Source organism: Pedobacter caeni (genome assembly GCF_900129215.1).
Classification (GTDB): domain Bacteria; phylum Bacteroidota; class Bacteroidia; order Sphingobacteriales; family Sphingobacteriaceae; genus Pedobacter; species Pedobacter caeni.
In genome coordinates, this window is sequence record NZ_FQUQ01000001.1 from 518,668 (window position 1) to 576,338 (window position 57,671).

The 57,671-nt window shown below is 41.8% G+C and carries 45 protein-coding genes (2 of these 45 only partly in view); 27 read left to right on the plus strand and 18 right to left on the minus strand.

All coding sequences use genetic code 11. The features are described 5' to 3' along the window. The 8 genes in view from BUC20_RS02120 to BUC20_RS02155 are tightly spaced (at most 33 nt apart) and all read left to right on the plus strand, a layout consistent with a single transcriptional unit that may run on beyond the window. Positions 1-3,116, plus strand: partial view of a baseplate J/gp47 family protein gene (locus tag BUC20_RS02120; protein WP_073226807.1) — the 3' portion only. Its footprint begins 1,423 nt before the window's first position; 3,116 of the gene's 4,539 nt are visible here — the last part of the coding sequence; its start codon lies off the left edge, out of view; it ends in the stop codon at positions 3,114-3,116. Positions 3,117-3,146: 30 nt separating this feature from the next. Then, entirely contained in the window at positions 3,147-9,494 is a 6,348-nt protein-coding gene (locus BUC20_RS02125; RefSeq protein WP_073226810.1) for a hypothetical protein, read from the plus strand. Between the two features lies 1 nt (position 9,495). Beyond that, positions 9,496-10,941 (plus strand): contractile injection system tape measure protein, encoded by a 1,446-nt coding sequence (locus tag BUC20_RS02130; protein WP_073226812.1) that lies wholly within the window; start codon positions 9,496-9,498, stop codon positions 10,939-10,941. A 33-nt stretch (positions 10,942-10,974) separates the two neighbouring features. Next, complete coding sequence (locus tag BUC20_RS02135) at positions 10,975-15,333, plus strand: eCIS core domain-containing protein (RefSeq protein ID WP_073226815.1); 4,359 nt, start codon at positions 10,975-10,977, stop codon at positions 15,331-15,333. A 2-nt stretch (positions 15,334-15,335) separates the two neighbouring features. Continuing rightward, positions 15,336-16,007, plus strand: a complete 672-nt coding sequence (locus BUC20_RS02140) for a hypothetical protein (RefSeq protein ID WP_073226817.1) — start codon at positions 15,336-15,338, stop codon at positions 16,005-16,007. A gap of 4 nt (positions 16,008-16,011) precedes the next feature. Further along, on the plus strand, positions 16,012-17,373 hold the full coding sequence (locus BUC20_RS02145) for a vanadium-dependent haloperoxidase (RefSeq protein ID WP_073226820.1): 1,362 nt from the start codon (positions 16,012-16,014) through the stop codon (positions 17,371-17,373). Between the two features lie 24 nt (positions 17,374-17,397). Continuing rightward, on the plus strand, positions 17,398-18,813 hold the full coding sequence (locus tag BUC20_RS02150; RefSeq protein ID WP_073226823.1) for an eCIS core domain-containing protein: 1,416 nt from the start codon (positions 17,398-17,400) through the stop codon (positions 18,811-18,813). Then, positions 18,810-20,258: an ATP-binding protein gene (locus tag BUC20_RS02155; RefSeq protein WP_234994427.1), complete on the plus strand. Its 1,449-nt coding sequence runs from the start codon at positions 18,810-18,812 to the stop codon at positions 20,256-20,258. Before BUC20_RS02150 ends, BUC20_RS02155 begins: the two co-directional genes overlap by 4 nt. On the opposite strand, the gene BUC20_RS02160 is transcribed toward BUC20_RS02155, so the two are convergent. Further along, a complete protein-coding gene (locus BUC20_RS02160; RefSeq protein WP_234994428.1) occupies positions 20,255-21,682 on the minus strand; it encodes an aminotransferase-like domain-containing protein in 1,428 nt (475 codons plus the stop codon). The two genes, BUC20_RS02155 and BUC20_RS02160, sit on opposite strands and share 4 nt — an antisense overlap. A 40-nt stretch (positions 21,683-21,722) precedes the next feature. After that, the gene (locus BUC20_RS02165; RefSeq protein WP_073226828.1) at positions 21,723-22,121 is read right to left on the minus strand and encodes a hypothetical protein; all 399 of its coding nucleotides are present in this window, start codon (positions 22,119-22,121) and stop codon (positions 21,723-21,725) included. A gap of 190 nt (positions 22,122-22,311) precedes the next feature. On the opposite strand from BUC20_RS02165, the gene BUC20_RS02170 reads away from it, so the two are divergent. The 6 genes from BUC20_RS02170 (at position 22,312) to BUC20_RS02195 (ending at position 29,976) form a co-directional block, all read left to right on the plus strand. Then, on the plus strand, positions 22,312-22,866 hold the full coding sequence (locus BUC20_RS02170; protein WP_143166672.1) for an RNA polymerase sigma-70 factor: 555 nt from the start codon (positions 22,312-22,314) through the stop codon (positions 22,864-22,866). 97 nt (positions 22,867-22,963) lie between these two features. After that, entirely contained in the window at positions 22,964-23,938 is a 975-nt protein-coding gene (locus BUC20_RS02175; RefSeq protein ID WP_073226831.1) for a FecR family protein, read from the plus strand. A gap of 35 nt (positions 23,939-23,973) precedes the next feature. Further along, positions 23,974-26,754: a TonB-dependent siderophore receptor gene (locus BUC20_RS02180; protein WP_317042752.1), complete on the plus strand. Its 2,781-nt coding sequence runs from the start codon at positions 23,974-23,976 to the stop codon at positions 26,752-26,754. Next, complete coding sequence (locus tag BUC20_RS02185; RefSeq protein ID WP_159441038.1) at positions 26,735-27,847, plus strand: PepSY-associated TM helix domain-containing protein; 1,113 nt, start codon at positions 26,735-26,737, stop codon at positions 27,845-27,847. Before BUC20_RS02180 ends, BUC20_RS02185 begins: the two co-directional genes overlap by 20 nt. Before the next feature lie 154 nt (positions 27,848-28,001). Further along, positions 28,002-28,457, plus strand: coding sequence for an HAD family hydrolase (locus BUC20_RS02190; protein ID WP_073226836.1), 456 nt, complete (start codon positions 28,002-28,004; stop codon positions 28,455-28,457). A gap of 46 nt (positions 28,458-28,503) precedes the next feature. After that, positions 28,504-29,976: a serine hydrolase gene (locus BUC20_RS02195; protein ID WP_159441039.1), complete on the plus strand. Its 1,473-nt coding sequence runs from the start codon at positions 28,504-28,506 to the stop codon at positions 29,974-29,976. On the opposite strand, the gene BUC20_RS02200 is transcribed toward BUC20_RS02195, so the two are convergent. The 3 genes from BUC20_RS02200 to BUC20_RS02210 form a co-directional block, all read right to left on the minus strand. Next, positions 29,969-30,358, minus strand: a complete 390-nt coding sequence (locus BUC20_RS02200) for a ribosomal maturation YjgA family protein (protein WP_073226842.1) — start codon at positions 30,356-30,358, stop codon at positions 29,969-29,971. The genes BUC20_RS02195 and BUC20_RS02200 overlap by 8 nt on opposite strands. 87 nt (positions 30,359-30,445) lie before the next feature. Then, on the minus strand, positions 30,446-31,948 hold the full coding sequence (locus tag BUC20_RS02205; protein WP_073229386.1) for a RagB/SusD family nutrient uptake outer membrane protein: 1,503 nt from the start codon (positions 31,946-31,948) through the stop codon (positions 30,446-30,448). Between the two features lie 25 nt (positions 31,949-31,973). After that, positions 31,974-35,084 (minus strand): SusC/RagA family TonB-linked outer membrane protein, encoded by a 3,111-nt coding sequence (locus BUC20_RS02210; RefSeq protein WP_073226843.1) that lies wholly within the window; start codon positions 35,082-35,084, stop codon positions 31,974-31,976. A gap of 252 nt (positions 35,085-35,336) precedes the next feature. On the opposite strand from BUC20_RS02210, the gene BUC20_RS02215 reads away from it, so the two are divergent. The 4 genes from BUC20_RS02215 to BUC20_RS02230 all read left to right on the plus strand — a co-directional run bounded on the left by BUC20_RS02215 (position 35,337) and on the right by BUC20_RS02230 (position 38,060). Next, entirely contained in the window at positions 35,337-35,873 is a 537-nt protein-coding gene (locus BUC20_RS02215) for a DMP19 family protein (protein ID WP_073226846.1), read from the plus strand. A 23-nt stretch (positions 35,874-35,896) separates the two neighbouring features. Further along, a complete protein-coding gene (locus BUC20_RS02220) occupies positions 35,897-36,388 on the plus strand; it encodes a hypothetical protein (protein WP_143166673.1) in 492 nt (163 codons plus the stop codon). A 65-nt stretch (positions 36,389-36,453) separates the two neighbouring features. Then, the gene (locus tag BUC20_RS02225; RefSeq protein ID WP_073226849.1) at positions 36,454-36,801 is read left to right on the plus strand and encodes a hypothetical protein; all 348 of its coding nucleotides are present in this window, start codon (positions 36,454-36,456) and stop codon (positions 36,799-36,801) included. A gap of 278 nt (positions 36,802-37,079) precedes the next feature. Then, the gene (locus BUC20_RS02230; RefSeq protein ID WP_073226852.1) at positions 37,080-38,060 is read left to right on the plus strand and encodes a DUF6266 family protein; all 981 of its coding nucleotides are present in this window, start codon (positions 37,080-37,082) and stop codon (positions 38,058-38,060) included. Between the two features lie 24 nt (positions 38,061-38,084). Here the strand turns inward: BUC20_RS02230 and BUC20_RS02235 are convergent, their stop codons facing one another. Both BUC20_RS02235 and BUC20_RS02240 read right to left on the minus strand, forming a co-directional pair. Next, a complete protein-coding gene (locus BUC20_RS02235) occupies positions 38,085-38,999 on the minus strand; it encodes a helix-turn-helix domain-containing protein (protein ID WP_073226854.1) in 915 nt (304 codons plus the stop codon). A gap of 18 nt (positions 39,000-39,017) precedes the next feature. Beyond that, complete coding sequence (locus BUC20_RS02240; RefSeq protein WP_073229392.1) at positions 39,018-39,815, minus strand: SDR family oxidoreductase; 798 nt, start codon at positions 39,813-39,815, stop codon at positions 39,018-39,020. Between the two features lie 179 nt (positions 39,816-39,994). Between BUC20_RS02240 and BUC20_RS02245 the strand changes: the two genes are divergently transcribed. Further along, entirely contained in the window at positions 39,995-40,825 is an 831-nt protein-coding gene (locus BUC20_RS02245; RefSeq protein WP_073226857.1) for a 3-keto-disaccharide hydrolase, read from the plus strand. A 92-nt stretch (positions 40,826-40,917) separates the two neighbouring features. Here BUC20_RS02245 and BUC20_RS02250 read toward each other — a convergent pair whose 3' ends face one another. Further along, entirely contained in the window at positions 40,918-41,301 is a 384-nt protein-coding gene (locus tag BUC20_RS02250; RefSeq protein WP_073226859.1) for a DoxX family protein, read from the minus strand. A gap of 299 nt (positions 41,302-41,600) precedes the next feature. Here BUC20_RS02250 and BUC20_RS02255 point away from each other — a divergent pair, with 299 nt between their 5' ends. The 4 genes from BUC20_RS02255 (at position 41,601) to BUC20_RS02270 (ending at position 45,629) form a co-directional block, all read left to right on the plus strand. After that, on the plus strand, positions 41,601-43,733 hold the full coding sequence (locus BUC20_RS02255; protein ID WP_073226862.1) for an FUSC family protein: 2,133 nt from the start codon (positions 41,601-41,603) through the stop codon (positions 43,731-43,733). A gap of 159 nt (positions 43,734-43,892) precedes the next feature. After that, a complete protein-coding gene (locus BUC20_RS02260; protein WP_143166674.1) occupies positions 43,893-44,366 on the plus strand; it encodes a hypothetical protein in 474 nt (157 codons plus the stop codon). A gap of 226 nt (positions 44,367-44,592) precedes the next feature. Beyond that, a complete protein-coding gene (locus BUC20_RS02265) occupies positions 44,593-45,066 on the plus strand; it encodes a hypothetical protein (RefSeq protein WP_073226867.1) in 474 nt (157 codons plus the stop codon). 65 nt (positions 45,067-45,131) lie between these two features. Then, the gene (locus tag BUC20_RS02270) at positions 45,132-45,629 is read left to right on the plus strand and encodes a hypothetical protein (protein WP_073226870.1); all 498 of its coding nucleotides are present in this window, start codon (positions 45,132-45,134) and stop codon (positions 45,627-45,629) included. A 28-nt stretch (positions 45,630-45,657) separates the two neighbouring features. Here the strand turns inward: BUC20_RS02270 and BUC20_RS02275 are convergent, their stop codons facing one another. The 6 genes from BUC20_RS02275 to BUC20_RS02300 form a co-directional block, all read right to left on the minus strand. Further along, positions 45,658-46,749: a YARHG domain-containing protein gene (locus BUC20_RS02275; RefSeq protein ID WP_200800873.1), complete on the minus strand. Its 1,092-nt coding sequence runs from the start codon at positions 46,747-46,749 to the stop codon at positions 45,658-45,660. Positions 46,750-46,815: 66 nt separating this feature from the next. After that, positions 46,816-47,220: a DUF3592 domain-containing protein gene (locus BUC20_RS02280; protein ID WP_073226872.1), complete on the minus strand. Its 405-nt coding sequence runs from the start codon at positions 47,218-47,220 to the stop codon at positions 46,816-46,818. Between the two features lie 15 nt (positions 47,221-47,235). Beyond that, a complete protein-coding gene (locus BUC20_RS02285) occupies positions 47,236-47,649 on the minus strand; it encodes a DUF3592 domain-containing protein (protein ID WP_073226875.1) in 414 nt (137 codons plus the stop codon). Between the two features lie 12 nt (positions 47,650-47,661). Then, complete coding sequence (locus tag BUC20_RS02290; RefSeq protein ID WP_073226878.1) at positions 47,662-47,910, minus strand: hypothetical protein; 249 nt, start codon at positions 47,908-47,910, stop codon at positions 47,662-47,664. A gap of 33 nt (positions 47,911-47,943) precedes the next feature. Next, complete coding sequence (locus BUC20_RS02295) at positions 47,944-48,333, minus strand: nuclear transport factor 2 family protein (RefSeq protein WP_143166675.1); 390 nt, start codon at positions 48,331-48,333, stop codon at positions 47,944-47,946. A gap of 16 nt (positions 48,334-48,349) precedes the next feature. After that, entirely contained in the window at positions 48,350-49,192 is an 843-nt protein-coding gene (locus BUC20_RS02300; protein WP_073226881.1) for a VOC family protein, read from the minus strand. Between the two features lie 280 nt (positions 49,193-49,472). Between BUC20_RS02300 and BUC20_RS02305 the strand changes: the two genes are divergently transcribed. Further along, on the plus strand, positions 49,473-49,934 hold the full coding sequence (locus BUC20_RS02305) for a hypothetical protein (RefSeq protein ID WP_073226883.1): 462 nt from the start codon (positions 49,473-49,475) through the stop codon (positions 49,932-49,934). 52 nt (positions 49,935-49,986) lie between these two features. Further along, complete coding sequence (locus BUC20_RS02310) at positions 49,987-50,403, plus strand: hypothetical protein (RefSeq protein ID WP_073226885.1); 417 nt, start codon at positions 49,987-49,989, stop codon at positions 50,401-50,403. Between the two features lie 116 nt (positions 50,404-50,519). Here BUC20_RS02310 and BUC20_RS02315 read toward each other — a convergent pair whose 3' ends face one another. Further along, a complete protein-coding gene (locus tag BUC20_RS02315) occupies positions 50,520-51,479 on the minus strand; it encodes a helix-turn-helix transcriptional regulator (RefSeq protein WP_084528458.1) in 960 nt (319 codons plus the stop codon). Between the two features lie 249 nt (positions 51,480-51,728). Between BUC20_RS02315 and BUC20_RS02320 the strand changes: the two genes are divergently transcribed. Together BUC20_RS02320 and BUC20_RS02325 are read left to right on the plus strand one after the other, a co-directional pair. After that, positions 51,729-52,913: an FAD-dependent oxidoreductase gene (locus BUC20_RS02320; RefSeq protein ID WP_073226888.1), complete on the plus strand. Its 1,185-nt coding sequence runs from the start codon at positions 51,729-51,731 to the stop codon at positions 52,911-52,913. Between the two features lie 97 nt (positions 52,914-53,010). Beyond that, complete coding sequence (locus BUC20_RS02325; protein ID WP_143166676.1) at positions 53,011-53,601, plus strand: hypothetical protein; 591 nt, start codon at positions 53,011-53,013, stop codon at positions 53,599-53,601. A gap of 106 nt (positions 53,602-53,707) precedes the next feature. Here the strand turns inward: BUC20_RS02325 and efp are convergent, their stop codons facing one another. The 3 genes from efp to BUC20_RS02340 all read right to left on the minus strand — a co-directional run. Next, entirely contained in the window at positions 53,708-54,268 is a 561-nt protein-coding gene (gene efp / locus BUC20_RS02330) for an elongation factor P (protein ID WP_073226892.1), read from the minus strand. A 156-nt stretch (positions 54,269-54,424) separates the two neighbouring features. Further along, entirely contained in the window at positions 54,425-57,109 is a 2,685-nt protein-coding gene (locus BUC20_RS02335; protein WP_073226894.1) for an alpha-L-rhamnosidase, read from the minus strand. A gap of 183 nt (positions 57,110-57,292) precedes the next feature. Next, positions 57,293-57,671, minus strand: partial view of a RagB/SusD family nutrient uptake outer membrane protein gene (locus BUC20_RS02340; protein ID WP_073229402.1) — the 3' end only. The gene runs 1,139 nt beyond the window's last position; only the last 379 of its 1,518 coding nucleotides appear in the window; the start codon falls outside the window, past its right edge; it ends in the stop codon at positions 57,293-57,295.

Here is a 57,671-nt window from a genome sequence, read left to right on the forward strand (position 1 = left end):
TTCTTGGGCAAACATTTTATGTGTTCAGTCAGGATCTGATCGATTCTGTATTGAAAATGAAAATCAGCGAAACGATGGGAGAGAATTTGAAGGAAATTCTTAGGACCCTGAAGCCAAAAGCTGAAAAAATAGTGAGTGCTACTGATTTTGATAAGATCGCTTCAACACTTGAGGAAAAAAAGATTCTCCTGGAAACGTTTAAACCAAAAAAAGCATTAAATGTCCTTTTTAGTGGGGAGAAAGAATGGATCAGTCCGGCCGAGGTTCCTGAAATAAAACTGATCCCTGTAAAATCGACTGATGTGTTTAATCTCGTAATAATTGCAAAGCTACTCCCAGAACAGAAGGCGGTTACTTTCTACAATGCGGAGGCACTAAAGGAAGATTTTACAACCTTTATGCCGGTACTCAAAATTGAACTGGACGACAGGATTAAACTGAGTAAGGAGATCAAGTCGGACGATCGGGAGATCTGCTGTAAAAGAGTTGTTAAAGGAGGATCTCAGGATGTTTCGTTATATCACTTTTTTAGAAATGTAACGGTGCTTGCCGATACAAAAATCGTTGTTGAGGTATGTGGCCTTAAAAATTTTATTGTACAAAATGATGAAAGCGTACAGAATGTAAACGGACCGGTTTATCCTTTTGGAACCAGGCCATCAGTGATAGATTTTAATATCATTAACCCTGTTAAAGATAAGCCAGGGGAGGCAAATAAATCAGGGGGGGCAAAGAAAGCAGATGATGCAGTTAAATCAAATGAGTCAGATAAATCGGAAGATTCAAATGAGAAAAAACTGAATTTAGTTGGCCCAAATTTTTACATCGGCTCAAAAGAAGTTTTTTGCAAAAAATGGAATGAGGTTCATGTCAATCTGAACTGGAAGGATAAACCCTCTGATTTTAACGAATACTATAAGGGCTATGTTAGAAGAGAAAAACATCATGATTGTGATGATCCACTGAAAAATGATGTGGAGATTTATGGTTTAAATGAATGTGATTTTGAGATTAATCTGGCGCTGCTACAGGACGGTGTTTGGGATAAGGAGCTCTTTAATCTTCCTTATACCGATGCGATATCAAATCCCAAAATTACCGACTACAATAGAAAACTATTTTCCAATACGGTATTATCCCCACCGGCTTCCGGATCTGCGTATCCTTGTGAGGATACTTATGACCGAACCATCTCCATTATTAGTGGGGAGATTAAACCTGCTGAAACCCGTCAGTTTAAGCTATCCCCGAAATTTAATATCGATCAGGAGCCATTTGAAAATTACAAGGCGGATTCACTTGATGGCTTTCTGAGGATTAACCTCCAGGGGCAGGATTTTTTACACAAGAACTATTCTTATGTGCTCGCCCGGCAAATGATGGCTTTTGGAAGGCCAGCAGGGGAAAGGCTTGAAGGCGCTGTCTACTATAACGTAGAAAATGGCAACTTGATTGTATTCAATGCAACTAATATCAAAGATCAGATCACAGATGCAATTGATGCTGCAAATGTTGTGATAAGTGAAGTAAATGGTGTGGCGCAAAAGCTTGGTGATCAGGGGGAGGTGCCCCCGGCAGATATTCTTGGTGATGATGCAGAAGATATACGTAAGATTGTTTACAAAAAGACCCTTTCTGAGCCTCTTAATCTGGATCTGAAAGGTGACGCCGTAACATTAAAAGGGGAAATTGAAAAGATTAAAACTGCCATTGAAAAAAACGAAAAGTTTCAGGCTGTCATTCCCAATGAACCCTGGACCCCCATCATCAAAAACATCTCAATTGACTATACCGCTACTGCATCAATCACGGACATCGATCTGATCCATCTATATCCTTACGAGAATACTTTCAAGTCCGAGGAATTGGAACAGCAGCCAGCACTTTTCCCAACCTTTTGTGATGAAGGTAGTCTGTACCTCGGTTTGAAAGATTTGCAACCCGGCAGCAACCTGAATGTGCTGTTCCAGTTGGCCGAAGCTACAGCTGATTCTGAATCGGACAGGGTAAATGTGCAATGGCATTACCTGGAAAATAACTTCTGGAAACCATTACGTGAGGGTTTTGAGGTATTGGACGATGATACGGACGGGCTAACCACTTCCGGCATCATCAAGTTCGCTTTGCCAGGAAATATGAGCAGTGAAAATACCATTCTTCCTAAAGGGTTACATTGGATAAAAGCAGCTATTCCAATTAGTAGTAAGTCTGTGAGTGAAACCATTGGGGTCTTCGCCCAGGCAATAAAGGCCACGTTCACGAATGAAAGGGCAAACGATAAATTACGGTTAGGCCAGCCATTGTCTGCTGGCTCCCTGGCGAAACTGAATGAAGCCGATTCTTCAATTAAAAAGGTGAGCCAGCCATTTGATTCTTTTGCTGGCAGGATGCCGGAAGAAGAAGGCCATTTTTATGTGCGCATCAGTGAGCAGTTACGCCATAAAGGCCGGGGAATTCAAAAATTCGATTATGAAAGATTGGTTTTAGAGGCTTTCCCTCAGTTGTTTAAGGTGAAATGCATCAACCATAGCTTTGGTTTAAATGCACATGATTATATAAATGATATCCCCATGGCCCCTGGTTACGTCCTGCTTGCGGTTATTCCAGACATGAACCAGTTAAAAGCAGCACAGCAATTTGAACCCAGGGTGCCGATCAGCCTGTTGGAAGACATACAGGAATACCTGAATCAACGCATTTCACCATTTGTAAAAGTATGGGTGAAGAACCCGAGGTATGAAAAACTGAATTTCAGTCTTGAAGTAAAACTCTACAAGGGAAAGGACGAACAATTTTATAAAGAAAAGTTAAAGGAGGACCTGAAAACGTTTCTGGCGCCATGGGCGGTAGGAGAATATGATAAACTGACCTTCGGGCAACCGGTCTTTATGTCAGACATTATAGGCTTTCTGGAAACAAGGGATTATCTGGATTATATCATCAAACTGGACATGTGGCATGAGGAAAAAAAGCCGGGCAATACATCTGAACAGGACCCGGTTTATCCCATTACTCCACGCTCAATTCTTATTGCAGGGAATATCGACCTGCACATTAATCAGCAGGATTGTGATCAATGGCGGGACATGAGCAAAGATGTCCCCATGTATAAATAGGCGAATACCGATGGAGAACAAAGCAATATTATGACAAACGCAGAAGACAATATCAAAGTAATCAGCAAGAACAATTCTGGCTTTCCGGAGTATCTCGATTTTGAGAAATTGCGGGCAGAAGGGATTGAACATCTTGGTAAACTTTCTGGAAAAATCTGGACCGATCATAATGTACATGATCCCGGAATCACCATCCTGGAAGTCCTTTGTTATGCGCTTCTGGATTTAGGTTACCGTACCAATTTGCCTGCAAAAGATCTTTTTACACCGCATCCATCAGAAAGCGGTAAAGATGGCAATTTTTTTACCCCGGCACAGATCCTGGCCTGCAATCCTGTTACTATTCTGGACTATAGAAAGTTGCTGATCGACATTAAAGGGGTAAAAAATGCCTGGCTGAGCATCGCAACTGATCTTGTTATAAACGGTCTGTATCATGTATATATTGAAACGGAAATAGATTATAGCGAAGAGCCCAATGGAGAAGGGAAGCTTCGGGATTTAACAGAGCTCATCAAAAAGAACCTGATGGCTCACCGCAATCTTTGTGAAGATTTTGCGGACATACATATTCTTCGCAAATTTCCAGTGGGCGTATGTGCAGCTATTGAGCTGAAAGATGGGGCAGACCCTGAAAGTGTATACCTCGACATCGTCAGGAAATTAAGAGACTTTCTTTCACCTTCCCCACATTTTTATACCCTGCAACAGCTGTTGGATAAAGGTAAATCTATTGATGAAATCTTTGCCGGCCGGCCTTATGATATGGCCGAAAGCCATGGTTTTGTGGATACCGATGAGTTGCTCCAATTGAAATTAAAGAAAGAAATACACCTTTCTGATGCCTATAATCTGATTTTGGGAATAGAGGGCGTCCAGAAGGTAAACAAGCTTGAGTTAAAACATTGCATCTCAAAAGACAGGGAAAAAGGTATTGGATGGAAATTCAAATTACCGGAAAATCATATTCCTGAATTCCGTACTTCATGTTCGGGCTTTCGTTTTACCAGAAAAGGGCTGCCTGTGGAGCTGGATACAAAAAAATATGAAGGGCTGTTAAATGGCGGTTTTGAAAACAATGGTAAAGCTTTATATACTGCTCCTTCGCCCTATCTGGATAAAGAAATTCCTAAGGGCATTTATCATCAGGACCTTGATGCCTATTTTTTGTTACAGGAGGATTTTCCAAGGGTATATGGCATTGCAGAAGGTGGTTTACCTGAAGATGCTTCGGATTTAAGGAAGGCTCAGGCATTACAATTAAAAGGGTATCTTTTATTTTTTGATCAGTTGCTTGCCGGCTATCTGGCCCAGTTAAAAAACATCAGGTCTTTGTTCAGCATGTCTTCTTCAGGAGATCCGGCCCTACAACACACCTATTTCTTAAACCAGCTGGAATCCCTGCCCGAATTGAATCCGCTGCTGCGCTTTGCGGTGGTTGGTGATGAAGGCAATGGGTTGGGAAAAGAGGGGAGTGTTTTGTTGCGCACCGTTCCTAAACATGAACTCGATGCCCTGATTACCTTAAACCTGAAAAAAGTGGTAGATCCGCTTTCGCTTCCTCCATTTACATTCAGCAGGCTGACTGAGCAGCAGGTGGCCATAAGTGAATTAAAAGAGGACCTGGGTAACGGCACTTTTACTCCTGGTTTTTTGAACAAAGGCAGCTCCTGCATTTATTACTACATCATCAGCTCGTCAGAAGAGTTCGCATTGGTTAGTAACCTTAGTTTTAAGACCATCGATGAAGCAAATCTACACCTGAACTCCGTAACCTATATTGGCACTTTCGACGAAAACTATCGTAGTTTCATCATGGATACAGACCGCGTTTCCTTTTCTCTGGAATTGAATACAGTATCTTTTAGTGCTTACCTTCAACAGATCATTGAAGATAAGGACTTATATTCAATGAGAAGAAACAGCTTCCTGGACCATTTGTTATCGCGATTCGCGGAGAAGTTTACAGATTTTGCACTCCTTTCTTACAACAAGGGCTGTGAGCAACAGAAATCGTCAGTCAGCATTAAGGCTAAAGAGAATTTCCTGGCGAGTTACGACGAGATCAGCTCAAACCGTGGAAGAGCTTATGATTACCAGAAAAACAAATGGAATACCCATAACACATCAGGTTTCGAAAATGAGGCGAAATTTTTAAGCGGAATTGAAAATAAACAAGCCCATTACCTCTGTAATTTTGTGGTCGAAGCCTATGATGAGCAATACCTGGTAGACTTTAAAATTGCCGGCGAGACATTCTTTGCACCGGTAGAAAAATTTAATTCCCGGGAGGAGGGAGAAAAGGTAGCAATGGACATTTTTAAGGCCTTATCTGATCCTCATCAGCTCAAAACCCAGTACATCCCACACGAAAAACTGTACACTGTTCAGGTACAGTATAGCAATCGTGCGGCAGTTTCTTCCGTCAGAAAGTACGGAAGTTCCCGGGAGGCTGATGCGCTTAGAAATAACTTTAAAAGGATGTTCTCCGCTGCTCCAGATCCAGAGGATATATTCGTGAGTAGCTTTAAGTATAGTGTGTATCTGATTGACCATCTTGGTGATATTGTTCGTATTTATACGGAGTCTTTCAAGACAGCTCCTGAAGCACATGCTGCAGCAGAGCAAATGACCGGCAAGATTAATGACTCCAAAAACTGGCTTCCGGAAACGAAGGCAAAGCGTAGGATTGGAACTTTGTACTTTAATAAAATCAATCCTGAGCTTTTTAAATTTGTGGATGTCAAAGCTTTTAAAATAGACATCAACAATACCATTGTCGGTCGGCCGGACAAGTTTACCTACGACCTGCTGGACAATGCCAATTCCTTTAAATTTTATCCTGAAAAGGAATTTGGAACGAGCAAAGAAGCCCGGCAGCATTGCTATTTCGTCATCAGTCTGGCCGGCAATAAGGCCAGTTATCAGGTGAGAAAGTCTGAGGTCGATTTTAAGATCAGCCTGGTGTATAACGATCAGACTGAAGCGAGTTGTTACTCCGAATTTCCTACGGAAGCCGAAGCCTGGAACATGGTGCAGCAAATCGTGTTGCTGGTGACTGCACATGAATTTAGATTGAAAACGGAAGCTGAGGCCGATGGCTGGAAATTTAACTATCGCCTTGGACTTGAACCTGCATCAGATCATCTGTTTACCAGTGCAATGGAATATCCATCAAGGGAAATGTCAATCGAATCGGCAAACGCATTTTATCGGGCAATTCCTTCTTTGCAATTGCTGCCGGGTAAAGAGGGGGCTGTTTTAACCCCTTTAAAAGAAAATGCGAAAATTCCACTGGTTAACCTGAGAACAGAAGGAAAGAGTTCCGATACCGATGTGACAGAATCCGTAAGCCTGGCCCTGGAACAGCAAAAGGACATTTTGCGATTGGCAAAGCATAAAAACAGTTCTTCATTTAAGTCGGCCGTAAGGGTCGATGATTCCAATGGTACCGGCAAATTTGTATACCGGCTGGTGGATAAGGACCGGCCAGTTGCCTTTTACCTGGAAAAATACAAGGATAAAATACTGAATGGTTCTGACAGGATAAAAGTGGCCGGTGCCGGGGACTGTGACTTGAAATACCTTCAGTTGTGTTTAGGTGACGATAGGTTTAAAGAAATCACAGATCAGACATCTAAAGGGACATCGTACCGCTTCCAGTTAAAGGCGCACAATTACCAGAGTATTTTATCCGGCTCTACGCCTCATGAAATCGTTTTTTTTGAAAGCAATATGGTTTATGCTTCAAAAGAACTGGCCATCAGTGCCTTTGAAGAAAATTACCTCCATGTTTTACAATTGGCAGCAGAGGGAGGAGACTATGCTGCGCTTGTTTTTATTCCTGATGATACACGGATCGAAATCGAAAGCACTGAACATAAACCGGCAGAGGAGCTGATTGTTAAATGGGCGAAATCTTATCCGGTTAAACGGGTTCAATATGGTTCTCAGGCATTTAATGACCTGTTTTGTAAAAATGCAGCACCTTCCTCTAAACAAGTCTTTTACTTTGGGACTTTTCAGTACGAAGGGAACCCTCAGCAATGGCAAAGCGTTAGATACTACGATACCCCGGAAGAAACAATGAAGGATTTTATCTTCTTTCTGGGCCTGTTAAGGTATGCCGGTAATCTGTACCTGGATGGTAGCCATTGTGATGAAGGCCAGGAACCTTGTTGCAGAATATATATCCGCGAAGTGCTGGCCGAAAGTACAAAGAGGTTTGACAACGAGAACGATGCCTGGGGCAATGAAGGAGTGGAAAAATTTATCTGTGCCGTACAATCGGGCTTTGGCTTTCATCATTACCAGAGAACAGAGGATTGCTGTTATACTTTTTACCTGAATTGCGGTGATGACCTGATGATTCATCCCTGTGTTTACGACACTACGAAGAAAAGAAATGAGGTTTTAAATGAACTTTATACACAGTTTAAAGAACATCAGGAGCGAAACTCCTACGGCCTGAATATAGACGATAATGAATTGATCCTGTTGGATGAAAACGGACTTCCCTTTGCCAGGCAACGAATGGCTAAGGAGAGGGAAATAGATTCCTGCAATGCACTGATGGAGCTGATCACTCAGATATCCTCGACTGATAATGATTATTCAGAAGAGAAAGGTGTTGTTTTTCTTAAGGACAAATCAAAAAATGTAATTCTTGAATCTTATACTCAGGATTATGGATTAGAGAGGTGGAAAGAAACATTAAGGGCATTTGTATGCTACTTTCCTCTCCTAAAAACCCATAACGAAAAAACAAAAAGAGACCATTATAGTGTCGAATTGAAATTGCCGGGTTTTAGCCCTTGTAAGGATAACGGGAAAGAGAAAGACCCCTGCGCTGGTACAGAAGAAACGGCAGGAAATGAACCGACATGTTTTGTAGCCTGGAAGTCGGCTTGCAGTTATTCCAGTTGTGAGGAAGCGATGCAGGTATTGCGCTATATGCGTGATCGGCTGAGCGATTTCCAAAACTATCAGCCCCTGGTTGATTGTGCTTGTAACACCTTTGGCATTGCAATCAATTATGACCTGATAAAAACAGGTGCTGGTAAAAGATTATCAGAACTTCCCCCTAACAGCTTGACCCGCACTGAAAAAATTGCATTTAACCCGCAATGTTATGAATCTGCACAACTGGCATGTGCCGCTGTGGAACGGACAAAAAGATTAAGTAATGCCGAAGGTTTTCATCTTATTGAGCATATTCTTTTGAGGCCCTTGACTACGCATGATAAGGATTCAGAGAAAACCGAAGCGCAGACAAAATCTGAATCTGATTGTGATTATAAATGGATCGTTCCTAAGGATGATCCTTGTCTCAGTACCTCAGATATCTGCTTTGTTCCCGGAAAAGACCAGTATTCTTTCATTGCAACGGTGGTATTGCCCGCCTGGCCGCAACGTTTCAGGACGGAAAGCGGAAAAATGCTGATGGAAGACATACTTTACAGGCTGGCACCGGCCCATGTGATGTTGAGGATACTCTGGCTTGCTCCTCATGATTTTTTTGATTTTGAAGACAAGTATAAAGACTGGCGCAAATGGATGGCAAAACAGCATATCTGTGATCCTGAGTTTTCTGTTTCTGGTTTCCTTGGTCTGCTCTTCGGAAAAACTTATCTGTGTTTAGCTGAATGTGATAGCTGTAAGCCTTGCAAAGCCAAAGAACCGGCGCCAAATGATTGCTTTGAACAGGACAGGGAAGGAGCTCAGGAAGAAAAAGAAGATGAAAAAGAGAAAAATGAAAAAAGAAAAGATGAATTAAAAGACTTTTTGAATCAGGTAAACATCACGTTTGGCTGGGCTGAACTCAAGTGTGAAAGTGTCGTTTTGAATGCCACAGATCCAGCAAATAAAGAAATACCGGCTGTAATAGCGCCAGCAGCAAATGAAGCAAGGCCCATTGAAACAGCGAAGGATAAAGCAACTTTTATAAACCACCGGTTGGAATCTTATGAAAGCATTACCGCTCATATCGCAGAAAAATTAAACAAAAATGCGATCGTATTAAACGTACAGGCATTTCTGAAGGAGAAAAAGCCAACTATTGAGCGTTTTGAATCAATAGTGATCAGTATCATTCAAAATAAGAAGTCATCCGGAAAAAATGCAGTTGCGCTCAATAAACACCAGATGCTCTATTTGATGCAATCTGTTGTGGGGTATACCCTGGATCATTTCTGCTTTAAAAAAACGAAAACAGCCGAAATGCTGCTGATGAGTAATGCTTTTGAAAAGATGCGTAAGGCTAAAATAGACCTATCTGCTATTTACAACCATTGGGACGGATTGGAAGTGAAGAGACATCAACCCAATCTCAATATTGATGAAATAAAGGCTTTGATTATGGGTATTAACAAGAAATGATATGCAACATGTGATCAGGAAACAGGTGATAGACCTTCATATCGACAAACAACTGGATAGCTTTCGCATACAGCAACTGCTAAGTGATCACTTCTGGCGAGTTCTGGTTCCACTGCTTGGAAACGAATTTGATAAAATATCCACTGAAAATGAAGTGATCAGTCTGGAACGGGTAGAAATAGATCTTGGGCTGATAAGGGAAACTGAAATTAATAAAGCAGTATGGAGTACAGATCTGTTGGAGCCTTTAAAAAATCAGGTCAGGGAGGTGATACTTTCTGAAATTACAGTGTCCCCGCAACCTTCGGTTAAACGGTCTTTTGTAGCAAATGGCTACAGGAAATGGCTTTATTATATGCAGAATGGTCATTTGCCATGGAATGTAAGCTCAGTTGACAGCGAATGGTACAATCAGGTCATGGAAGAGTTGGCCATAAATTATAGCAGCATCACTGAATTAAAGAAAGAAATTATCGGGAATCCCATCTTGCTGACAAGGATCATCCGGCAGCATACACCGGTTTTTTTGATCAGCCTGCTGGAAGTGTTAACGGCAGAAAAACAACCAAAGCTATTGTGGGCCATCGATAAGATTTTACCAAAAAAATCAAAACAGAACCCGGGAGCTTCCTCTCTGCTATCAGACCCCTCATTCGATTTTTATGAAGAAATCTGGCATGAAATTCTGAAAAGATCTTCCTTAGAAGGCCATAAAAAAACACCTGATGAGCTATTGAATATGGTATTGGACTTTCAATCTGAAAAAATCCGGTTGGAAGGTTTAGGTTCTATTGCGGATAAAAAGGTTCCGGATCCAGACTTTCCTTCCAAAGGGGCCGCAGTTGCTATCGCAGGCAAAGAAGCTTCACTTTTGGATGTTGGTCCTGTTGCTCATCTTCCCGGGCTTCCGGATGCCGGAAATGCCCAAAATAAGAAGATGGTGAAGGAAGGAATCTATGTGCAACATACAGGGTTAGTGTTGATCCATCCCTTTCTGAACTCCTTGTTTAATCAGTTGGGTTTGCTGGCCGGAAAGTCTTTTGCCAATACTGAGTTACAGGAAAGGGCTGTTTATCTCTTGCATTATGTGGTAACAGGACGTACCAAAGCAGAAGAATATGAATTGGTCCTGCCTAAGATACTTTGCGGATATCCGATAGACTTTCCTGTTAAAGCCAATGTAAGGCTTTCAGCAAAGCAGCGGAAAGAAGCGGATCATATGTTACAGGCAGCAATTGCCTCCTGGGAGATCTTAAAAAGCACATCTCCGGATGGGCTCAGAGAAGGTTTTTTACAGCGCAGTGGAAAAGTTCTCATCGAGAATGAGAAGATAAAGATATTGGTTGAAAAAGCGGCGATTGATGTGTTATTGGATCATTTGCCCTGGAACCTGAGTATCATTAAGCTGCCATGGCTTGAGGAAATCATAAAAGTAGAGTGGCGATAGACAGAGTTTAAAGATGAACTAAAACGATAGCTTATGAAAGCTGCTGAAGCTAAATCAGTGGCAACACCTGCCAAAGCAAATTCTTCCTTCTTTAACAAGGGGGCTGATCATGCTTTGCTCAGTGATAGCACAACTCAAACACCCTTTTTTCGCAAACAGAACGACAATGCATTTTTTGTGCAGACAAAGTTGACGGTAGGGCAACCGGATGATAAATATGAGCAGGAAGCAGATCAGACCGCAGATAAAGTGCTGCAAAGACTGGCAACTAATGAAGCAGGTTCAACAAGCGTTTCTCCTTCCATAACACCTTTTGTACAAACGAAATGTGAAGCCTGCGAAAAAGAGGTTCAGAAAAAGGAAGCTGTAAAAGAAGAAGAGGTTCAGAAAAAAGAAGAAGAGATCCGGAAAAAAGAGGAAGAGGTCCAGCCGAAGGAAATTATAGAAGAGGAGATTCAGAAAAAGGAACAAGAACCGGCTAATCCTGTTTTGCAAAGGAAACCTATTTTTGAAAGTAACGCTGAGCCTGCTGACGAAGGAGGTCCGGTTCAGCGGAAGTGTCAGGATTGCGAGCAGGAGGAAGAGAAAAAGATACAGAAGAAATCTGAAAAATCATCAACAGACATCAGTCCGACCATAGAAAACAGTTTATATTCTACAAAAGGAGGCGGCAGGTCGCTTCCGGCACATATGCTTACTCAAATGGAAGGTGCTTTTGGCGCCGATTTTTCCAAAGTGCGGATCCATGATAACAGTACGGCGGCACAATTGAACAAAGACCTGAATGCCCAGGCCTTTGCTCATGGAAATGACATCTATTTTAACAGTGGAAAATACAATACAAACAGCATCAGTGGACAGCATTTACTGGCTCATGAGTTAACCCATACGATTCAGCAGGGAGGTATTCAACGCAAAGAAATTCCACCAAAAAGCAGTCATGGGCCTTCTTTATCTCCGGCATTGAATACTACAGATCCTGTGATTGCTAAAAAAGAGGAGGAAGAGGAAGATGGCTTTTTGGTTTCGAAGGCAAAGGAGGGATTGTGGGCAATTCTGAAAGAGGCCTCACCTGAAATTCACGACATCTTCAGGTATAAAGGGTTCATGAATTGGGCGAAGGAAAGGGTTTCTTCCTTTGTTTCTTCCACTGTAAATACCTTAAGTGCTCCAATCAGGATCGGAGCGGGTATCATCACTCAGGTGAAAGCCAATTTTAATGAATTTAAAGTTTGGATGGGTACTGCGGTAGAACGGCTTAAGAAAGGAGACTGTACACCTTTTGCTGAGGCTTCTCTTTTTATTTCAAATATTCTTGAGGGGATCACGGGGCCGGCACTTGAGAAATTAAAGGAATTTTTAGCCCCAATCAAATCATTCATTGATAAAGTCTGGAATGACATCGGAAAACCGATCTGGGACTTTGTAAGTATGATTTTCGGAACCATTTGGGATGGAATCAAATGGGTCGCAGATAAGATCTGGACGGACATTAAGCGGATTGCTTCCTTCTTCGCTGATATCTGGCATTGGTTTGCCAATGCCATAGGATTTGAAGGGGATGATCAGAACAGCTTATGGGAGCAGATCAAAAGAAAGGTTTCTGATTTATGGGAGGCCATTAAAGCCAAACTCGCACCTTATAAAACCCAATTGATGGTGCTGGGAGGAATCATCCTTTTATTGTCGCCTGTAGGGCCTTTTATTATGGCTGCGGCTGCAATTACAGGAATTATGTATGCGGCATCTAAAATCCGCCACTACCTGCAGGACAAAGAAGCCATTATTAAAGAAAGAGGGATCATTCAGGGGGTATTGATTCCGGAACTCTTTAATGCCTTACACAGCGTCGGCAGCTTTTTAAAATCAAAAGCAAGCGCAATTTCAGGTGCCCTCAAAAATGCAGTGGATGCCTTAAATGGCATCTCAAAAGATCTCGGTGAAACCGTACTGGCAGCAATAAATGCGGTGGTAGATTGGCTGGCAGAGAAGTTTGAAGCCATGAGTGATTGGGCAGAGATGCAGCTGGGGAAACTCATCACTACCCTGGAGGATGCCTTTAAACGGATCGTGAAATTCCTGCAGCCGATCACTGATATCTTAAAAAGAGTGGGGGCAGCGATTGCGGATTACTATAAACTGCCTTTCCTGGTGATGGATGCATTGTTCCATAAAATTCCCAAATGTATCCGCGATAAAATCATCGCCTTCTTGTCCAAATACATTTTTAAACACATCCCAATCCTCCGGGAGATCAAAGATGTGGAAGCCGCATGGAAGGCGATGGAGAAAAAAGCCATGCAGATCATTGATATGCTGTTTATAGATGGCAATTTACTGGGTGCCTTATGGGAGATATTCAACTTGCTGCTGGATGCCATGAAATTTCCAAAAGAGCTGGCACTGAAAGTTTATAATAAAGCTTTTGACGTGTTCGATAGCATTGTGGAGCAGCCCAGAGTTTTCTTTGTCAACATGTTGAAAACAGTGAAATTGGGTCTTATTGGCTTTTTCGACCGCAAATGGAAACACCTGAAAGACGGCTTCACCACCTGGCTTTTTGATGCAGTTAAAGGAAGCCCGGTATATGTGCCTAAGGAATTCACCTTCTCAGAAATCTTTAAAATGCTGGGCAGCATGTTTAGTGTAGGCATGGAAAAGGTCTATAAAAGCATAGAGAAGAAAAGAGGGAAACCACTGGCAGATAAGGTGAGGAAATGGATCACCACGATCTCTAAAGGTGCGGCCAAAGCATGGGGATGGCTCAAAGCACTCCACGAAAATAGCCTGGACGAAACCATTGAAATGATCAAAGCCAAAGGAGCCGAGTTGCTGGATGTAGCCATAGATGCAATTGTAGATTGGATTGTAACCAAAGTAATTGAAAAGATCAGCGCGAAAATTGTGACCATGCTGGATCCCACCGGGGTAATGGCGGTAGTAAATTCATTAATTGCTTTTTATAATGCGGTAGAAACTGCAATTGAAAAGGCGAGGGAAATATTGGAATTTGTAGAAAGTGTGCTGGACAATATCGGAGAGGTGATGGCAGGAGCTTTGGTCAATGCCGCCCTGGTATTTGAAAACAACCTGGAAAAAGCGATCCCACTCTTCCTGGAGTTCCTCGCCAATCAGCTGAGCATGGGCAAGCTTGGGCACAAAATAAAAGAGATGGCCAAAAAAGCAGGAGAATGGATTGATGAAAAAATCGATTGGTTGGTGGATAAGGCCTTACAGGCAGGAGACTGGCTGGTAGAAACCGGAAAAGCAGCAATCAAGAAAATTGCAGGTTGGCTAGGCTTAAGGGAAGAATTTACGGCTGATGATGAGCCACATGCGATCTATTTTTCCGGTACAGAAAGCAGTGCAGAGATGATGGTGGAAAGTACACCTATGACGATGAAAAAGTTGTTTGAGCTCAAAGCTGAAGAATTTGAACTTTTAAAGGGCGGCGAAAAGATTAAAAAAGAAGCGGCTATGGCCAGCGCAAAAGACATATATAAAGAAATAAAATCAGGTCAGACAAAAGTTGCCAAAGAAAAAGATGAAAAAGAAAAGACAAAATTAGAATCAGATTTAAATCGATTATTTAAACTAATGATACCGCATCTGAAGATAATGGGGATAGGGCGTGTAAAAGCAAAAGATCTGCCGGTTACAAAGGTGACCTATGAACCAAAAGGAGGAAAAGCGGGAAAAGTGATTGCAGATCCTCTTACCAAAGAATCAGGTAATACTAAGGGGTCAAGACCGAGTGTTGATCCGGATGGATGGACCACTCACATTATGACTATAGCCAATTATGCAAAAACTTATGTAAGGCTCCATCTTTTGAGCGAGAAATTGCACGGACCAGGAAACGAAACATGGAATTTAACGCCGGGTGCAAAGTCTGAAAATGGTCTAATGGAAAAACATGCTGAAAAGTCTGCAAAAGAAATTACCAAAAAAAATACTGTGATGTGGTATGAATCTGAAGTAACCTCATACCGTTCTCAAAAAGAACTTAGCGATTTTGCTGAGGGTATAAGAGTCAGTTACGGATTTCAGGAACAGGATGAAGATGGCACCTGGAAAAGAATAAACCAGGCAAGTTATAGCAATATATTTCCGGTTACAGAGCCTGTTGGTAAAGGTGAAGAATCCGCAATTCCATCAATAGATACGATGGCAGCTGACTATTGGAGTACCTTGAAAGAAGGAATGAAAAAAGGCCCCACAAGAGAGACATTCAGAACATTAGTAGCCGGTCGGAGTGAAGATGGCGGTTTTAAATCGTGGGAAGACTTTAGTAATTCAAACGCATATAGTGTTGCAAAAGAATCATATCCTGCAATTGAAGGGTGGCTTAGGGCTGCTGTTCGAAAAAAATTATTACGAAATGTACCATAATTATGATAGACTATAAAAAACTGTTCAAGCAACTGCTTTCTGAGTTAAATGAGGTGACTGACCTTGAAGTGATCACCTCTGAGATTGGTAAAGGTACTGCTGCTGCTGAGTTTACCGATATTGAAAATAGTTTTCGTATGAAGCTTACGAAAGATATCTATGAATTCTATTCACAGGTAGGATTTGTCAATATTGAATGGAGATTCAAAAAGCCATTGCAATTGGATGAACAGGAATACGTGGTGGATGGGAAGATAAATATTCTTCCTCTGCACGATGTGTTCTGGGGAGTGGATGATCTTGGATGGGGAAATATTCTATGGTTTGATCATATGGAAAATGCTACCAAACAAAAAATGAGAAAATTAAGGCCATTTGATTTTTTTGATGAGGAAGATAATGGTTGCATTTCGTTTCAACGTAATGAGACTGATGTTTCTCCAAACCTGGTCTTGTATAGCACAGATAACGGATATTATCCATTAAAACTCAATATCGAATCATACCTTAAACTACTACTGCAAACAAAGGGCATATCCCGATGGCCATTTTTATTGGTTAAAGCGCCTATAAATGAGAATGAAATTTTTATGGCCACGATGAAAACGTTTTTGCCTTTGCTTTTTAAAAATAATAAGGAGTATGATCTGTTTATGAAAAATATGAACCTGTAAAATCATGGACCCGGAAAAACCACTCAGCATCCAATGGAATCAACTCAGTCTTGAAGCCATTAAATTCACTAATACCCCAGCACCTGTGGCGGCCAGGGCTTTGGCGATGGTTCATACCGCGATGTATGATGCCTGGAGTGTATATGATAAATGCGCCATCAGCACTACTACTGCCAGGTTTATCAAACTAAAGGGTAGTGAATGTACAACAATGCACATCCGGAAAGCATTCAGTTATGCCGCTTACCGGGTGTTGATGGATTTGTTCTGGCTGTACCTGCCACCGGAATACAAAGACCTGTTCCGCAACCTGATGTGCGAATGTGATTATGATCCGGATGACACCTCAATGGACATTTCAAAACCCCAGGGAATAGGAAATCTGGTGGCTCGTTTGGTGATCGAACAAAAGCATGGAGATGAATCCAATCAGCTGGGAACATTACATATGCCAGGCTGGTCTGATTACACCGGTTATCAACCTGTTAACGCCTATGATAAAATAAATGACCTGAGTTACTGGCAACCTCAGGGAAAGGAGAATGCTGACGGGAAACTTAAAATACAGCATTTCCTGGTTCCGCATTGGGGATTACTGAAATCCTTCGCGCTTCAGTTTAACTGGCAGTTCAGGCCCGACCCACCTTTCAGAAAGGAACAGCCGGAATTCAAACAGCAGGCTAAAGAGTTACTGGACATTAGCGCGGAGCTGACAGATGAGCAAAAAGCCATTGCGGAGTATTGGGAAGATGGCAAGGGTACTTTTACCAACCCGGGGCATTGGTGTGAAATTGCACAGTTTATTGCTGAAAGAAATGAGTACAGAAATACCGCGTGTATCCGGCTTTTCTTTGCTTTGAGCAATGCTTTGTCTGATACTTCCATCGCATGCTGGGAGGCCAAACATTTCTACAATTCGGTACGTCCGGTTACGGCCATACGAACCCTGTACTGTGGAGAAGAAATACAGGCCTGGGCCGGTCCGCATCAGGGGACACAGACCATCAAAGGGGAACAATGGAGACCATACCTGGATACACCTGCTTTTCCTGAACACGTATCTATGCACAGTGCTTTCAGTAAAGCTGCGGCAATCATCCTGAAGCAATTTACGGGAAGTGATGATTTTGGTGCCTGTACAAAGATCAAATCCGGCAGTTCACAGATAGAGCCGGGCAGCTCACCTTGTCAGGATCTTGTTCTGGACTGGCCAACGTTCAGCATTGCAGCAGAACAGGCTGGATTATCCGGGATATATGGAGGGACTCATTTTGCAAGAGGAAATGAGGACGGAATGAAACTCGGACTCGCCATTGGTACAAATACCTGGGAAAAGGCGAAGTTTTATTTTAACGATGTGGTGTAAAAAGAACCATTAAATTTTAAGGTTATGTCTTACAATTCAAGAGTATATCGCCAGCGCAATGCACATACGCATGACGACAATAAGCCGAAACCATTTTTCACTCCGCAAAATGTACAGCGTCTGGCTACACCTGTGGAGGATGAGCAGTTCAGTACCAACGATGCCCGGATGGCGCATGATAAAGAAATTCAGGAAAAAGCAATGCCGGCTGCTGAGGGAGAAAAAAAAGAAGAAGAGAAAAGTAGTTCCGTTAAGGTTCAAACCAAAGGGGAAGGGAATGCTGCAACGGTATCTCCTCAGCTGAGCACACAGTTGCAGAATTCAGCCGGAAAGGGAAACTCCCTGCCAAAAAATACACTTCAGGAGATGAACAGTTCTTTCGGGCTGGACTTTGCTAAAGTCAGGATTCATGACAACAGGGAAGCTGCTGGTATGAGTAAAGAATTACAGGCACAGGCCTTTACCCTTGGTAATGACATTTATTTTAATGAGGGGAAGTTTGATCCCCATAGCAGCAAAGGCAAATTTCTCTTAGCCCATGAGCTGACCCATGTGGTACAGCAGAATGGCGGCAAAAATATTGCCCAGCAAATCCAGAGGGATGCCATCCCGGAAAATCTGAAACTGCCATGCACCTGGGGTGATTATTTCTTTGAAGAGCATAAAGTTGGCAGCCTCCGCATCTTAATTGGTATGGGGGAAAAACAACGCAATTCCATTGCTGCTGTAAAAGATATTGCTGCAAGGATTGAAGCCGATAATAAAACCATTCCCATGGAGTCATTCAAGGTCAAAAACTGTATCATCTCCCCAAATACGACCAGGTTCGCGCTTTTTAAAGGAGAACCGACACTGATGATTGATCCTGCTGATGCCAATCTGCCCTCCATCAGTCATGAAATGGGACATGCTGTTTTTCATTACCTGAGTCACAATAAGACCGAAACGATGAACAAAAGTATTACATCTGAAGACTGGGTGCTAAACCTGACCGACATCTTTCTTCAGCTCAGGGAGATCAGTTTAAAAAAAGATAAGGACCATCAAATCACGGCAAATATGATTGTTGATCCTACAGAATGGAGCCCCGGTGGAAGAGCGGAGCATCCTACCGATGTCGACGAGTTTTTTGCCAGTGCCAAAGAAGCGTTTCAAACCGATAAAAAAGCGTTGGAAAGCACCTTTGCCAAATATGGGAAACAAAATAAAAAAGTGGCCGGATTGGGGAACCGCCTGCTTTCCTTACTGTCTTTCCTGTTCACAAACAAAAAAATAGAACTAAAAACACCTTTAGCTTCCGGAAATGATAAAATTAAAGAGCAGCTGGACAACCTGCTGGAACCTTCAAAAGTAGAAGCAACCATGGGAGCCCATGCGCTGACAGCCAAACTGGTGAATCCCGACGACCGGAAAAATTGTAAAACGGCAGTTAAACCATGAAGGCACTGAATTTACGATTACTATTTAAGAAAATGCTAATCTCCAACGATATGAACCCTAACCATACCAGCCCTGAAACGGCTACTTTTAAGACCTTTACAGACCGGAACGCTCCTGAAGAACTGAGGTATCTGGAGCAGCTGATCCTGTATCGTTTGAGCGCATGGTTTCCTTCAGATGAAAATACAGCAAAGCCGGTTTTAGAGGTAAATAAATGGTCCGCTCCACTATCCGGTTACATAGAGAAACATATACTCAGCGGGGATGAAGCTGTTTTACTGTTAATCGGCCTTGCCCCACACCTTCAATCTGATTTATTCGACCGGGTGATTGGTTCCAAACTTCAGAATTCAGGAGATTTTCAAAGAATAGGGGGAGTGAGAGGAAAGGACTTCCGGGGCTTCCTTCCAACTGGAGAAACAGCTTTGTTTCTTCTGGGGGGTGATGATTATGAGAAACGTTTAGCCATTCAGGAACTGTTCTGGGCAGATCACCTGTTTGATAAAAACAAGGTCTTATGGTTGGACGACCGTAGCTATGGAGAACCTGCAATGAGTGGTAAAATTATCATCTCACCCGAATATCTGGATACTTTCATCTATGGCAAAACCATTCCGCCAAGGTTCAGCATGAGCTTTCCGGCAAAACTGATCCATACCGACCTGAACTGGGAGGATCTGGTGATCAATGAAGAACTTAAAGAGCAGATCAATGAACTGAAAAGCTGGTTGAAATACAACGACCAGCTGGTGGCAGAATGGGGCATGGGAGATCGTTTAAGAAAGGGATACCGGACTTTGCTCTATGGCCCCTCAGGAACCGGTAAAACTTTTACTGCAGGCTTATTGGGTAAAGAGGTGGGTAAGGATGTTTATCGGATCGACCTTTCTATGGTCGTTTCCAAATATATCGGGGAAACAGAGAAAAATCTGGAACTCCTTTTTGCAAGAGCGGAAGATAAAGGCTGGATCCTGTTTTTTGATGAGGCTGATGCCTTGTTTGGAAAGAGAACCAATGTGAGGGATGCCCATGATAAATATGCGAACCAGGAGGTTTCTTATCTTTTGCAACGTATTGAAGATTATAATGGAATGGTAATTCTGGCCACCAATATGAAAAACAATATTGATGATGCTTTTATCCGCAGGTTTAACTCCATTCTGAAATTCAGCGTTCCGGAGGCTAATGAACGTGCAGAAATATGGAGACTGGCTTTTCCGGAGGAGGTGTCTTTCTGTAATGGACAGGAGGAAGAAGTTGACGTCCCGGAACTGGTAAAGAGTTATGCACTTTCAGGCGGTTGTATCGTCAATGTGGTTCATTATGCCAGCATTAAAGCATTGGAAAGGTCGAGAGCGCACAAAGGCAAAAAGACCATCTATTTAGCAGATGTGTTATATGGCATAAAGAAAGAATTGCTCAAGGAAGGAAAACCCTTTAGTTAAAGGGCAGTTTTCAGGATTTTCCCCAGTCGCTTAAGGTCTGTATCCAGTTTGGTATTCCATTCCAAACCATAATTTAACCGCATGCAATTGTTGTACTGGTCATACTGACTGAACATCCTGCCTGGAGCAAAACTGATGTTTTGTTGTAATGCCCGGTCGTAGAGCTCTGCCGTGTCGATCTTTTGATCCAGCTCCAGCCACAACATAAAACCACCCTGTGGCTGTGCGATTTTGGTGTTCTTCGGGAAGTAGGCTTCTATGGCACCCTGATACTTCAGATTATTGGTGTAAAGTTTGCTTCTGATGGTTCGCAAATGGTGGTCATAGCGACCATGCTCCATAAAATCAGCCACCACTTCCTGATACAGGGAAGGACTGGAGATGGTATGCAAAAACTTTTGCCTGATCACTTGCTCTTTGTACTTTCCGGGAGCTACCCAACCCACACGATAGCCCGGCGCAAGTGTTTTAGAGACAGAGCCACACCACATGACAATTCCTGCTTCGTCATAGTATTTACATGGTTTAGGTCTGGAAGCGCCAAAGAAAAGATTACCGTATAAGTCGTCTTCGATCAAAGGAATATCCTGTTCGGTCAGCATGCGCACCAGCTCTTTTTTGTGCTCATCAGGCATCAGACAACCCAATGGGTTGCTGAAATTGGTTACGAAACAACAGGCATTGATGCGGGGTAATACTTTCTTTAAGGCTTCCAGGTCCACACCCGTTACCGGATGTGTAGGAATCTCGATGGCTTTTAATCCCAATGATTTGATGATTTGAAGAGTGCCGAAATAAACCGGAGTTTCGATCGCAACCGTATCCCCCGGCTTAGTCACCGCCATCAGGCAGTTGAAAATGGCATTCATCGCACCCGATGTGGTCACGAAATCATCTTCATTCAATTTTCCTTCCAACACCAGGGACCATTTGGCCACAGCCCTTCTGAGGTTAATGTTCCCCTGCATCGGTTCGTAAGTGGTTCCGATTTCCGGCCATTTTCGTACCATATTAATCACTCCTTTGTTCAGCTTCGCAGTAGGCAACAGGTTTTTGTCCGGCACACCCAATGAAAACTGCGTAATCCTGGGATCTTCCAGCGTATGGAAAACTTTACTGATCAGGTCTTCGGGATGTTTTTCAATAGCAGTGGTCTTAAGCTCCCCTACAGAGGGAAGCGGAAACTTCCTCATGGAGGCCATGCTCACAAAATATCCGGACTTGGCCCTTGGCTCTATAAGCGATTTGCTTTCCAGTTCCAGGTAGGCTTGCTTTACGGTATTGAGGCTTACATTATAAGTCTTTTGTATCGTCCGGATGGAAGGGAGTTTATCACCAAGCTTCAACGTTTTGCTTGCAATCTGCTCCTCCATTACTTTTGCAATTCTAACGTATAAAGATTCTTTCTTCATTTGAGCGATCATGTGCTATCGGGTAAAATTACAAAAAATGTGTCTGTTGTTTTTATTGACAGGTATTTAGCCAGTCTACCAGTTTCTCAATGGAGATCTTCAGTTTGCTATGGTCTTTCTGTACGTTTTCAAAAGTGTCATAAAGCGTTATTTTGGCTTGTTCTATCAGTTGATGTTCTATGTTTAAATCGTCAGCACTGGAGTCCCATATCAATTCTCCGGAGGCATTGATATGAACAGCCGCAAAACCTACGACTTCATTTTCTTTGCTGGCAACACTTAAGGGAAGACCAAAGTCTGTGGTGAGTCTTATTGTTTTGTCTTTTTTCGTTTGATCATGGGTACTGGAATCCTGATTTGTCTTTTGATACATATTAATGACAGATCTCATATCGGACAGATACACTTTTCGAAATTCCAGCTGCTTGTTTTTATCATTTTGTTCCTTCATGGCCTGTTATTTGACCACAAAATTAGTGATAAAGGGTATTTAGATACAGACACAGAAATGAGTATGTTTTAGGGTACAGATGCTCCGGGTGATTCATTGATGATTCAGCTATTCGCCAAAAAAAGAATATTGTTGTTATTTTATTTAGATTGATTCCAGTTAATTGTTAGCTTTGGGGAAATTTGATCAAGTGTCACTATCTAATTCCAATCCGGGTCAATACCATCACCTCAACGTTCAGCATATGGATGAGCGTGGCTTTGCACAAATCTATCAGAATTGCTGGAAGAATGTCTTCGGAATCATCTTTCATTATACCCAGGATGAAGAAGTTGCTGAAGAGATCAGTCAGGATTTGTTTGCGTCGCTTTGGGAGCGGAAAGAGAAAATCATGATCAGAACTACGATTGAACAGTATTTGAACAGGGCGGCAAAACTCGAAGCTTTTGACTATCTGCGGACCAGCAACAGTCGCCGGGAATACATTGATTGTGCATTGCACAGCACCTGTTGTTCAAGGAATTGTACTGAGGAGCAGGTTTTGTTCAACGAACTGAACGGAAGCCTTAACCTGCTGCTTGATGAGTTGCCCTGCCGTTGTCGCGAGGTTTACAGATTAAGTCAGGAGCAGGGCATGAACAATAAAGCGATTGCCGCGGCACTTCTTATTTCTGAAAAAACAGTAGAGTACCACCTGTATAAAGCATTCAGTTTTTTGAGAATTAATTTACAGGAATTCAGGTAGTTATAAAATAATCTGTTTTTTTTAAGATTTCCACCTAGGGAAAACCCATACTTATCCGGCTTAAGGTATATAGGCGCATAGGGAAGCCTCACATTTTATGAAGGTTAGTAAGGAAGTTATAGAACGCTATCATCAGGGTAAATGCAGCCCGGAAGAGCAGCGGAAGGTTGAGCAATGGCTGGATTCAGAAGAAGTCGAAACAAGCTTTCCGGAGAATGCCGATTTAAAGGCAATCGGGGATAAAGGCTGGAGGAAGATTTCAGACCGCTATCATATTACGGCAGGACCTGAACCTGTTGCTGGTGTTAAACTGAGGAATTACCACCTGTTTTGGCAGCTTGCTGCCTGTATCGCACTGGTGATAGGAATATCTTTATTCTTCTACTCAAATAGGGATTGGAAAAATGGGGCTCAAAACCAGACCATAGCATATAAAGAGATAAAAACACGGAAAGGGCAGAAGCTGAGCGTAATCCTGCCCGACGGGACGGTGGCCTGGCTGAATTCAGAAAGTACTTTGCGTTTTCCAGCGCTTTTTAATGGCAGTCTCAGAGAATTGAATTTTAGTGGAGAAGCCTATTTCAGCGTCGCAAAAGATCCGTCAAAACCTTTTATCATTCATACCAAAAAAACAAAGATCCAGGTGTTGGGCACAAAGTTTAACCTGAGGGCCCTGACCACAGAAACAGCTACTTCCGTTGTTGTGGAAGAGGGAAAAGTGAAATTCTCCGGGAATTCAAGTCAGGGGGCATTGATCCTTACCGCCAATAAAAGGGGTGTTTTTGATGTCTCAGCTGGAGCTCCATTCCTGAAAACAGCAGAGGTATATGCCGGTAAATACATGGCATGGAAAGACAATGAATTGCTCCTGGATAACCTGACCATCAGTGAGGCCCGGGAAATCCTCGAACGCTGGTATGATGTGAAAATCATTATTGACAAAAAAGAATTACTTCATGAGCGTTATACCGGAAGCTTTAAGAATCCCTCACTGAAAGAGGTGATGGAGAGCATGGGTTTTGCAATGAAGTTCAGTTACAGACAAAATGGAAAGACATTTATTCTTTATTGATCACTTCACCAACTTTAGCAACAAATACAATTCAAATGAAAATAAACCCGGTTTCAGTCGGCAAACTTCATACCGGGCTATTGAAAAATCAATTCATCATTAATTTAACAACTAACAAAAGTATGTACAAAGGACGTACCCAGAAGAAACAATTCGTAAAATTCCTGATTTTAATTTTCAGCATCTTATACCTGCCCAATATCAGCTATGGACAGCAAAGCCAGGTGCTGGATAAACCGGTAACCCTGCAGTTAAGCAATGTAAGCCTGGCAGATGCGCTGGCTGCCATTACCAGGGGAACGGGAATACAATTTTCTTACAGCAGCACACAGTTGAATGTAAGACGTAAAGTAAATATAGATTTTAAGCAGAAACCTTTGAAGGAAGCCTTAACTGATTTATTGGGTACGGAGCTAAAAGGATTGAGTGTAAAAGGTACGCAGGTAACCATTCGGACTTCTGATGGTAAAGGAAGCATTAAAGGGATAGTGAGAACAAAAGATGGAAAAGCAGCCGAATTTGTTACTGTAGGTATTAAAGGCTTAAAAAGTGCACAGGTAGATGCAAGAGGGAATTACCTGTTAAAAGATATCGAGGCCGGTAACTATAAACTGATTGCCAGTTTTGTAGGTTTAGGTGTGCAGGAGAAAGAGGTGAAGGTCGTTGCCGGAGAGACTGTTTCTGTAAATTATACCTTGGCAGAGAGCAACGAACAGCTGGAAGAAGTGGTCATTAATGGTGGAAGCACCAATAAGTATTCTGTGAAAAGAACTACCACTTCCTCAAAAATGCCTTTGGGAAACCTGGAAAATCCACAGGTATATACCACCATCCCTAAAACATTACTAACAGAGCAGATGGTGACGGAGTTCAGTATGGCGCTAAAAAATAGCCCTGGTGTATACAAAATCCAGGGAAGCAGGGGCATTGCCACTGATGGTGCTTCAGCATACAGTATGCGGGGGTTTGCTACAACGGCTTCTTTAACTGATGGTATGCCGGCCCAGACCAACGGTGAAATTGATCCTGCAAATGTGGAACGTGTAGAACTGATAAAAGGGCCTTCAGGTACATTGTTTGGCGGTACAGTGGTTTCCTTTGGTGGACTGATCAACATCGTAACTAAAAAGCCAATAGACACGATTGGAGCTGAAGTGAATTATACAGGAGGTAGTTACGGACTGAACCGTGTCAGTGCGGATGTATATGGTCCCGTAACAAAGGATAAAAAGCTGTTGTTCAGAATGAACGGGGCTTATCAGAATCAGAATTCTTTTCAGGATGCAGGATTCAGAAAATCGATTTTTATTGCACCGGCATTGGAATACCGTGTGAATGAAAAACTGAATGTCAGCATGAATCTTGGCTATTATCAGCTGAAGGGGACCAGTCCTTCAGTGATTTTTATGAACCGTAGCCGTCAGTTCTTCGACAGAACCCCACAGGAATTGAATTACGACTGGAACCGTTCTTATACCAGTAATGATCTGGTGATGAGAAACCCGACCCTGAATATTAAGGGGCAGGTCAGTTATAAGATTTCCAATCAGTGGACTTCACAAACCATTTTTTCACGTAACTCACGTAAATCAGATGGTTTTTACCAGTATGAATTTATTCGTTTGAAGAACACTGATGCAGGAGTGGAGCGTAACATTGCCTTATACAATTCGACCAATACTGCGACCAACCTGCAACAGAATTTTATTGGGGATTTTAAAGTACTGGGCTTACGCAACAGGCTGGTTGTTGGCTTGGATTACCTGCATCAGACCTCAAAGAACGACAATTCACCTAATGTTGTACTGGATACGATAGATGCTACGAATCCGGCAGATGCAAAATATAAAAACATTTCCTATGACTTCGCGATGGCCAAGCTGGCAGCGAGTAAGGGCTTACCAACCATAGATAATGGGCAAAGCAACATTTACAGTGCTTATGCTTCTGACGTGATCAATATTAACGACAGGTTAATGGCCATGTTAAGCTTAAGGGTAGACCGCTTTCAGAACAAGGGAATCTTAAACCTGAAGACCAATGTCCGTTCAGGTGCATATATGCAAACTGCAGTATCGCCAAAGCTGGGATTGGTTTATCAGGTACTGAAAGATAAAGTTTCTTTGTTTGGAAATTACATGAACGGATTCAGTAATGTACTTACACCAACACAACCTGAAGGTTCTGGTGTTTCAGGAACATTCAAGCCTCAGCAGGCCAATCAGTTTGAAGCAGGGGCAAAAATGGATCTTTTTGAGGGTAAATTAAGCTTTACTGCAAGTGTATACGACATTAAAGTGTCAAATATGACCAGAACTGAACAGGTGACCGTTAACGGTGTAAACTATACGGTCAGCGTTCAAAATGGAACACAGAAAAGTAAAGGAGTAGAGTTTGAACTGATTGCGAATCCATTGGAAGGATTAAACATTATTGCTGGTTACAGTTATAATGATAGTAAATTGATAAAAGCAACCGAAAATTTGGAAGGAAGACGTCCAGCATCTGCAGGACCAAAAACATTGATCAACTCATGGATCAGTTATGCGCTTCCCCGCGGTAATTTGAAAGGTCTTGGTCTTGGTACCGGAATAAATTATATCGGTGAGCATTTAAATGCAAATTCCAAAACTACAGGTGTGTTTACTTTACCTTCCTATATCATGGCAACTGCAACAGTATTTTATGATAAACCCCATTATAGGATCGGAGTTAAGGTTGATAACTTAGCCAATGAATTATATTTTACAGGCCAAACGGTATTGAGTCCGCAAATGCCAAGAACAATTGCTGCAAGTGTTACAGTTAAACTTTAAGAAAACCATACGCTTTTTACACCTCTGGCTCGGATTAATTTCCGGGCTGGTGGTGTTTATACTGGGACTTAGTGGTTCGATATATGCGTTCGCTGATGAGCTCAAAGAATGGTTGTACCAGGACCGGCTTCGGGTAGAAATTCCTGCAGGAGCCTCAAGATTACCACTGAGTAAGTTATTGCCTATAGCGGAAGAGGCCATGGGGAAGGAACGCAAAATTTCACGTGGGGAACTCTCACAGGCACCTGGCCGTACCTATATGTTCCGCGCAATGAAACTCAACAGGAATGCCTTTGGCTATTGGAATTATTATGAATATTACCATAAGGTATACCTGAACCCTTATACCGGACAGGTGGTCTATAAAGAAAATGCCAAAAAGGAGTTTTTTACGGTAGTCCTGGCTTTGCATATGAACCTGCTTATGGGCGACAATGTGGGCCATTTTATTGTCCAATGGTCGGTGGTTTGTTTTGTGATTTTACTGATTTCAGGACTGGTGTTGTGGTGGCCCAAAAATTGGAAACGCAAACAACTGAAGAAAAGTTTCAGCATCAAATGGGGAGCGAAATTCAAACGGTTAAATTATGATTTGCACAATGTGTCTGGCTTTTATAGCTTGCTGATCCTGATGGTAATTGCCCTGACCGGATTGATGTGGTCTTTCGAATTGACCACTGAAAAGAAATCAAAGGTATTGTCCGATACCACAAAAATGGCAGGAGCGATGCCTGCAGACCGCATTCTGGACCAGGCATTGAAAGCATCCCCTGAAACCGCCTATTTTCTATACAATTTTCCAGCTGCTAAAAGCGGAACGGTGAATGTCTCGGCCTATCAAAGCGACATGAACTTATATGATAGGGTGCAGTACCGGTTTGACCGTTACAGCGGAACATTGCTGCAAAAGGGGCTTGAATTTAACAAGCAGCCCTTAGGAACTCAACTCATCTCTATGAACTACGACCTGCATACTGGAAGTGCATTGGGACTTACCGGAAAAGTACTTGCTTTTCTTGCCGGATTGGTAGCAGCAGCCTTGCCAGTCACAGGTTTTTTAATCTGGTGGAAAAAGGGAAAGAAACAAATCTGAAATAGTTCAGACTGTCCGGCATTGTGCGGTAGCTGTTCAATATCGGACATAAGCTCTGCAAGTGATCGGATTTAATATGTTGATATACAATGATTTGTGTTTTTGTCTATTCGTGGCATCAAAGCTGAAAGAAGGTGGTTTTTGTAAAAACACTATGAAGAATTCATCCTTAATATCGAAAATAAAGTGCATTATCTTTAACCTTGAAGAGTTAATTCAGATCACTGGGGCTAAAGAGGGGCTAAAAGAGCTGGAATTGTCTTATCTTGTTCTTTCGGACAGTAGCAAAGCAAACATAGAAGAGGTGCTAAGCAAAGCAGGTTTAACATCCTTTTTTACAGCGCAACACATTTTCAGTGAATCCGGAAGTTTTCCGGATGCCGCTAAATCTTTTGGGCTTCAGTTTTCTGAATGTGCAATAGTTGATACCCATGAGGTTGGTATGGAATTGGCTAAGAAGGGAGATTTCTGGATTTTTGAAAGGAGGAATGGTACTGATAAAGAGGGATTTGAAAATAAAGGAGGCTTGTTGTTTAATGACTTTGATGAGCTTAGAGAACTGATTGATCTGTTTAATGCTGAAGTTGATCTGGAAACCGAAAAACCTTAATACAAAGAATATTCGTATTCTTCCTTATACCAAAACCGTTCATACCATGTCTGAAAACTTTCTGAAATTCATAACGCCCTGTGCCTTATTTATTGCCCTCCTGAATCCGGCCAGGGCATCAGGGCAAATATCTGTGGATAGCATTTCTAACATTATTAAAAATGAAGTTGCGCATAAACGGAGTAAGAGCATTATTGTTGGAATTGTGGATGCCAATGGCAGGCATATCCTGAGTGCCGGGGTATTGAGCGATAAAGACCGTCGTTTACCGGATGGCGATACGGAGTACGAAATTGGTTCCATCACGAAAGTGGTTACTGGAATCATGATAGCCGATATGAGTTTAAAGAAACAACTCCAGCTGACTGATCCGCTTTTAAAATTCCTGCCCGCAGAGCTCAATCCTGTTAGTAGCAGGGTAAGAGAAATTACCCTGTTGAACCTGCTTACCCATACCTCAGGATTCCCGCGTTTTCCTGACAACAGCTACCCTAAGGATCTGGAAAATCCTTATGCGGACTACACCAGGAAACAATTGTACGATTATGTAGCCAGGTTTCAGCCGGCTCAGGAACCCGGCTCTTCGTTTCAGTATTCCAATACCGGCTATTCCTTGCTCGGACAGGTACTCAGCAAAGTATCGGGTAAGGATTATGAAAGTCTGGTGAAGGAGCAGATTTGTGCGCCCTTAAAAATGAACAGTACGGTTATTACCTTAACTCCAGCGCTTAAGAAAAATATGGCCATCGGGCATAATGCCTATGGAAAGCCTGTTGCAAACTGGGACATGCCGGCAGTGGCGGGTAACGGTGCGTTGAGGTCTAACGTAAACGATATGCTCAACTTTGTGGAGGCGAATTTAGGATTGCTGAAGTCTGACCTGTATCCGGCCATGGAATTGTCTCATGTGAAACAATTAAGAAAAGGCAATGACAATGCTTTTATTACCCTGGGATGGACGCTGTTTGACGACAATGGTAAACAAATACTTCTGAAAGACGGAGCAACAGCTGGTTACAGTTCTCTGGTTGCTATCGATAAAAAGAACAAAAGGGGAATTGTGGTACTGACAAACTCGCTGAACCAGGTTAAGGATATTGCATATCACATGCTGGACTCCAGCTATCCGCTAATTCCATACCAATATAAATGGGCTTTACTGGATACCATTAATCCCATTGCCCGGCAGAAAGGTGCTGATGTCGCAATCGCCAGATATGAACAACTTAAAACTTTAAAAAGCAGTGATTTTGTCTTCGACGAATATGTACTTGGCGCTGCAGGTGATGAATTGAGAAAAGCCGGTAAATGGGCTGATGCCATTAAGATGTACAGATTTAACCTTAAGGAATATCCAAAGTCCATTGAAACCTATGAAAAATTAGCAGACCTGCTGGCGCGGACAGGTAAGAAAAAAATGGCACTTGCAACCTATCAGCAACTGCTGAGTATAGACCCTCAAAATCCGCATGCACACTGGATGCTGAAACACCTGAAAGGTAAGGCTGTGATCAATTAACCGGGGTAAAGGGCTTGATTTTCTGAAACAGCATCACACAAATCGCAGTTCCAAGGGTATAGGCGGCCATGTCACCCCAGAGAAAACCATGTCCCAGGACCAATCCTCCAAAGGTTGTATTTCTGATGGAATTGAACCATGTGGCATCGTAAAGCTGGCTCAGCTCAATCAGGTAACAGATGGATAAACTTATGAACGCCGTCTTGAGGTAACTTAATCTGATGAACAGAAATCTGATGATCAGGAACATCATCACTGCGTATAAAAGGTCCCCGACAATTAGTGGGATTAACGGTGTTTTTCTGGATAGGATGCCCGCAGCGATGACGATAAGGATGAACAAGGCATATTTGAACCTTATTTTCGTGTGTTGTGATTTCATGCCAAATAAAAAATCCAGACCACCGGTCTGGATTTTTAAATATAGGAGTATAAATTCAAAAGAGAAGTTAACTTTTCAAAAGAAAGGTTAATATCCTTTTGTTGGGATCAGATTGGTATTATTTCTCAGTTCTCTGCTTGGAATCGGGAATAGCAGTTCTCTTTCGGTTAACACGGGGCCATAGGAGAACTTATGGCCGACAAAATTATCAAAACCTTTAGTCGTCACATTAAAGGCTTTACGCAAGCGCGCCATATCAAACCAGGTTACGTTTTCAAAGCAGAGCTCATGCCAGCGTTCAAGCCAGATGGCTTCCCGCAACTGATCCTTGGCCAGGCCGCTTAAATCCCCCAGATTTGCTCTTTGTCTGATGAGGTTTACTGCCTCATAGGCCTTAGTGTTAGGCCCGTTAACCTCGTTGGATGCCTCTGCATAGATCAGTAATACGTCCGCATAACGGATCAATGACCAGTTCAGGTCGCTGTTTGCGGTACTGGTTTGTGCAGCAACATCAAAAAGCTTATACAGGAAATAGCCACCCAGGTCGACCTCCAGATTTCTATTGTCCTGATTTGTAAATTTTGTAAAAAAGAACTGACCTTCTTTTGCCCTTAAATCTGCAGGTTCATAAGATTTCACAAAGTCGGCCGTCGCATAAATGCCTCCTGTTTCTGCAGAATAGGCCGAAATGTTCTTATTGTAAGGAATGATCAGTTCCTGCCAGTTTCCCGGGATCATTTGTGTCTTATTCTGGATCATAAAAATGTTTTCCTCTACATTCTTTTTTGCCGGATTATGTAAGTCTGCATAAGTCTGAAACAATTTGAATTGTTTGGAATCGAGAACTTCTTCTGCTTTTTTTGCCGCGAGGTCAAAATATGCCGCTCCTTTTTGCAGTGGATAACCAGCCATCGTAAGGTATACTTTTGCCAGTAATGATTTTACGGCACCGAGGCTCGCTTGTCCGCCAGGCTGAACCCATGGTAATCCTGAGAGTTCTGCGGTTTTCAGATCAGCTACAATCAATTGATACACCTCTTCTGCAGTAGCTTGTGTTGGTCTTAACTGAGGAGATTTCAAGTCTATAGGCTCCGTAATCAGGGGGATATTACCGAATAACTGAACCAGGGTAAAATAATACCATGCCCTTATAAAATGAGCTTCGCCCAGCAGTCTTTTTGCTTCTGTAGCATCCATTGAAATTGTTGGTATTTTGGCGATAGACAGGTTCGCGTTGCCGATGCCTTTGTAGTAGTTTTGCCAGTAACTGAGTCCATAATTGTTATCAGCGGTGTTTTGCAGGTCTTTCACAAAATAGCTGTCTACAGCCTGCCCCAGATCTGTTGCGGCCTGTCCGGTTGCAAATTCAGTCATGGTCCAGGCTCCGCCGCCAAAGCCACTGTTCATTGGCTCCCGGAGACTTGCATAGCTTGCATTTACCGAACTCCTGGCGTGTTCAGGTTTAGTGAAATAATTTTCAACGGTAAAGTTGCTGAGGTCTGATTCATTTAAGAATTTTTTGCAACCAGTGGTCCATAAAGTACCCGTGGTCAGGAGCAGAAACCCATATATTTTTATTGTTGTTTTCATGATTTTTTTCTTAAAAGATGTGCGTTTATAACCCAATGTTGAGACCCATCATAAATACCCTTGGTTTTGGGTAGTCATATAAGGTAAGGCCTTGTTCTAAAGGTGAGGAGGAGTTGGAAACTTCCGGATCATAACCCTTAAACTTTGTTGCAACAAAGAAATTCTGAACAGAACCATATATCCTCAGGCGGCTTAGTTTTAATGCAGTCAGCGTTTTTAAGGGGAAGGTATAGGCCAGTAATAAGTTACGTCCGCGGATAAAGGATCCGTCTGTGACCTTATGGCTGTCGTTATTGGTCGTATAGTAAGCATTAATCGGCCGGATCTGGGCAATAGGGGTATTCTGGTTTGTTTCCGTCCAGGCATTGAGTACGGTTTTATAGCTATTGGCGATCCCTTGTCTGTCTTCGGCAGAATGTATACTTCTGTCGAGCACATCATTACCATACATGTATTGCAGATCTACGGTCAGCGACCATGCTTTATATTGAAAAGTGTTCAGAAGGGTCCCGAAACCATCCGGGATTCCACGGCCGATAATCGTTCTGTCGAGGTCATTTATTTTGCCGTCATTATTGAGGTCTTTATACTTTACATCACCCGGTAACATATTATATTTCTTTGCTTCTGCAGCTTCATTGCTACCCCAGGTTCCAAGATGTACCCTGCCGAAGAAGGAGCCCACAGGTTCACCAACCCTGATGATTCCATTAGATGTGGAGATGTCACCGCCAACCAGAGAAAGGACCTTATTCTTGTTAATGGAGATGTTAAAGGTGGTATTCCAGGAAAAGTTGTCCGTTTTGATATTGCTGGAATTGAGGCCAAACTCGATCCCCTTGTTTTCCATACTGCCTACATTTGAATAAATACTACCGTATCCGCTGCTGAATGGGAGTGGGGCGTCGAGCAACATTCCATCGACCTTTCTCCGGTACAGGTCCAGTTCTACATTCAACCTGTTGGAGAACAAGCCAAGCTCCAGACCGAAATCAACTTGTTTGGTTTTTTCCCATTGTAGTTCAGGGTTAGCCATCCTGTCGGTACCAATTCCGATATTCCGTTCTCCATTAAAAATCACATTGTAATTTCCCATTCCGGCAAGTGCCCTGTAGGGCGGAATCTCTGAGTTACCGGTAGCTCCGTAACTGGCACGGATCTTCAGGTTGGAAATGGCAGGGATGCTTTTCATAAAGTCTTCATCAATAACCCTCCATGCCAGTGCCGCAGAGGGAAAGAAGGCATATTGTTTTTCGGCCCCGAATTTTGAAGATCCATCAGCGCGTCCGGTAAAAGTGATGAGGTATTTATTCCGGAGACTGTAATTGATGCGGGCAAAATAAGAATTTAGTCCCTCTGCTTGCCTGATAGAGGAAGGGGGCTGTGGACTTGATCCTGCGCCAAGATTGTTAAACAGAAAATACGGATCGTTGAATCCCTGGGTATTCGCCTGATTCTCAAAACGGTCATTATGTGACCAGGATAATCCGGCCATCGCCGTCAAGGCGTGTATTTTAGCAAATTGTTTGTTGTAAGTCAGGTAGTTTTCAATTTGCCAGGAATTGTAGCTGTTGTTGTTGACAGATGCATTTCCGTTATCAGAAATATATTGCATCCCTTTTGCAGCAAAATAATCCTCTCTCTGGCCGATGATATTGGCACCAACATTGGATTTGAATTCCAGTCCGGGAGCGAGCTGGATATTGGCATAAATGGTACCGAGAAAAGTTTGGGTACGTAAAAGGGAAATCCGGTCTGCTGCCACACGAAGCGGACTATCTCCACCCTCCATTCCGGGATAATCCCTGTTGCTGGCCCAGGAGCCGTCTGCGTATTTTACAGGAATGATGGGGAGGGCTTCCAGCACCTGTCGCATCGTGGTGATGCCACCGCCACCAAGCTGATCGACCTGTTTTTCGTTCTGATCGGTATACCCCATAGTACCACCTACTTTTAACCAGTCTTTCAGCTGACTGTCAAATACAAACCTTCCTGCATATCTTTTCTGCCATGAACCACGTGCCAGTCCGGCCTGATCGCGATAATTTAAAAAGGCTGCAAGGCTTCTTTTTTCATTCCCATCTGTAAATCCAAGCTGATGGTTCTGGGTAAAGGCTTTCTGAAATGTTTCGTCCTGCCAATCTGTATCGTATAAGGGATTGCCTTGTGCATCGAACAATTTGGGATTATTCCGCTTGAGTTTAGGATCTTTATACTTTGTGCCTGTTGCCCATCCTACGGGATCATACTTTTGTGCGTTGGCGTAAATGAGGTCTTCTACAGCCAGAAACTCTTTTGAATTCAGGACTGCTAATTTTTTTGGAAGTACACCAATGCTGAAATCCGGATCATAGGTAATGGAGCCGCCTGCTGAGCTTCCCCGCTTAGTGGTTACCATGATGACACCATTGGCACCACGTGCCCCATAAATTGCAGTAGAAGAGGCATCCTTGAGTACTTCAATGGAAGCGATGTCATTTGGATTGAGGTAATCAATCGGCGTACTGCCATTTTTCAGGTCTATGCGATTCAGGATAACCCCATCGATGACATACAAGGGGTTATTCGAAACCGTCAGTGAACTGGTTCCACGAATGCGGATATTAGCCCTTCCACCGGGCCTTCCGGAATTAGAAGATACGTTTACGCCCGATACGCGGCCGGAAAGGCTTTGATTGAGGGAGGAAGAGGGGCGTTCCTGCAGGCTTTCTGCCTTAACAGTACCCACAGCACCAGTTAAATCTGATTTTTTGACTGTTCCATAGCCGACCACTACGACCTCATCCAGATCCTGTAAACTGGGGTCCAGACTAATGGTCATCAGTCCGGAACTGACTTTTACTTCTTTCGTCTTGTAACCAATATAGGAAATGACCAGGATGGCATCATCTGCAAGCCCCTTGATGCTAAAGTTTCCCTCGTTGTCTGTTGATGATGTTTTTTCCGTGTTTTTTACTTTTATACTTGCCCCTGGAATTCCAAGACCTTTTTCGTCCTGTACTTTCCCCCGCACATCAATGGGGAGTGTCGCGGCTGTTAATTGGATATTAAAGACCATACAGAAGATGGCTAGAAGGTAAATGATTTTTTGGCGCAAAGCCAGGCCATCAGGCCTCTGGGAGATTGGCTTGTTCATAGTTGGGTGATTAATTTGGTTAGTGTTTAAATAAGATAAACCTCCGAAGAAAATCGATTTTTGACAGAGGATATCCCGCTTTTTGATGAAGTTATTTGAAAAAATACTGCCATTATTAGCAAATATTTGCTATTCATTAAGTTATTTTGGCCAGTAGGATCTTCTTTTGCAGCTATTATTTTATCGGAGCGGATGAATTAATTTATATCTTGCGGTAATTAATTGTTGAATACTTTTATTCCGCTATATTATATGAAAATCGAGCATATCATTGTTTCCGAAAACGCCTTTAATCATGCTGATCCCGATACCATTGTTCAGTCTAATATCAGCGTTGTGAATCTTCTGCGTGAGGAGGGGGTGGAGGATGATGACATCCCTGAAGATGCGATGATGAGTTACTATCTGGATTACTATTTATCACAGAACAACAATGGTGGATTTGCCCAGTTTGTCTGGAATGCCAACTGGAGTCAGGCGCTGAATGTCATTGTGAAAAAGGGCCTGGAACAAATAGGTGCTGAAAAGAACCTTGCTTATTTTATACAACAGACGGCAGTGGTGGAATCCTTACCTAAGGAAGAACTGGAAGCCTTTTTAGAAAGAGAATACTTTGGTGAAAATCCAACAAGAGATCAATTGAAGAATGATTCGTTTTTTGAGCTGGATGAAAACATAACCGACCTGAATGCCAAATGGCTGAGAAAGCACCCGCAGTTAAAAGTCTTGTCTGTAGATGATATGTATGCTGAACTGGAAATATTAGTAGGTCATCCTATTGAAAAATAAATGACCAGACAGTTATGACAGGTATGGAAAATATTCATAATTACATTCAAAGCAAATGGAGGGAAGGGAAACTTCCCGGAATTGATTGTTTATTATTTGCTGATGGGAATGTGGTGATGGCAAATGCCTATGGAATAGAAGATCCTAATACCCATACGAAGGAGTTCCGTTGGAGTGCCATTTGTGATACTACGATCGGCAGCTTAGAGAAATATGAACCTGATATCTGGACCGATATCGATATCTTTCATGGGGCTGTTTCCTATGGGGAGGGTAAAATTGTATTTGGTGACGGATGTATGGGTAACGAGGGATTTGTGGCTTCGACCGATAAAAACGGAGATTTAAACTGGGGGATGTTTTTTACCTTTTCCAACCCGGTTTACAGTGCAGTGATTAAAGATCATACGCTGATATGTACCACTGAATTAGGTACAGAAATCTCCATCCAATTGGATGATCTGACTCAGGTTTCGATCGATATTACCAATATGCATAAATTCAGAAGAAATTGAGTTTAATTTATTGGTTTGTTGGATTGTATGCGTAAATTTAACTACACACACAAATCAATTTTAATATGAAACTTTTTAATTTATTTAGCGTTTCAGCCCTGGTATTGGGCTTATCCGCTTGTTCAATGTACGGAGGAACGTATTTTGGATCCAGACATCCGGCTACAGACTCTGTTCAGACCTTTTATGCTGCCAAGGATATTAAGCAGCCTTATAAAGTTATTGGTCACATGATCTCTCCAATTGCAAGTTCCGAATCCAGTCAGGAAAGGGTGAAATTACGATTAATCAACCGGGCAAAACAGGTCGGGGCAGATGCATTGATCTTTTCAGATATCACGAGGGAGGCGCATCTTAAAACAACAGATGACTATTCTATAAAAGCCGAAGCCATCGTGTTTACCGATAAGTAGAATTCCCTTTACGGGGAGATAGTAAATCAAAAAAGCACTGTAAATGATTTTTTGCAGTGCTTTTTTGGTTGTAAACTGATATCAGTATTTTAAAAAGATTCGATAACAACCAGGATCACACACACTTTATACACGCTACTCACTCGGTACAAACTCGGTCAGAAGCGTTTAAGCAGCTTGTAATCTGCGTGTAAGATTCTTCTAAAAAGCAATTATTTCCCAACCAGGCTTTTGATATATTCTTATATTGCTATTTAATTAAATATAAACAAAATATCATGGCCACAATAAAGAATGGAATATTGGGTGGTTTTACCGGAAAGGTTGGTAGTGTTATCGGTTATAGAACATATGGCGAAGACAGAATGCGATCTATATCGGAAAGAACCGCTCCCGCAACAGCAGCAGAGCTAAAGAACAGAAAACAATTTAAACTGGTACAGGATACCTTAAACTGTATCAAATCACTGATAAAAATTGGTTTTAAAGATTACTGGACCAAAACCGGAGGCACCAGAGGTGCGATTTCCTACAATAAAACACACGCTGTTCAGGTCAAAGGAGAAGATTGTTTTATTGACCCTGAGCGCTTTAGATTTAGTGGAGGGGTCCTTCCTGGCTTAAAGGACATCGCTGTAGAATTGGAACGGCCAGACCTGCTGAGGTTTAACTGGAGCACAACATCTTCTTACGAAGCCTCTCCAAAAGATCAGGTGATGCTTTTAGCGATAGATCTGGAAGGCAAAGAAGCTTGTTATGAATCCCTGGGGAATTTCAGAAGTTCAGGCACAGATGTATTAAATATTGAGGATGATCTTAGGGGTAAGGAAGTGGATATTTATATTGCTGTAGTGGCTAAAGACAGGTCTAAACAATCAGATAGTCAATATCTGGGCAGAATGATCATTCCTGCTTTGGAGAAAGAGAAAATACCGGCCCTTGCTCATAAGGAAGCAGCAATTGATGTCACTATTGAAGATCAGGAGCCGGAATTAAACATCAGTTTACATCATAAACCAATCGCATTCAGCGAAGCTTCATCGCCGGTAGCAGATGCAACAAACACAAAGCCTCCGGCAGATTCAGTTCATCTGGCCGCCAGGGACACTAAACCAATAGCTCCTTTTAATAGCGATTTAACAGCGAAAAATGAACAGGTGATTTCATCAGATATTAAAATTTCGGGAGATCAGGAGCTTGCAACAAAGGCAGCCTCTTTCCTGGGGCGAGCCCGGCCCGGGCAGAGTTCAGAGGAGTAAGTTATTGCAAAAGAATTTTATTTGTTAATTAAAGGACTGCCTGAATTCTAATGGGGACAAATTGGTTTTTCTTTTAAACAGCTTGTTAAAAGATTGCGGATGTTCAAAACCCAATTGATAAGCGACTTCAGCTACGGATAAATTGCTGGTAGACAAAATCTCCTTTGCTTTTTCAATGAGTTGCTGATGGATGTATTGTTGTGCATTTAAGCCGATCAGAGAACGTAACATATCACTTAAATAACGTGGAGAAACATGGAGCTGTCCGGCAAGGTACTGAACGGTAGGTAAGCCATTTAATAAGGTGGTTTTATGATTTAAATAGTTATTTAAAGTGTTTTCCAGTGTGGCTAGCAAGTCATGATTTACTGCTTTTCGCGTAATAAACTGACGTTTGTAAAAACGGTTGCTGTAATTCAGCAGCAATTCAATTTGTGTGATGATCACATCCTGACTATACTCATCTATTGTGGATTGTAACTCCTCTTCCATATTTCTAAAGATGCCAAAAATGATTGATTTCTCTTTGTCAGACAGATGAAGCGCTTCGTTGGTATCATAAGAAAAGAAACCGTAGTTCTTAATGGTTTTCCCCAATGGATAATTTCTGATAAAGTCGGGATGAATGAGTAGGGTATGACCTGAATATTCGGTGTCATCCGTCGTAGATAGCAGTTGATTAGGAGAAGTAAAGCCCATTCCTCCCTCATCAAAGTCATAATAATTTTGTCCGTATTTTATTCTGCCATGCATGCTTTTCTTATAAGAGATCTTATAAAAATTCAGCAGAAAAGAGGTTGGAAACCGGTCTGCATCTATTACGATAGTCGCATTATCAACCAAACTTACCAAAGGATGCAAAGGCTTTGGTAAGCCCAGCATCCGATGTAGGTCTGATATAGAATTGAACTGATATGGGATGTGTTCTTCTCTTTTCACCTGATAAAGATAAGCAGTTTAGTTTTCTAAAAATATTTGTGCCATTTGTTTTCTGAAGGCTTCATCGCCCAGTTCTAAGCGTTGTGCATAAAAAGCTTTGGCATCTTCCCCTGCAACATACCTGAGTTGTTCTTTGCCATCTGTTGCTGCTTCGTAAACTACTGCTGCAATTAGCGCTGCAGAAGAAAAATGATCTTCATTAAATGCTGCAAACAATTTTCCAATCCACTTTTCGTATACAGGATGACTGGACATATCTGCAGAGCGCCTCAGGAAATCTGTTTTAATGCCTCCAGGGGATACGGTCTTAATCCCTACACCGATTTTCTTTAATTCAAAAGCCATACTTTCGCTCCAGCCTTCCAAGGCCCATTTGGTGGCATGATAGACCGAACTGAATGGGAAAGTAACTAATCCACCAATAGAGGTGGTCGAGATAAACAGTCCACTTTGTTTTTTCCTGAAATGAGGAATAAATGCTTGTGTGACACGAATCACACCTAAGATATTAGTGTCCAGCTGTCTGACCAGTTGCGCATCAGAGGTCGATTCCAAAGGACCCATAAGCCCATAACCTGCATTGTTAAAAACGACGTCAATATCGCCTGAAGCAATTGCTTTTTGTGTGGTTTCAGCGATCTGTGCAAGATTGGTTACATCTAAGGGTAGCAAACTGATATTGTCTATTAGATTTAACTCTTGTTCTTCTTCTGGTTTGCGCATGGTAGCGATTACTTTCCAACCTTTAGCCGCAAATAATTTTGCAGTTGCTTTTCCAAGTCCTGTGGAAGCTCCTGTTATAAATATTGTTTTCATTTTGTTTATGATTTGATCACAAATGTCTGTCAGATTGCTTTCTGGTATGTAGCCAAACTGGAAGATGTTGTAGCCAAAATGGAAAGGATAAAATTGTATTTTGTGGGCCATGGTTATGGACAGATATTGTCAGGACTGATTTAAATTCCTACTTTTAAGATCTAACCATTGCTTAAAGTATGAAACTAAAAACTACATTATCGCTAATTATAGCACTGACTTTCTCATTTATAAATCAGTCGTCGGCCCAAAAAGGCTGGATCGATCTTTTTAACGGAAAAGACCTGAACGACTGGAACATTAAGATTTCCAAACATGATTATAAGGACAACTATGCCAATACTTTTCGTGTAGAAGATGGACTGATGAAAGTAAGTTATGATGGTTATGGTGATTTTGATCAGCAGTACGGTCATATTTTCTATAAGAAGCCTTTTTCTTATTACCTGCTGGAAGTTACTTACCGGTTTGTGGGTGAGCAGGCCAAAGGCGGGGAAGGCTGGGCATTAAGAAACAGCGGGGCGATGTTGCATGGTCAGGCACCGGAAACGATGCTTAAGGATCAGGATTTTCCGATTTCTGTGGAAGCGCAGATTTTAGGGGGTGATGGCACACATATCCGCCATACCAGTAATTTATGTACGCCAGGAACGCAAGTTGTTTATGACGGGAAATTATTCACCCCGCATTGTTTGGATTCTAAATCGAAGACTTATGCGGGCGATCAGTGGGTAAAGGCGGAGTTTCTGGTCCTTGGTGATTCTGTAATCAAACACATTATCGATAAGGAAGTGGTCCTTGAATATAGCAAACCTCAGATAGGCGGAGGAAATGTGGCGAATTACGACCCTAAAATGAAAGAAGATGGTAAAGCCTTAACCGGTGGTTATATTTCTTTGCAAAGTGAAAGTCATCCTATTGAATTTAAAAAAGTAAGGCTTTTTAACCTGGAACGTTATGCTAACGATAAAACGAAGTTAGATCAGGTGATCGAAAAACTGTTGAAGTAAACACGCTGCTTTTATCATCAATCAGCCCTGCAGATATGAAAATCTGCAGGGCTGATTTGTGTGCTTTCGGATTTTTTGGAAAGCTACGGTGTTTAGGTTTTTGACTCGCTGATCATAGGTTGATACTTGCGCCAGTTGTCGGCAATGATCCAAAGATTGATCAGGAAGAACGGCAATGCAATAGCCAGACCAGAAGGTTCGTAAATCGCATTGTGCACGATGACACCTACCATTACAGGTAAAATAACAATCGCACCCAGTGCCCGGTACTTCGGTAGCATAAATAGCAATCCCCCAATGATTTCAATAACGCCAACTAAAGGGAATAACCAGGAAATTTTAACAAAAGCCTCCATTAATTTCATTTGCTCGGCGGTCATTTCCGGCATGGGCATGTAATTGAAGAATTTGCTTAATCCGGCATTGATGAACATCAGACCGAACAGAACACAGAGTACAGTTTTTACGATTTTCATTTTATAGGGTTTTGGTTAATTAAATATACTCAAAATCTATATGATTGAAAATCAGCTTTCCTGATCTTTGGTTTATTCATATCTGATGGCATTTATAGGGCTTGAAGCGGCTGATAGGAACAATTTTAAAGAATTTATGGAATCAGCATGTTCGGTTATGAACTTGAATGTCCAGGATCGGACAGCAGGAAAAGAGGCATTAACCGCTATCAGATGACGTTCGGATAAAAAATCACGGCAAAGCAACCACATTCGGTTTTTATACAATAGTTTTGCGGAAAATAATAATTCACATTAGAATGAGGTTTAGAACTGGGATGGTGAAATGGGATAATGTAAAAGGCAGCCTGATCAGTTTGGTTTACGGGGAGTATTTTACGGATGCCCTGCGAAATACGCTGACCATTGTTTTACCTTTTGCCCTGCTTTTTTTCTACCATCAACCGAATATGGCAATTGGAGTAGGGGTTGGCGCCTTGCTCATTAGTTTAACGGATGCACCGGGAAACAGGGCCAATAAGTTTAAAAGTGCCATTGTGAGTATTGTTTCTTTCTTTTTCACCGCACTGATCATTTCCTTATCGCTGGGCAATCACTGGCTTACCGCCGGTAGCATTTTCCTGTTGACTTTCGTGTTTTCAATGTTTGCCATTTTCGGAAACAGGCTGGCCTTAACAGGCACCATGGCCATTATCCTTGGTATTTTTACCCTTGGTCTGCATCCTGTAAATCCCTGGTTGTTCAGCTGGTATATCCTCCTTGGGGGATGTTGGTATTACCTGATCAGTCTGATTCAGATTGTCATCTGGCCATACCGCTCTCTGCATCAGGCCATTTTTGAATGCATTACCACCACTTCTGCCTTTCTGAAATCTAAAGCACATTGTTACGATCCTGAAGTCCCGCTGGATGAATGTTACAGTGAAACGATCGCTTTACATGTAAAAGTGAGCGAGAAGCAGGAACTGGTGAGGAACCTGCTCCTGAGTGATAAAGCGGCCATGAAGCCTGCAAATGAACGCGGGCAGCAATTATTGCGGACTGCAGTTAGTGTCATTGATTTGTATGAGCAGGTTACTGCCATCCATTATGATTACGCTTATGTCAGAAAAACGCTGGGCAAAACAGGGGCGCTAAACCTCATTATCGAATTGATTGATATTTTAGCAGAAGAGCTGGAAGTCCTGAGTGGCGTTTTCCTAAGGCCAAAGAAGATTTTGCCTTCAGAGCGACCGCTTAAATTTGAGCAGGCGAAAGCCAAACTGGCTAAACTGCTCGGCTCAGCAGAAGAGACCAACGCTCAGATTTTACTTAAAATACTTAAAAACCTGGACGACATCACCCTGCATGTAGAGGTGATTAAGGGGGATCAGCCTGTGTCTGTGATTCATCCAGACCTCAGTTGGAGTAATACTGACTACGAACATTTCCTCTCTCCCCAGCTGTTCAATCTGACCTCACTAAAGCAGTATTTCTCTTTTAATTCTCCGGTGTTTAAATTCTCTTTGCGGCTGGCAATTCTGTGCTTACTGGCTTATCTGATCACCTTGTTGTTTCCATTTGGTAAGTATAGTTATTGGTTATTACTTACTATTGTGATCGTTGCAAAACCCCGTTTTGGCCTTACCTGGAAGCGCAACATGGAACGGCTATCAGGTACTTTTATTGGAGCAGTTTTAGGAATTGCTTTATTGCTGATGATTAAACAGGTATTGGTACTCCTTGTCATATCGGCATTTTTGCTGCTTGGATTTTTCACTTTCAACCGCATTAAATATGCGGTCAGTGTGATGTTCATTACCTCCATGGTGATTTTGTGCCTCAGTGTTTACGATGGCCATACAGATCATATCATTACAGAGCGACTCTTATATACAGTGGTCGGCTGTGTCATCGCTTTTCTTGCTGCATTTCTCTTTCCGATCTGGGAAACAAAAGGCCTTAAAACCCTGATTTCAAATATTCTTGAGGCCAACAGGGATTATTTATTGAAAGTACAGACAGGATTACAGGGAGCTTCCGCCGGGATAACCGAGTCAAAACTGGCCAGGAAAAACAGCTATATCCAGCTGGCCAAATTTTCAGAAGCCCTGCAATACATGCACCTGGAACCTAAAAGTAAGCAAGTAGACATGAAAGGGATTTATTCGATCCAGATTCTTAGCTATAGAATTAACTCGATCATAGCCTCGTTGTCTTTGTCGGCGAAACAAAACACCAAACAGGACTTAGGTGTATTACTTGCAGGGGAGGCGCTAAATAACCTGGAATATGGGGTTCAACATAGTGCAAGCTTAGATTTGAAAAACATAAAGATAGTGGTACATTCAGATGAAATTGAAGAAATGAATGCGAATGAAGGCACCCTGCAACATCAGCTGGATCTCTTGCTGGCTTTATCTTTGGAACTCAGGTTATATTTCATTAAATAAGGGAATAGATAAGGGATTTATATCGTAATTTGTCGTTAAATTCTTTAATGTAATTTTTTTAATTGTTATAATTTGTGGATCACTAGATTTTTTAAAAGTATCTTTTATTCCGGATCATTTGACGAAAAGGACTCAACCGAGGATGTTTTCTGGTACCTTATGCCTGAAATTGAGGATAAAATAGAGGCTCTGCGTCTATATATAGAAAACAATCTATCAATTAACGAAAGCGATTTTTGGTATTATGTACTTAATCCCGAAATGGTTTCTCATATGGATCGTTTGTCTAAAGCGGATTGCGAACAATTAGCTTTAAAAATTTGGGACTGGGATGCTGAGACATTAATGTGTTTGGCAGATCCATTTCTTGAAATTTCTAATCCAAATCTGGATGGCTGTTTCTTGTATTGTAAGCTTTTTTTGGTCGTTGAAAAGTTTGAAGACATACATTATCTGGGAGGTAATATGCCACCTGCAGTAACTCACATTGAACCGGGAACGCAGCCATTGCATTTCTATACTGATTTAGAAAATAAAGCTATTGAAGCATTCAAAGATTATGAGCCATTCTTTCTCCGTTATATAAGAGAAAAACTGGAAGAAGAAAAGAACCTTCGGAAGGAAAAAATCTGATGTGCAAGAACTTTCATTAGATTCATGATGCGAATGAAGGTACCTTGCAACATCAGCTGGATCTCTTGTTGGCTTTGTCTTTAGAACTCAAAATATATTTCATTAAATAACAGGGTAGATAAGGGATATATATTGTAAATTGTGGATCACCAGATTTTTTAAAAGTGTTTTTTATCCAGGATCATTTATTGCAGGGGACTTAAGCGATGATGACCTTAGATACATCATGCCTAAAATTAAGGACAAAGTAGAGGCCTTACGTTTGTATATAGAAAACAACCTGTCAGATAATGAAGGTGATTCCTGGCCCTATGTACATAATCGGCAAATAGTCTATCATATAGATCGTTTATCGAAAGTAAATTGCGAACAATTAGTTTTGAAAATTTGGGATTGGGATGCTGAAATAATAATGTGTTTGGCAGATCCATTTCTTGAAATTTCCAATCCAAATCTGGATGGCTGTTTCTTGTATTGTAAGCTTTTTTTGGCCGCTGAAAAGTTTGAAGATGTACATTATCTGGGTGATAATTTACCATATGCCATAAGTCATATTAATACAGGAACTCAACCATTGGGTTTCTATGTTGATTTAGAAACTAAAGTGATGGAAACATTTAAAGATTATGATCCGTTGTTTATTTCTTATATAAGGGCAAAGCTTGAAAAGGAAAAAATGCTGCGACAGGAAAAATCCTGATGTGCAAGAACTTTCATTAGATTAATGATTATAACTTCATTTTATAAATTTGACCCATCATCAAAATGAATAATAAAAACATGCAAACTGTACCTGATATTGAGGATAAAATCGAGGCTTTGTATCTATTTATGGAAAGCAATCTGTCAGGTCGTTACGCTGAAGACTGGACTTACATGCTTGATCCTGAAATAGTTTTTCATTTAAATAGTTTATCGAAAGAGGAATGCGAAAATTTAGTTTTAAGAATTTGGGACTGGGATGCAGACATATTAATATGCTTAGCCGACCCATTTATTGGCGATTACTATTCACATCTGGATGGTGGCTTCTTGTACTGCAAGCTTTTTTTAGTCATAGAGAATTTTGGTGATTTAGAATATCTTTATGATAATCTGCCGCATGCGGTAAGTAGAATTAATGCAGGAACTCAGCCATTAAGTTTCTATGTTGATTTAGAAAATAAAGCTATTGAAACATTTAAAGTTAAAGAGTCTTATGGTATTGATTGCATAAGGGAAAAATTCGACAGAGAAAGAAAGCTGCAACAGGAAAAATCCTAATACAGTAGGTCATTCGTTAAAAAAATGATCATAACTTCATTTTCTTTAGCCAGTCTTTTTCGATCTGAGTTATGGTTTGTAAATCCGCTACATATGAAGGATTCGGAATATACCAATCCATTTGTTCATAATATTTTTTCAGGTCCACACTCTTAAAAACATAACCTCTTCTTGCAAAGGGTAGGTTTTTCAGGATTTTCTTTTGTAACTCATCTGTGGGTTCTTTAATGAAATCCTGTTGATAGTAGGAGAAAGGCAGGTAAAACAGGTCTTCAGTTCCGTATTCATTCTTCGCAGACAGGAATAATTCGCCCCTGGGCTTGAAGTTTTTCCTTTGAAAGATGATCTTCCCCTTTTGGAGATGAAATCTTAAAGCGTCATTTTTCTTAAATGCATCTTTAAGCGCTTTAACGTCTGAAACTTTACCAACTCCGTCGATTTTCCAGTCGGTACTGGCTTTAAAAAAGGTTTTGTCGAGGTTAAACGTTTCAAATTCTCCCGGATCTACGATTAAGGTAAAATCATCAATCTGCTTATTTCCCCAGCGGTTTGCAGCGGTGAGCACATATTCAAAGTCATAATTATAGTCAACTGAACCGGATACATCATACTTATAAGTGTGTTTTATGATGTTTAAACCCTTTTTAAACTTTGCCTTGAAATGGTAAACGTAAAAGAATCCGACTTCGTTTGTATTGTCTATACTTTCCTCAATCTCTGCCAGACTTTTACTTTTGATGATTCCGTTGCGTGCATAAGCCTCATCTTCAACATAAGCGACTTTATAGTTCAGTTTCTGGTCATTTAGAACAACAGTAAAGTCGTGCATATAGCGATGCAAGCCATTTTTTGGAGTGCCGTCCACATCTCCCGATGGGGAAAAGGCTTCAAACCCTACGGTGATGGTTTTCTCTGCCTTAGGGTTGTAAAACTCATAATAAACGGTAACCTCAATAAACTTATCATTAACCTTTTTTAAAGTCAGGATCTCTTTTTTGACACTGATATCTGTTTCTTTAATTGGAATAAGCTGATTTCCTTTAGCATAAAAGGCACCGTCATTTGCAAAAGTTCGGCTGCTGAAAAGGGTAAAAAAGAAAAGGATAAGTATATATTTCATTTTTTTTTCTCTTAAAATTTCCAACAAGGTAGAGAATTTTATAGATAAACCAGATTGGAAAAATTTTTATTGAAGATAGCCCTGAAGGAGACAATAACCAGCTCCGATGACCGTCAATGTGACTCCGGCAGCAAGTAGGAGTATGGTCCACCTGAAAATCCTGGTATAGGTATATGGCTTGGCTTCAGTGGGATTTTCCGGGGAATATATAAAAGTCAGTTCGTCGCCAACAGACCAGTCTGAAGGAGAACTTCCAACCGGGTAGCGATAAACGTAGGTCTCCTGTTGTGCCGTACTGAATTTAAATACCGGATGGTAAATGAATCCGCCATCATCTGGTTTTTCTTCCAGTTCAATGACCTTTCCGATGGTATATTCTGCATTCTTTACAAATTTCAATGTCCGTCTCAACCAAATTAAGGAGATGAGGCTGAGTATAATTCCAAGGATTAAAAAACTAAGGTAAATCATAAGCAATGTAATTGATCAGGTAGTTCCAAGGTATCGTTCAAACCAGATATAGCTGCCACCAACAATCGTTAAAGGGATGGCAAAAGCCATTAAAATAATCGTCCAGCTAAACAGACCGAAATAAGTGAAAATCCTGACAGAACCATCAGGGTCATCCGGAGCGTATAAAAAGGTTGCTTTCTCTCCAATGGTCCAGCCTGGAGGATTACTGGAATGAAGATGCCTGTATACGATTTCCTCATTGTTTTTGGTGATGATTTGAAATACTGGTGAATAAGAGGGTCCATCATCAATGGATATCTTTTCGATTTCAATAACGACACCAATTGCCCGTTCAGAATGTGCTACAAATGCCAATGATTCTTTCAGAATAAATAAGGAAACGATCAGTAAAATAATTCCTGCAACTAATGAAATTCTGTAGGACATCGCTTTTACAGGCTAATTCAGGGTAAATATAAAATCAGCTTCATTGGTATTACCAACATAAAATTTCAGGGTAGCCTTAGCTGATTTAATCAAGGGGGCAATTGGTCCGATCAGATCAGAGAACTGCATTTTTAGCACATCCATATCGGTATCTTCCGGTACACGTATCAGCAGATCCCCACCACTTGGCCTGATCTGCCAGTCTTTGAATGCTTCTTCCTTTTGGAGCATTTGTTTCCATTCCTGCTGGTATTTGCCCATTTTTTCTCTTTTGTAATAAAGTTACAATTTTAATTACCCATGGTAAACCCTCGATGCACTTATTTTTCCATTACTGATTTCCAGGACTTCCGCAATCAGCATATCAGGTTCGTCGGCTACAGTTCTGATGTATTCCATGAAAACACGCTGATGGTTAGCGGTAAAGGAAGTAGGTTGATAACGTAAAGAAGGCAAACGCTCAAAAGAATCCTGCCACCATTGTCTCAAAGCAGCCTGACCACGTACGAGTCCGTCGGTTTCAGGATGTCTTATTTTGAGCTTCGGACTGAAGTGTACGGCATCCTCAGCATATAAACTTAAAAGCGCTTCCAGATCATGTGCATTGAAGGCGGCAAACCACTGCCTGGCAATTTCTTCGAAGGCTTCGAGGCAACTGATTACGGTTTGTTTGTTCTCGGTCATGTCGATCTAGTTTTGATTAAGCGTTTTCCAGATCTGCAATGATCAGTTTTTTCATCTTCATCACTGCATTCATCACCCTTTGACTACGTTCAGGATCTGTAACCAGTTTCAGGATATTTGCCGGCACAATTTGCCAGCTGATGCCGTAAGGATCCGTTAACCAGCCACAGGCAACTTCCTTGCCACCATTTGCCGTTAACTCAGACCAGTATTTATCTATTTCATCCTGTGTTTCACATGCTACAACTATAGATATCGCGTCGGTAAAATTGAAACCATGAGCATAAGAGCTGTCCATGGCCATCATCGTAAAATCATTGATCTTAAACTGGGCATGTTTTATCAGGTCCGGATTTTCACCCTCTTCTTTTGTATACTTCATTACGCCCTGAATGGTAGAATCTGGGAATAATCTGGTGTAAAGGTCAATTGCCGCTTGCGTTTTACCGGTATTTGCACCGGTAAACATAAAAGTCGGACTGAACTTTTGTGGGGTATCCGCCTTACTTCCAGTGTACAATTGCCAGGAGACACCAAATTTATCTTCTACCCATCCGTATTTCGGACTCCAGTCGTAACTGTCCAGTGGCATGAGGGCCTTACCTTCGGCTATTAATTTATTCCAGTATTTTTCTGTTTCTTCTGCAGTCTCTGAAACCACCATAAATGAAATTGCCGGAGTTGGAGATGTAGTTGGCCCGTCGTTGAGCAACATAAACCTTTGGCCACTCAAATCGATTAATTTCACAAGAGAGGAGCTGTGGACAAGTGTTCCTTCTCCAAAAGCCTGCATATAATAGTCTGATGCCTCTGCAATTTTACCTTTAATGATCAGGCAAGGATAAATAGAGTTTTTCATGATTTTTAAGCTTTAGTGTAAAGTCGTTTAGTGATACTAATATACCAATGTTAAACGGAGTTCGTATGTCGGATAGCCGACAAATAAAGGGGGGAGATGCGACATGGTATTAGACGGAATAGCTGAACCGAAATAGCTGAACTGAACAATAAATTGATGATATTTAATCATTCTTCGGAATATTTATCAAAATGTAATGTGTCAAAAATGCAGATTCAAGATGTAAAAAAGACAAATTCAACGTATCAAAAATTGCAGTAAACGGTCAAAACAATAAAAGATGAAAACACAGGTCATTATGAAATCATGGAAATCATTGCCTATGGAAATGATAAATGTGATCCTTTTCCTGATGCCCGTACCAATAATTCTTTATTATGATGAAGTAAATCTGCTTGTATCTGCGCTGATGATGATGTATTCGGTTTTTGTAATTGGAGTAGGGGTTTATGTTATTTATGCGCTTAGGTTTCCTCCGGAGATGATCTTATCGGATGCCGGTGTGCAATTTAAGTATGAGGGATTTTATGAATGGAAAGTACTTGAAACCTATAGAATTGAAGAAACTATTTCCCATGTCAAAACCGAAGAAGGGAACATGATCTATACCAGACATACCCTGGTGATTGACCTTGCCGATGGAAGCTCATTACGTGTATCCGCAGACCAGCTGGATCAAAAGCCAGCCCAGCTCATTCCGCTTTTTGAGCAAAGAAAATCCAGAGCCGTTTCAGCATCATAGTAAAGGGAAATCCTTATCTTGAGCTTAATCATTAATCCCTAATCTAATTGTTATGAAAAAAACAATCATCTTAAGCCTTTTATCGGTTTCAGTCGCTACCGCAGGCTATGCAACAACATTAAGCAGCTCTGGAGCTGGCAAACTGGCTGCTGTTCCAATGGCCCTGGAGAAAAAAAATACCACAGATTTTAACGTACGCATCACTTTAGTTGATATTTATGGCAATCCGCTTTCAGGAAGCAGCGGATTGCGTGGTTTTTGGGCACGTAATGAAGCAACCGGCGAGTATTTTTATCCTGGAGGCCGGGAAGACGAAGATAAATTTGAAGCGCTTCCTTCCGGCACTTATACTTTTGGTGCTTATCCGGGTGCCTGGGATGGTGCCGTTCAGAAAACAGTAACCTTAAGCAGTTCAGAGGTTGGACCAGACGGTTATATCGTTGTGCAGTTGACCTATTGGGTCGAATAATTCCAATCGCTTAAAACGGCTTTTATTAAACAGGTTTTAAGCAACTTTATTAAACAAGTTTTAAGCAAGTTAGTAAATACACTTTAAACAGCTTTAGTAGCATATATTAAGGCTGTTTAATTTTTTTCAATTTTGTTTCCTTCCAAAGCATATTTCTTTGGCTTAAGTCCAATGTATTTTTCAAATACCCTTGCAAAATGACTTAAGTTTGAAAATCCCAGCTCATAACCAGTCTCGGCAACCGTCAGCCCTTTTTCTTTTAAGAGGGAAGCCGCTTCGTTCATTCTATAATATTGATAATAATCGTAAATGTTTTTCCCAAAGATCTGTTTAAACAGACGCTTTAATTTGGACGTACTCATACCCGCAAATTTAGCCAGTTTATCCAGTCTTGGAGGTTGGTTAATCTGGACAGTAATCTTGTCTTTTACCAGATAAATGGTCTTTACATCTGCTATGTTTATGCTTTGAACGGCTACTTCCCGGCGCTTCAATAGTTCCGTAAATAAGAGGTAAATCAGCTCCTCAGCCTTTAACCTGTAAAAGAAAATCCGGAGCTCTCCGCTGATTGTTGTAGTTACCATCTCCCTGGCCAGCTCCTGCATTTGAGGGGAGATGATCTCCTCGTACAAAAATGGCTGATCCCTGTTCATCATGTTGTCCAATAGCGTTGTTTCCTCCTGAGCATAAAGCAGCTCTTTCAGCAAACTGACATGAACGCTGATCAGAATAGAATTGATTTTTGAATGTATGGGAAAGAAGTCTTCATAATTAATACCGGTAGAGGTGATCTGAACGAAAGGTAAACCAGGTACCCGACTGAAAAAATTATGGAAGGCCATCACCACTACTTTTTCCCCATTCTCAATTGCAGACCGTTTAAATACCAAATCTTCATTCAGCTCATATTGCCGGATCATAACCCGGATCCGTGGGCCAAGATCAAGACCTTTGATATAGCCCTTTCCAAGATGTTCAGGAAGTTCCACAATGCCATTCTCCAGCTTACTGCCAATCGCCTCCGCAAAGGCGCTTAACATACCAATACCTTCAGAAGGAACAAAGTTGAAAATCATATCATGACCTTTTAGGACTGTTTTTTGAACTAATGTAACTATTTTATTCTTTAAAGGTCATGTAATTTTGTATCGTAACACATTAGAAATGGAACCATCATAAGCACACCACTTACAAATAGCAATGAACCTCGCTTGCGAACTCTTGAGAATCATTGAAAACCAATAAACGATCGAAGAAAACAATAAATATCAATGAATCATAGGCACATGATAGCTTCATAACCTTTAAAAAACAAATATATTCCAATGAAAAAAAACAAAACATTTGCGATCATAGGTGGCGGTCCGGGAGGATTAACACTGGCGAGGCTTTTACAGCTTAAAGGAGTAGACGTAAAAGTCTATGAAAGAGATTTCAATCAGGAGGTCAGGGTTCAGGGGGCAACACTTGATCTTCATCAGGAATCCGGTTTAAAGGCCCTTTGTGCAGCGGGACTGATGGACGAATTTTACGCTAATTTTCGACCTGGAGCAGGAAAATTACGCGTCGTAGATAAAGATGCCATCATAAAAATGGATTGGGACGAGGAGGAAGGTCAGGAAGAGAACCGTCCCGAAATTGACCGTGGACCATTGAGAAATATTTTACTGAATTCCCTGGCACCGGGTACAGTGGTATGGGACAGTCAGTACCTTTCGATGGTACCTTATGGAAACCAATGGAAGATCAGCTTTAAAAACGGAAGCTCAGCAACAGCAGATATCGTCATTGCTGTAGATGGGGCCAATTCGAGGGTCAGGCCCTTGATTACAGCGATTACTCCGGTTTATTCGGGTGTCACTATCGTGGAAGGGAATGTCTATCATGCCGATAAAAACGCTGCCCGTTTACAAAAACTCCTGGGTGGCGGAAAAATCTTTGCGCTGGGAGAAGGGAAATCTTTGATCTTAAGCGCAAAGGGAGATGGTAGTATTTCCTTTTATACGGGGTGTAAGGTAGAGGAATCCTGGTTGCAGGATAGTGGAGTTGATTTCTCAGATAAATCGGCAGTATTCGATTGGTTTAAAACAGAATTTGGTTCATGGAATGAGATCTGGCAGGAATTATTTCAGGGCGATGAGTTTTTTTTTGTTCCGAGGCCACAATATCATTTTCCAACGGACCAGCAATGGACCTCATTGCCGAATTTAACCATGATAGGGGATGCGGCACATCGCATGCCTCCCTATACTGGTGAAGGGGTTAACATCGCGATGCTGGATGCACTGGAATTGAGCGAATGCCTAACCAATGAAACGTTTCCAACGATTGCTGAGGCGATAGCGTATTTTGAGAAACAAATGCTCAGCAGGGCTTCAGCATCCACTCAAAGTGCGCTGGCCTCGACTGAAATGCTGCATTCTGATGATGGGCTTGAACGTTTAATTCAGCTTTTTGACGATTTTTCTGAACCTGTGAAAAAAGATTTTGCTGAACCTCTGAAAAAGTAATATTGAAAATTCCTGATTTTTACATATTTTTAAAATGGCATTGTGTTAATCATCTATATGTTAGTGGATTGACTTTTGTCTTAAACAAAGTATGGCTATGAAAAGAAAAATTAATATCCTCTTCAACGCTGTTTTAGTGCTGCTGTTTAGCGTAACCACGATGGCATCTGCACAGATGAAGCTTAACCCGGGAGTGGTCAGCTTTCAGCAGAACGGGAAATCCTATACTGCTAAAGTCACCAATGGCCATGCCATGATCGGAATAGATAAAAAGGCGATTTTTGGTTTGAATTGCAGTGTCGAACAAGACAACCGCTTACTCAGCGTTTCAATTGATATCAAAAAAATGGGAGAGTTTAAACCAGGGAAAACCAGGCTGGGGAAAATGGATGATCAGGAGCTTGGCAACTTTGCAGTTTTTATAAATACTGGTGATGGGAATGCCGATCCCAACGATCCTGATACAGGAGCTGCTTCTCCAAAAGATGTCTCGGCAGATGCGGAAACCGGCAGTTTTACGTTGACTACAGTTCAGGTTCAAGGAAACACCGCAGTGATCAGTGGCAGTTTTGAATTTTCAGGAAAAAATTCGATTGAAGAGGGGGCAGAGAAGAACATCTCTGTAAAAGGAAGTTTTGCCAATGTGCAGGTGCGTTGCCTCAGCCCGAACTTGCTTAAAAAGCAGTAGTTACATCCGGAATCCATAAGGGTTTTCAGTAAAATACCCGGAATAAATGAAAAAAAGCGAATCATTTGAGAATGATCCGCTTTTCTTATATTGTGTTTGAATGATCTTATTTCACTCGCTCAACGTATTCTCCGGTACGGGTATCTACTTTTACTTTATCACCCTGATTTACAAACAAAGGTACTTTTAGTTCCACACCATTTTCTGTAGTTACCATTTTCAGTGCTCCTGAAGAAGTATCACCTTTAACAGCTGGTTCTGCGTAAGTAATTTCCAGTTCCACAAAGTTTGGTGCCTGAGCCATAATTGGTTCTTCACTTTCGAAGGAAACGATCACATCCATTCCTTCTTTGATAAATTTTGCGGATGGTCCGAATAGTGCTTTTGAAACACTGAACTGCTCAAAAGAGGTATTGTCCATTACTACAAAATAATCACCTTCTTCATATAGATATTGATAGTCGTTAGTTTCTACACGGCAAATTTCAACTGCCTCATCAGTTCCTAAACGGGCTTCTACAATTTTCCCAGTTTTGATATTGCGAAATTTTCCTAAGTAGAAAGCGCCACCTTTACCTGGTGTACGATGTAAGATTTCAGTCACTGTTACCAGTTCGTTGTTGAAACGTAAAATATTTCCTACTTTAATTTCAGATGCCTTTGCCATAAAAATATAATTGTAAAATTTGAGTCCAAATATATAAGGTTTTTTGAATACTTATATGTTCATTCCTCATTCCTGCTGTTTATTAAGTTTTAAGTGCTTTATTTTCTGTTGTTTATATTGACTGAATCAGGTTTTTCTTTATGAAAGCTACGGTGTTCAGACGATTTCAAACTGATATACACCTGCGCCGAGCGTGATTTTCGAAGCAATAACCTTTCCGTTCCGGTATACTTTCTGGCCTTTGACAAGGGGGAAACTAATTACGGCATCCGAATTTGCCGGGATCGTCACGGTATAAATCACCTTATTTCCTGATCTTTTCCATGCAGAGCTGATCTTACCATATGGCCCGTCGTGTTCTGCTTTGAAATGCTCCAGTCCGCTTACGAAATTGGGGCGTAACTGTATCCGTTTAAAACCTGGCTGTTGCTCATCCGGATGGATGCCACCGAGTCCCTTGAAAAACCAGCCACCAATTTCCCCAAACATCATGTGGTTTAACGAGATGTCTCTTTCTGCTTTAATGTCCCAGTTCTCATAAAGTGTCGTGGCTCCGTTTACAATCCACCATCCCCAGGAAGGGTAGGTATCCTGTGCGGCCAGCTGATAAGCAGTTTCTGCCTGTCCGTTCTCACTCAGGGCATTTAAGATTGCTTTGGCTCCAAGCACCCCAACATCCAGGTGCATGCCATCTGCTGCAACTCTTTTGGCCAGATTTGCGGCAACCTTAGCTTTTAGTTCTTCCGGTACGAGCCCCCATTGTAAGGCTACACTCAGTTCGGTCTGTACACCGGAAGCATAGATACCTGTTTCAGCGTTGAAATATTTGTCGTTTATCGCGGTTTTGATCTTTTCTGCAAGTTTGCGGTATTGCTCGTAATCTGCTTGTTTATTCAATAGTTTTGCGGTTTTGGAAAGGATAGTCGCATCTACAAAATAGTAGGTTGATGAAGTATATTCCAGGTCTGATTTCGATTTAACAGGAACCCAATCTCCGCGACCAAACGTAGTCAGGCCCTTCGGACTGATTTGTGTGAGGTAATCTACATACTTTTTCATGCTCCCGTAGCTGTCTGCCAGCAGTTGACTGTCCCCATAAAAAAGGTAGATGTTCCATGGAATGATCGCTATCGTACTTGTCCAGTCGGTTCCATTTGCAGTTCCATAACCCCAGCCCCCTGTAGGAATAATATCGGGAAGTACGCCATCTGGTTTTTGCTCATCCCTATGGTCGGCCAGCCATTTTTCATAAACTGTGATTCCGTCGAAATTAAAAAGGCCGGTTTCTATGGCAAAATGTCCATCACCTGTCCAACCGTTCTTTTCCCGTTGCGGACAGTCAGTAGGGTAGCCCATGAGGTTCGATAAATAGGAATTGTTGGTTGCCCACCATAGCTTGTCTATTAAAGGGTTAGAAGAGTTGATTTTGCCTTTTGGCGCAACATCGCTATGCATGAAATAACCGGTGATGCTTTCCTTGCTCAGCTGTACAGGCTTGCTGCTGGTTACTTCTACATATTGAAACCCTTTATAATTGAACCTGGGCATGAACTCCAGTTCTCCTTTTCCTGATAAGGTGATGATATCCGTTTGAAAAGGGTCCGTCTGATCTTTCGGGCGGTAGTAAACATCAATATTGGAAAGGTCAACTCTGCCATTCGGATATAGGCGCTCCCCATGTTTTAAACGAAGGACAGTACCATCATCTCCCTTGACCCTGATTTTTGTTACACCGGATATGTTCTGACCAAGGTCAAAAACATAAGTAGTGTCGTTCAGTTTTTTCATTGATTTTACCGGGATTTCCTGCACATTCCGGATGGGTTGCATGGCCTGAGCCACCAACAGGTCTGAAGGTGCTTTTCTAAGGCGCACAGGTTCCCATTTACGGTCGTCAAAATCTACGGTATTCCATCCAGGTTGTTCCTGGCGGAAATCATAATGCTCGGCAGTATAAATGTTATTGGAAACGATGGGACTTAAGCTGGTTTTCCAGTCCTTATCAGAGGTAATTATGGCTGTTGTTCCATCAGTATAGGTAATTCTCAGGTCCGCGCAAAAGGCCGGTCTTGCCCGCCATGCTGCTTTGTCAAAATTCCAGACCGCTATTGCCTGGTGGTTGTACCAGCCATTTCCGAGCAGAACACCGATGGCATTGTTTCCTCTTTGCAATTGGGCAGTTACATCATAAGACACGTATAAATTTCTTTTGTCAAAACGGGTATACATTGGGTCAAGCCGGTGATTACCCACCTTTTTGCCGTTCAGGTACAACTCGTATAATCCTGCCGCAGCAATATAGGCCCTGGCAGATTTAACCTGCTTTGTGGTTTCAAATGTTTTTCTGAAATAGGGGGCAGGGCGCTTATGGATATCATTTCCATCACTGATCCATGCACCTTTCCAGTTGTCTGCCGTCATCATACCGGTTTCAAAACTCGCAATCGGCGCATTGCCCGCTAGTTTTCCGTCTTTATCCCACAGTTCAACCGTCCAGAAGTATCTGGTAAAAGCGGTTAGTGGTTCGCCTGCATAGCTGACCAGACTGCGGGAAGAATTTGTTTTACCGGAATCCCAGGAATTTCCCTTTTTCTTTCTAAGTGTTACTGAATCCTTACCAACGAGAATCCGATAGGCTGTTTGTCTGGCATTCTGGCGTGTATCCATCATCAACCAGGATAAACGGGGTTTTAACGCGTCGATTCCTATAGGATTGAGGAGGTGTTCACATTGCAGGGCAGCAGGCTTAGCCATCAAAGGATCTTTGGCTGATCCGGCTGAGGGGAAGGTAAACAGGATCGGAAGGAATAGGGAAAAGAGTGTCTTGAAATAAGGCTTCATCAGTTTAAAGTTAAGTGTTATTTTACAATAATAGGTCCCTTATGGATCTTTAGCAACCTGTACCGTCCTGCTGTTTGCTCAGTTTTCCGGCCCAGGTCTGGTTATTTAGAGGGATGGATACAAAAAAGCTGACAGTCGCCACAACTGTCAGCATCATAACCTAAAAAGAGAGCGTTAATATTGTTACTGAGGGTTCTGTGGCAGGTTGTCCAGTGTCACCTCTCTTTGCGGTATCGGGAGTAATAGTTTGTTTTGTGTAGGCTGATAAGATCCTGCAGGAAACTGGCTCGGGTTTTTGGCGATTTCCCTTTGTCCATGTGCCGTTAATACCGGTATGGCATTTCCTGTGCGGACAAGGTCATACCAGCGGTGATTCTCAAAAGCAAGTTCTACCTTACGTTCCTGATCAATCGCAGCTCTGAATTCTGCCTGGGTACTGACCTTAAGTGCAGGAACCACATTGTCTGAGGTTTTTGGATTAAGTCCGGCACGTTTTCTGATCTGGTTAAGTAACGTATATGCTTCCCCATCTGCAACAAATCCCTGCTCATTTAAACATTCC

What these genes read in the sequence shown, in the direction of transcription:
- BUC20_RS02210 (WP_073226843.1), bottom strand. Translation starts at nt 35,084, where the DNA reads ATGAACAAGCCAATCTCCCAGAGGCCTGATGGCCTGGCTTTGCGCCAA.
- efp (WP_073226892.1), bottom strand. Translation starts at nt 54,268, where the DNA reads ATGGCAAAGGCATCTGAAATTAAAGTAGGAAATATTTTACGTTTCAAC.
- BUC20_RS02200 (WP_073226842.1), bottom strand. Translation starts at nt 30,358, where the DNA reads ATGAAATCACAACACACGAAAATAAGGTTCAAATATGCCTTGTTCATC.
- BUC20_RS02255 (WP_073226862.1), top strand. Translation starts at nt 41,601, where the DNA reads ATGAGGTTTAGAACTGGGATGGTGAAATGGGATAATGTAAAAGGCAGC.
- BUC20_RS02165 (WP_073226828.1), bottom strand. Translation starts at nt 22,121, where the DNA reads ATGAAGGAACAAAATGATAAAAACAAGCAGCTGGAATTTCGAAAAGTG.
- BUC20_RS02135 (WP_073226815.1), top strand. Translation starts at nt 10,975, where the DNA reads ATGAAAGCTGCTGAAGCTAAATCAGTGGCAACACCTGCCAAAGCAAAT.
- BUC20_RS02270 (WP_073226870.1), top strand. Translation starts at nt 45,132, where the DNA reads ATGAATAATAAAAACATGCAAACTGTACCTGATATTGAGGATAAAATC.
- BUC20_RS02310 (WP_073226885.1), top strand. Translation starts at nt 49,987, where the DNA reads ATGAAAAAAACAATCATCTTAAGCCTTTTATCGGTTTCAGTCGCTACC.
- BUC20_RS02215 (WP_073226846.1), top strand. Translation starts at nt 35,337, where the DNA reads ATGAAAATCGAGCATATCATTGTTTCCGAAAACGCCTTTAATCATGCT.
- BUC20_RS02320 (WP_073226888.1), top strand. Translation starts at nt 51,729, where the DNA reads ATGAAAAAAAACAAAACATTTGCGATCATAGGTGGCGGTCCGGGAGGA.
- BUC20_RS02155 (WP_234994427.1), top strand. Translation starts at nt 18,810, where the DNA reads ATGAAGGCACTGAATTTACGATTACTATTTAAGAAAATGCTAATCTCC.
- BUC20_RS02295 (WP_143166675.1), bottom strand. Translation starts at nt 48,333, where the DNA reads ATGACCGAGAACAAACAAACCGTAATCAGTTGCCTCGAAGCCTTCGAA.
- BUC20_RS02145 (WP_073226820.1), top strand. Translation starts at nt 16,012, where the DNA reads ATGGACCCGGAAAAACCACTCAGCATCCAATGGAATCAACTCAGTCTT.
- BUC20_RS02220 (WP_143166673.1), top strand. Translation starts at nt 35,897, where the DNA reads ATGGAAAATATTCATAATTACATTCAAAGCAAATGGAGGGAAGGGAAA.
- BUC20_RS02150 (WP_073226823.1), top strand. Translation starts at nt 17,398, where the DNA reads ATGTCTTACAATTCAAGAGTATATCGCCAGCGCAATGCACATACGCAT.
- BUC20_RS02140 (WP_073226817.1), top strand. Translation starts at nt 15,336, where the DNA reads ATGATAGACTATAAAAAACTGTTCAAGCAACTGCTTTCTGAGTTAAAT.
- BUC20_RS02245 (WP_073226857.1), top strand. Translation starts at nt 39,995, where the DNA reads ATGAAACTAAAAACTACATTATCGCTAATTATAGCACTGACTTTCTCA.
- BUC20_RS02305 (WP_073226883.1), top strand. Translation starts at nt 49,473, where the DNA reads ATGAAAACACAGGTCATTATGAAATCATGGAAATCATTGCCTATGGAA.
- BUC20_RS02265 (WP_073226867.1), top strand. Translation starts at nt 44,593, where the DNA reads ATGCCTAAAATTAAGGACAAAGTAGAGGCCTTACGTTTGTATATAGAA.
- BUC20_RS02315 (WP_084528458.1), bottom strand. Translation starts at nt 51,479, where the DNA reads ATGATTTTCAACTTTGTTCCTTCTGAAGGTATTGGTATGTTAAGCGCC.
- BUC20_RS02230 (WP_073226852.1), top strand. Translation starts at nt 37,080, where the DNA reads ATGGCCACAATAAAGAATGGAATATTGGGTGGTTTTACCGGAAAGGTT.
- BUC20_RS02250 (WP_073226859.1), bottom strand. Translation starts at nt 41,301, where the DNA reads ATGAAAATCGTAAAAACTGTACTCTGTGTTCTGTTCGGTCTGATGTTC.
- BUC20_RS02335 (WP_073226894.1), bottom strand. Translation starts at nt 57,109, where the DNA reads ATGAAGCCTTATTTCAAGACACTCTTTTCCCTATTCCTTCCGATCCTG.
- BUC20_RS02160 (WP_234994428.1), bottom strand. Translation starts at nt 21,682, where the DNA reads ATGATCGCTCAAATGAAGAAAGAATCTTTATACGTTAGAATTGCAAAA.
- BUC20_RS02285 (WP_073226875.1), bottom strand. Translation starts at nt 47,649, where the DNA reads ATGTCCTACAGAATTTCATTAGTTGCAGGAATTATTTTACTGATCGTT.
- BUC20_RS02290 (WP_073226878.1), bottom strand. Translation starts at nt 47,910, where the DNA reads ATGGGCAAATACCAGCAGGAATGGAAACAAATGCTCCAAAAGGAAGAA.
- BUC20_RS02180 (WP_317042752.1), top strand. Translation starts at nt 23,974, where the DNA reads ATGAAAATAAACCCGGTTTCAGTCGGCAAACTTCATACCGGGCTATTG.
- BUC20_RS02275 (WP_200800873.1), bottom strand. Translation starts at nt 46,749, where the DNA reads ATGAAATATATACTTATCCTTTTCTTTTTTACCCTTTTCAGCAGCCGA.
- BUC20_RS02280 (WP_073226872.1), bottom strand. Translation starts at nt 47,220, where the DNA reads ATGATTTACCTTAGTTTTTTAATCCTTGGAATTATACTCAGCCTCATC.
- BUC20_RS02300 (WP_073226881.1), bottom strand. Translation starts at nt 49,192, where the DNA reads ATGAAAAACTCTATTTATCCTTGCCTGATCATTAAAGGTAAAATTGCA.
- BUC20_RS02130 (WP_073226812.1), top strand. Translation starts at nt 9,496, where the DNA reads ATGCAACATGTGATCAGGAAACAGGTGATAGACCTTCATATCGACAAA.
- BUC20_RS02205 (WP_073229386.1), bottom strand. Translation starts at nt 31,948, where the DNA reads ATGAAAACAACAATAAAAATATATGGGTTTCTGCTCCTGACCACGGGT.
- BUC20_RS02190 (WP_073226836.1), top strand. Translation starts at nt 28,002, where the DNA reads ATGAAGAATTCATCCTTAATATCGAAAATAAAGTGCATTATCTTTAAC.
- BUC20_RS02225 (WP_073226849.1), top strand. Translation starts at nt 36,454, where the DNA reads ATGAAACTTTTTAATTTATTTAGCGTTTCAGCCCTGGTATTGGGCTTA.
- BUC20_RS02175 (WP_073226831.1), top strand. Translation starts at nt 22,964, where the DNA reads ATGAAGGTTAGTAAGGAAGTTATAGAACGCTATCATCAGGGTAAATGC.
- BUC20_RS02125 (WP_073226810.1), top strand. Translation starts at nt 3,147, where the DNA reads ATGACAAACGCAGAAGACAATATCAAAGTAATCAGCAAGAACAATTCT.
- BUC20_RS02240 (WP_073229392.1), bottom strand. Translation starts at nt 39,815, where the DNA reads ATGAAAACAATATTTATAACAGGAGCTTCCACAGGACTTGGAAAAGCA.
- BUC20_RS02260 (WP_143166674.1), top strand. Translation starts at nt 43,893, where the DNA reads ATGCCTGAAATTGAGGATAAAATAGAGGCTCTGCGTCTATATATAGAA.
- BUC20_RS02195 (WP_159441039.1), top strand. Translation starts at nt 28,504, where the DNA reads ATGTCTGAAAACTTTCTGAAATTCATAACGCCCTGTGCCTTATTTATT.
- BUC20_RS02325 (WP_143166676.1), top strand. Translation starts at nt 53,011, where the DNA reads ATGAAAAGAAAAATTAATATCCTCTTCAACGCTGTTTTAGTGCTGCTG.